The following is a 57,671-nucleotide window of genomic DNA, read 5'->3' as shown; positions in this document are numbered from 1 at the left end:
GAGCCGAACAGTGGCTGGCTCCAGTTGCCGCTGGCAAAACGCCGATCGTCGAAGCTGAATGGCTGACCGGTCAGCAATTGCTGGCCGAGTTCGCCCCATTGCTGCTGGTAGTCCGATTGAAGGCTGTCCAGGGTGCCGCGCGGCAGGTCAAACCACTCGTTGTATGCCTGGCCGGTAAACCACGGATTGGTGCTGACCCAGAGACGTAATTGTTGCACTGCAAAGGAGGCAATGAACGGAACCTGGCCTGACCAGAAGGTGTTGAAGGTATGCGAGTTATTGTCCATGGAGCTCCTTGCCCACATCAGTAAACCGGGCCGAAAAAACCGCGGCGCCGGACTTCGGCGCCGCGTCAGCAACTTAAGCAAACACTCCTGTGTTTCTAGCGCTCGATGACCAGGCTGACGCCCTGGCCGCCACCGATGCACAGCGTGGCCAGGCCTTTTTTGCCGTCGCGACGAATCAACTCGTGCAACAGCGACACCAGAATCCGCGCGCCCGACGCGCCGATCGGATGACCCAGGGCAATCGCGCCGCCATTGACGTTGACCTTGCTGGTGTCCCAACCCAGTTCCTTGCCGACGGCCAGTGATTGCGCGGCGAACGCTTCATTGGCTTCGATCAGGTCGAGGTCGTCCAGGCTCCAGCCGGCTTTGGTCAAGGCCAAACGGGTGGCTGGCACCGGGCCGATGCCCATGATCGACGGGTCGACGCCAGCGCTGGCGTAAGCCTTGATGCGTGCCAGAACCGGCAAGCCGAGGGCCTGGGCCTTGGCGGCGCTGGCCAGCAACAGTACGGCGGCGCCGTCGTTGAGGGTCGACGAGTTACCGGCGGTCACGCTGCCGTTTTTCTGGAATGCGGGTTTGAGGTTGCCCAATGCCTGCAGCGTGCTGTCCGGACGCGGCTGTTCATCGGTGTCGAAGACCAGCGGCTCACCCTTGCGCTGAGGGATCAGGATCGGGGTGATTTCACGCTTGAAGTAGCCCGCTTCGATGGCAGCAGCGGCTTTCTGTTGCGAGGCCGCAGCGAAAGCGTCCTGGTCTTCGCGACTGAGGCTGTACTTCTCTGCCAGGTTCTCGGCGGTGATGCCCATGTGGTAGTCGTTGAAGGCGTCCCACAAACCGTCCTGAATCACGCTGTCTTGCAGTTGCGCATGGCCCAGACGCAGACCGGTGCGGGCCTTGGGCAACACATACGGCGCCAGGCTCATGTTTTCCTGGCCGCCGGCAATGATAAGTTCGGCGTCGCCGCAACGGATGGCCTGGACCGCCAGCTGGACAGCCTTGAGGCCCGAGCCGCAGACCTTGTTCAGGGTCAGGGCAGGGGTGGTATGGGGCAGGCCGGCCTTGATTGCCGCCTGGCGTGCCGGGTTTTGTCCCGAGCCCGCGGTGAGTACCTGGCCGAGGATCACTTCATCGATCTGCGAGCCGTCCAGACCGGTCTCTTCCAGCAAACGGCGAATGACCGCCGCACCCAGCTCGGTGGCTGGAATCGCGGACAAGGCACCTTGAAAACTGCCAATGGCGGTACGAGTAGCGGCAACGATTACGACTTCGTTCATGCGTGACCTCATTAAGATTTTGTCGAGTGCAAGCAGGGCATCCATGCCCTGACAGGTCTACTGCATGTTCATGCCGCCGTTGACCGAGAAGTCGGCTCCGGTGCTATAGGCCGATTCATCGGAAGCCAGCCAGGCCACGATGGAGGCGATTTCTTCAGGTTGTCCGAGACGCCCGACTGGTGTGGCCGCGATCATGGTGTCGAGAATGTCCGGGCGGATGGCCGCGGTCATACTGGTCTGGATGTAGCCTGGGGAAACGGTGTTGACGGTCACGCCCTTGCCGGACACTTCCCGGGCCAGGGCCATGGTGAAGCCATGGATGCCGGCCTTGGCCGCGCTGTAGTTGGTCTGGCCGAACTGGCCGCGCTGACCGTTGATCGAGGAGATGTTGATGACTCGTCCCCAACCCTTGGCCAACATCCCTTCAATCACCTGTTTGGTGGTGTTGAACAAACCGCTCAGGTTGGTGCCGATGACCGCATTCCAGTCTTCGGGCGTCAGTTTGCGAAAGGACGCATCACGTGTGATGCCGGCGTTGTTGACCAAGACATCGATCGGGCCGAATTGCTCGCGTGCCATCTCGAACGCTTTGCGCGTTGATTCCCAATCGGTGATGTCGCCATAGATGCATTCGAATTGATAACCCGCCTCCAGTTGGCTCGCCATCCATTCTTTCTTGCGGGAGGAATCTGAGCTGCAGCCCACGATGACCTTGAATCCTTCCTTGTACAGGCGTTGGCTTATCGCAGTGCCAATCCCACCCATACCACCCGTTACCAACGCAATACGACCAAGTGACTTCATACACTTTCTTCCTTTTGTATTTTGCGCTGCAAGATGGGGAGGATTGTTCGGCATAGACGAGGTGTGCGGAAGTGTTGAGAGGTGACGGTCTGGTGTCCAACGGTGCCATGCAGATTTTTTCGGACCACTGGCAAAAAATGACGAGTGCCTATACTGGGATCAATATTCCAGACTTATTGGTCAGTTAGTATTCGATTCAACGCAGAGTAGTCATGGCTCCGGACAGGATGTTCGGCTCCACAGGTCATTGAGGACGTCATGTATAGAATCAGTTCAGGTTATGCCAGCGTGCTGGTGAATACGCTCTCGGCACAAGGGCTGGATGTTGCCAGTCTGTGTCGGGAGGCAGGGATGGACATGGAGACCGTTAACAACCCGGGAGCGTACTGCGAACGAGGGGCTATTTATCGGCTATGGGAGCTGGGAGCCCAGGCCGCTGGCGATCCAGACATCGGTTTGAAGGCCTATGGAAACTTCCATCCCGGAAACCTTCAGATCGTCGGCTACACCATGATGTCCAGTTTGAATCTGAAAAAAGCACTTGAACGCCTGGTGCGTTTCAGCCCTTTGATCAGCACCGGATTCAGCCTCTTCTTTGTGCCGGAGCAACAGCATTTTCGATTGGCGGCGCTTGATCATCAGCAAAAGGGATCGGTCAAACCCCGGCAGTACTCGGATGCAGGCATGGCTTCATTGCTGGGTTTTTGCCGTTGGCTGGCGGGAGGCAACTTACCGCAACCGTTGAGTGTGGAGTTCGCCTATCCCGAACCTGAAGACACGTCCGAGCATCAAAGGCTGTTTGGCTGCGACCTGCGTTTTGGGACTGCCTATGACAGCATCCTGTTTGACGGGCAGGAGCTTCTGCGTCCGCTGAGTATGGCTAACGAAGAACTGGCGGTACTGCATGACAGTTTTGCCGAAGCTCAATTGGTTTCGCTGTTTGGCTACACCATCGTCGGCAGAATTCGGGCACTGATTACCAAGCGCTTGAGTCAGGGCCAGGGGCCGTGCGATATGGAGTCGATTGCGGCCGCATTGAACATCAGCAAGCGAACGCTGCAACGCACCCTGGAAAAAGACGGGACACAATTCAAGGACGTGCAGAATTCCGTGCGCCGGCAATTGGCCGATTTCTACCTGCGCAATTCTCGCTTCAACATGAAGCATGTGGCGTATCTCCTTGGTTTTCATGACCACAGCAGTTTCAACAAAGCCTGTAGCCGCTGGTTTGGCATGACACCCGGAAAGTATCGGGCCGATTGAAATCGAGGACGCCGCGCCGGTGTGACGCGGTGTTCCCCAGCGTTAAACGTTATTTCACCGGAGGTTTTTTCACGCCTTTCTTGCCCTTGGCAGGTTTGCGCACTGGGCTCGCAACCTTGGCGACGGGGTCTGGGGTTACTGCGGGGGTTTTCTGTTTGATTGGCTCGGGAATTTCCACCGGGGTGATTTGCTTGATCTGCTCAGGGGTTATCGCCGGGACTTTCTCTTCGATGGCATCGGCTGCACCGGGTGGTTGGGTCAGGCTAAAACCTGGTAGCGGCACGTCAAGCAGCGTGTGCAGCTCACGCCAGAAGAGGTTGTCTGCGCCGCTGGCCAGCAGTTCCGGCAGCAAATTGGCGACGGCCGCCAGCACTTGTTGGCGTTCTTCGACCTCGGCAAGCATCAAGGGCAGGCTGTGCAGGCTTTCTTGCGGGTGGGTGGCGACCAGCAGTATTTGCAGGCGCAGGGTTTCGCGCAAATCAAGCGGCTCGGCACTGTAGTCCTGGAGCAGTACCTGCATTTGCAGGATCAATTTTTCGACGCTTTCCTTGCCCGGCTCGTCGCTGTCGCGGCCCAGCAGGAACAGGATCCGTATCAAGGCTTCCATCAGGCCGCCAAGGGGCAGGGCATCCTGCAAGCGCTCGATCAGGAGCTTGTCGTGCTGCTCGGCATGTTCCTGAAGATTTCGCCCGGGTGCATTGCCGGTGAGGCTGTTGAGTACGCCATACACGCCGTAGAAACACATTTCCTGAGCCGCATCGCGCAGATCCCGATAGCCGTTCAAGGCGTCCTGCACCTGGTTGGAAAACAGTTCCTGCCAGACCAGCAACGGGTTGGCCTGGCTGGCGGGGTGACGATCCTTGCTCACTTGAGCGGCACTGCCAGCCAGCCACCAGAGCGCCGGGTTCAAACTGCTCCAGGCCACTTGTTGCTGATGGAAAGGATGCGCCCGGCGCAGCATTTCGGCGCTCGGTTCGTTGATCAGCTGGCGCAACCACGGGCGTATGAATTCGTCATACACACTGTTGTTGATGGCGGACGCGCGCTGGACCAGCGCAAATTCGCGATCGTCATCACGGGGCGGCTGCACCTGGCCATGGATGTCGGCGATACGCCGGCGTTCGAAACGCACGGCATACGGCGTCGCCGAATGCTCCGGCAGGTCTTCGATCAGCATTTCATACAGCCCGGCTGACAGCGCGTTGATCGCATCGACCGCACCGAGCAATTCACGGTGCTCACGCCGCGCCACTTCACCGGACACGAAGATGCCCAGATGCCCGATGCTCGCGTGTCGCAGGTAAACGATGGTGCGTCCGGCATTTTGCAACGCGAGATCGCTGGGATAGACGTCGGTGATCCAGTCCAGTGCCTGCTGCGGGGAGGTGATGTTGTCGCCATACGAGCAGAACACCACCACCGGCACTTCGATCAGCTTGAGGTCAAGCCCGCTGCTCTTGCGACCGAGGCCACCGGACAGCCGATTGCCGATGAACAGGTCGTCGACAATCATCTCGATCTCTTCGCCATTGAGCAGGGTCGGGCTGCCCCACCAGCGTTCGAAATCCAGAAAGCGTGCGGCCTCGCTGTCGACTTTGCTGAACAGGTGATAGTACTTGCCCCACCAGGTGTTGGCCGGGTCCAGGTTTTCGAAATTGCTCACCAGCCAGGTGCCGTCGAAACGATCATTACCGAGGTCGCTACCGAAGCGCGCCATCCAGCCACCGCCCAGCAAACCGCCGGTGTAGCGCATCGGATTGCGGCCATTGACGCCGGCCCAGTACGACAACGGCGCACCATTGACGATGATCAGCCCCGGCAGCTCCGGACGGGTGGCCGCGAGCCCCATTAACGCCCAGCCCGCCTGGCAGTTGCCGATCACCACGGGTTTGGTGCTGTCGGGGTGTCGGGCGCTGACGACCTCGATGAACTTCGCTTGGGCTTCTGTGATATCGGCAAGGGTTTGCCCAGGGCGTGGCGAGTGACTGAAGGAGACGAAGTAGGTGGGGTGGCCAGCTCTCAGGCTTTCGCCGATGACCGAATCCTGTTTGAAACCGCCGATGCCCGAGCCGTGACCGCCGCGGGGGTCGATGATGATCACCGGCTGTTTTTTGCTATCGATCTGTTGTCCGGGACCGCCAAGGACTTGCAACAGCGAGTAATTGACCGGGCGGGGCAGGTCTTCACCGGCGACCAGCGTTTCATGATTGAACTTGAGCAGCAGCGGATACCCGGCGCGTTCGTGGGCCAGGGTGTTGTCGCCGCGCTGACGCAAGGTGTCCCAGAACAACACGCTGCGTTGGCCAAGGTCCGTGAAGTATTCCTGCCAGTCCGCGGGCGTTGGCTGTCGGAGTTGCCCAAGGCTTAAAGGCGCGAAGGTTTTTGCCTGGCGCTTCTGCACGGCGTCGAGGACGTTACGGGTATTGAGGCGTTGCAGATGATTGAGGTGCTCGAACAAGCCGGCGGGTTCGGAGAGCTTTTCATCTTGCGGCGCAATATTAACTTCCTGACCCATCGTGATCTCCTGACGCTGTGCATGGGAACCTGCGCATCTGAACCCTTTAGTTAAAGAAGGCTAGGCTGGCCGTTCGACAGACTGGAGTTTATAGCGAATAGGGAGGGCATGAGCAAAGTATATTTTGCACTGCACAAAAATAGACGTTGCCAAATGGTTTTGTGCACTGCAATATCAAGGCTAACGCGATGTCTGGCCGGATCGCTATCGCGTCCTCAGGTCCATCAGGGCCTTCCAGTACCAGGAGATTCAAGCATGTCTTTTTTCAATTCGGAAAAACTGCAAACCGCTCAGAAAGCCAATCTCGATCTTTTGCAGCAAATCAGCGGCAAAGTCTTCGCCAGCGTTGAACAGCTCAGCCAGTTGCAGTTCAAGGCCCTGCGCGACTCCACCGAAGAGCACTTCGAAGGTGTTCGCAAGCTGCTGGCCGTCCGTGATCCACAAGGTTTCGCCGAGCTGCAGGCTTCTTTCACCCAGCCGAGCGCGCAGACCGAACGTCTCGCCGAGTTCAATCGTCAGGTTCAAGCGCTGATCGTCGGTACTCAGTCTGATATCGCCAAACTGACGTCGAGTCAGGTCGAGGCTGGCACCCAACAGGTGCAAGAGTTCGTTGAAGCCATCAGCAAGAATGCACCGGCCGGTTCCGAGCCTGTTGTGGCAGCGTTCAAATCGAGCCTTGCGAATGCCGGTACTGTGTTCGAAAGCGCACAGAAAGCCGTAAAACAGGCTGCCGATGTGGCTCAGAGCAGTTTTGACGCAGCGACTGCCGCGGCCACCAAAGCGGCCCCGGAAGCAAGCGCCAAGGCTACCAGCGGTAACAAGTAAGTCACTTCAAGTCAGCGGCACCAATGGCGATGGGTTCATTCCCCGTCGCCATTTTTTTGTGCCGCGAAAAACCTTGGCGGCGCGGCTCTGGTTCACGCTGATACCAGTCGTCTAATCCAGTCCAGTAGCACATTGGGTAACAGTTCTGGTCTGTGCAGCAAGGCGTATTGCCGCGAGCCGAATACCGCTGGCAGGTAATTCGCCGCCTGGCGGTCGATGGTCAAACAGAAGGGATAGATGCCTTGGAGCTTGGCTTCAGTCACGGCCTGACGCATGTCTTCCACACCATAGCGGCCTTCGTACTGATCAACATCGTTCGGCTTGCCGTCGGAGAGCAGTAACAAGAGACGGTGCGTGGCGGCTTCGCGCATCAGCAATGTGCTGGCGTGGCGCAGGGCGGCACCGGCCCGGGTATAGCGTTCCGGTTCGAGGGCGGCAATGCGCCGACCGACTTCATCGCTGTAGCGCTCATCGAATGCTTTCAGGGTGCGGATCATGACCCGCTGTGGCCCTTCGCCGGAAAACGCCAGCACGCTATAAGGCTCGCCCAGGCTCTCCAGCGCCAGACAGACCAGCAGCAACGCCTCGCGCTCGACATCAATGACCCTGCGGTGGCAGGACAGCCAGCTGTCAGTGGAGCCGCTGACGTCGATCAGCAACATGATCGCCATGTCGCGCCGGCCACGGCGCTGGGTCTGATACAGCGCCTGCGGCATGCTCAGGCCGGCGCGGGCCTCGGCGCAACCGTCGATATACGCCTCCAGATCGATATCGTCGCCCTCCCATTGTTTGCGCAGCCTGACGCGTTGGGCCCGCAGACTTTCGAATTGCCGGCGAATGGCATCGAGCACCAGACGGTGAGCGTCGAGGGTTCGCTCGACCCACTGCTGCGGGCCTTCCAGGGCGCAACACAGTTGCAGGGTCGCACCCGGATCACGGTAGGCCTGGCGGCGGTAATCCCATTCGGGGTAGCTCACTGCGTTGTTGGCGAGATCCTGTACACCGCGCTGAGCGCGGGTCTGTGGCGGGTCGTCGGACAGCAGCACTTCTTTCGGGCGACCTGCCGTGATCACCAGTCGGGCTTCGTTGAGCTCGGACAATGACTCGGCGAAATCTGCTGCCGGTGTGTCGGTATCCCGGTCGGCAGGGCGCTGCATCCCCATGGGATCTTCGGCCTTTTCCAGCGGTTCGGCGGGCTGCACCATCCACAGGCCTTGTTCCTGATCATCGTCCTCGTCGGCACAGGCTTCGCGCACAGCGGGCTGACGTACGAGGCGGGCGCTGCGGGGCAGGGTATCGGCGGTGTCGATTTCGCCGGGCAGGGACGACACGTTCTGGTCCACCGACGGTTCGCGCAGATCGCCGGTCCAGGCATCAAGCAGCAACAGATGAGCGCCCAGCCTGTGCGGTTCGTCGATGGACAGGAAACGTTGCGCAAGGATTTTTGACTGGTGCACCGAGTCGGCCGTTTTGGCGGGTATCTCCAACCCTTCCAGAGGTGTGCCGCATTCGCTGCTCAGCAGTAAACGAAGGAAGTTTTCCAGGGGGTGTCGATGATGGGGAAAGGCGTGAAGCGGCGGGCGAGTGGCCAGGGCATGTCGGCGCAAACCATGGATCGAGGGCGCCAACCCCGGCAACAGTCGCACCAAATCCGTATCGGCAGCCCAGGCTTCCAGAAGCAGATAGACACTGCGCTGCATCGGGTTGTCGAGGGTTGACAGGGTGCTGGCACTGCCTCGTTGGGCGCGCATCGCCTGTTGCAAGACCAGGGTTCTATAACGTTGCAGCATGAGCGAGCCATCATCGCTGCCCAAGTCCTCCGGTAGCCATATAGTCACGCCATCGGTCGCCGGGACGGCACTTTGCCGACACGGCTTTTCGTGACGCAGCAAAAGCGTTTTCAGGAACGTGGGGGGCGAGGGTGGTTGCGCAACGCGCAGCGAATAGTGGGTGTTGAACAGCGCTTTGATCATTAAATCGAGGTGTTGTGCGACATCCCCGAGGGTGACGACTTTTGCGTTGTCCGAGGGTGCCCGGTGACGACGCCACAACGTCTGCGCATACACCGTAGCGTGGCGTGCGACGTCGGTGATGAGGTCCTCGGCTTCGGCCATTTAGATAAACGTCAGGTCGACGAGGTCGCGCATAGCGGCGACCAACACCGCGTCATCGGACAGTGGCGAGATCAACGCGACCCGACAAGCGATGGGCGCCGCAATGCCGCGGGAAATCAGCCGTGCCGTGGCAATCAGCAGACGGGTACTGGGGACTTCCGCCAAGCCCCGGTCCTGCAAGGCGCGTAGCCGTTGGGCGAGGGTGACCAGGGCGTGCGCGGTGGCGTAGTCGGTGCCACCCTCATGGATGACGATGGCGATTTCGCGCTCGGCCGGCGGGAAGTCAAAATCCAGCGCCACAAAGCGCTGGCGGGTACTCGGTTTCAAATCCTTGAGAATGCGTTGGTAGCCGGGGTTATAGGACACCACCAGTTGAAAGTGTGGCGAGGCTTCGAGTACTTCGCCGATTTTGTCCAGCGGCAGAATCCGTCGGTGGTCGGTCAGCGGGTGCAGGACGACAATCGTGTCTTGCCGCGCTTCGACCACCTCGTCCAGGTAACAGATAGCGCCTTCGCGCACGGCTCGGGTCAGCGGGCCTTCCGTCCAATGGGTGCCCTGGTGACCGATCAGGAAACGCCCGACCAGGTCGCTGCTACTCAGATCGTCATGGCAGGAAATGGTGATCAGCGGGCGTTTTAGACGCCAGGCCATGTGTTCGACAAAACGGGTCTTGCCACAACCGGTGGGTCCTTTGAGCATGACGGCCAGTTGCTGCGCATGGCATTGCTCGAAAATCGCCACCTCGTCGCCGCTGGGCTGGTAATAGGGTTCAGCTTGCAGCGCTGCGGGTTCGGCGTGCATCAGCGAACGTTCCATCACAACGCCGCGCCTGAGGCATGAGGTGTGGCCAGGACCGGATCGGCTTCATCGACATTGAAGTCCGGCGCATGGCGGAAAAATTCGAAGATGAACAGCCCGGCACCCAGGCTGAACATCGACGCCGTCGCCACCAGCATCAGGAAGTGCACCTGAATCTTCAGCTGCACGTCCAGGTAGCCCAGGCCGAGAATGCGCTCCAGGTACACCTGACCAATGCCCGCCGTGGCAAATGACAGGGTCATGCCGAACATTCCCCCCAACTGCAGCCAGAACGCCCAGTAACCGATACTGCTTTCCTCCACCGGACGACGGGTCATGCCGGGCAGCGCATAGGTGATCATCGCCAGGACAATCATGGCGTAGGCGCCATAGAAGGCCGCGTGGCCATGCATGGCGGTAATCAGGGTGCCGTGGGTCCACTTGTTGACGTCGGGGAAGGTGTGAGCCAACCCCAGCAGACCGGCGCCGAACATGGTGAACACCGCACTGCCCAAGGTCCAGTGCAAGGCCAGTTTGTTGGGGTGAGACAGACCGGAGCGGCGCATCGCGTTGTAGGCATAGATCGCCATGCCGATCAGCGCCATCGGCTCAAGTGCACTGAAAAAACCGCCCAGTGGCAGCCAGTAATGAGGAACGCCGATCCAGTAATAATGGTGTGCGGTGCCCAGAATGCCCGCAATGAATACCAGGCCGACGATGACGTACAGCCACTTCTCCATCACCTCGCGGTCAGCACCGGACAGCCGGATCAGCAGATAGGCAAGGAAGCCGCCCTGGATCATCTCCCAAACACCTTCGACCCACAGGTGGATCGTCCACCAGCGGTAATAGATCGACACCACGTAATTTTCATAATGCAGCAGCGCCGGCAGAAAGAGTACGGCGGCGCTGGCCAGACCCAGCAGCAGGACGCCCTCGGTGGCGGTGAAGCGCCCGGCCTTCTTGATCGTCATGCCGATGTTGTAGAGGAACATCAGCATGCAAATCACGATCACGATCTTGTGGGGCAGCGGCTGTTCAAGCAGCTTGTTCCCGGTGCCATAACCGAACAGGTAGCCAAGAACGGCGGTGACGCCCATGGCCGTCCACAAGCCGAGCTGGATGTAGGCCAGTTTGGTGCTGTGCAGCTCGCCACGGGATTCGTCCGGCACCATCCAGTAGGTCGCGCCCATGAACCCGGTGAGCACCCAGACGATCAACAGGTTGGTGTGAATGGACTTGGTGACATCGAATGGCAAGAGGTTCAGCAGCGGATCCGGCCCGAGGTATTTGGCCGCCGAGAGCAGGCCGAAGACCAGTTGCAGGCCGAACAGCACCATGGCAACGGCGAAATACCAGTAGGCGACGGATTGAGATCTGTAGCGCATGGTCATCCCCTGCGGTTACTGGAACGACGCCAGATAGGCGACCAGTTGATCGATCTGTTCGGGCGTTAGCGATTTGGCGAAGGTGTCCGGCATGAAGGACATGCCGTTGGCGGAAAACATGTCGCCCGGATGCAGGTAAACACTCGGCGTGACAATGGATTCGCGGATGAAACCTTCGGCGTCCTTGGCCTTGCCCTTGTAGTCAGGCGAGGCGATGACCTGTTTGGCCCGACTGGCCAACCCGGCCAGTGATGGCCCGGCGAGGTTGACGCCCGGCGCAATCGAGTGGCAAGCGCTGCACACCGGCGTTGCGGTCGTTCGAAATAGTGCCTCGCCCAGGGCGATCGGGTCTTCCTTGCCGGACACCGGGCGGGCGGCGGGAGGTGGTTGGTCGCCGCCGGTGGCATTCTGCTGTGCCACGGTGAGGTCCATGCCGGGGATCGACGCACCGGTCACCAGAATCGGGCGCGGTGGCCAGCCTTGATTGTCGACCTTGCTCACCCAGTCGAGGAAGGTGATCAAATCGGCGATTTCCTCATCGCCGAGTTTCAGGTTCGGCATCAGACGACGATGGCGTTTCTCGTCATAGAACTTTGAGGGGTCTTTGAGGAACGCAGTGAGGTAAGGGGCGCCGCGCTGCTGGGTGATTTTCGTCAGGTCCGGGGCGTAATAAGCACCCTCGCCGAACAGTGTGTGGCAATTGATGCAATTGTATTGATGCCAGACATCCTTCCCGCGAGTCACCTGCGGCGTGATTTGCTGGGCATTGGTCAATGTGGGGAACTGCCGGTGACTGTCAACAGTCATGCCCAGAAACACCACAGCGGCAATCGCTGTCGATATCAGTGCGAATGAGCGTGTCTGGCGTTTGTTCATTGCGAACTCCCTATACGCCGATACCGGTCCAATAGGTGATGCCGATCACTCCGGCATAGACGACCGCGCTGGCCATCAGCACGAGCACTGCATAGCTGACGAGCTTCAAGACTGTTTGCACGACTGCCTCCCAATGTGAAAGTGCAGGTGGAAAGTGCAGGGTCATTCGCGTTACGCATCAAGTATTGATGCGCGCGAAAGAGCGTTAGCCCGTTGTACTGACGATTGCTTGAGGTCTGCATTCGAACAGCTGCGAACAGGTGCTAAAGATTGACGACTTCACCAGGCCTTGCGTTCAAGTACCGTGGTTCAGTGGGAGAGGCAGGATGACTGTGAGCCTAGTAGACGTCGCGCGGCTGTCAATGAATCGGGAGTCCTTCATTCACCGTCTTTTTTCTTTCCGCCATCAGCATCTGGCTTGCCGCCGAACATGCCAAACAGGTTCTGGGTGTTCAGATAAAGCGCCTTCGACTGGTCGACATATTGGCGCATCAGGTCCTGCATCACCGGCGCCTGCTGGTGCATGAAGGTGCTCCAGGCTTCGGACGACTGCGCGCCGGTCTGGGACTGGATGTCGATGACTGTCTGGATGCTTTTATCCAGGTAGCTGCCGAGAACCCCCTGATAAGGGCCGTAGAACTGGATAATCCCCATCAGCATCTCGCTGGTGAAGATCGGCTCACCGCCGCTTTCAGCTTCCAGAATCACTTGCAGCAGGATGCTGCGCGTCAGGTCCTCGCCGCTCTTCGCATCGACCACCTGAAAGTCAATTTTGTCGACCACCAACTGGCGTATGTCCGCCAGCGTCAAATGACTGCTGGTGTGGGTGTCATACAGTCGGCGATTGGGGTACTTCTTGATCAGGCGGGGGGTGGTATCAGTCATGCGGGGCGTCTCGCGGCGGGCCTGGTTTGCAGGCATCTTAACCTACAATCACCATTGGTGTTTTTGAGGCCGCCTTCGCGAGCAAGCCCGCTCCCACTCTTGACCGAGTCTCCCATGAGAATGCGGTTAAATGTGGGAGCGGGCTTGCTCGCGAAGAGGCCCGCCATCACCACACAAATCCAGCAGCAAAAAGGAGACTGCGCCGTCAAGCGAGTCCCCCCTTGTGCTGCCAGAACTGACTTACCAGATCGGCAGGGTGTAACTGACGATCAGGCGGTTTTCATCCAGATCGCTGCCGAAGTTGGTCGAGCGAACCGTCGCGTTACGCCATTTCACCCCAACATTCTTCAGCGGCCCGCTCTGCACGACATAGCCGATGTCGGTATCACGTTCCCATTCCTTGCCTTCCGGTCGGTTGCCGCCCAGGTCGATATTGTCGCCGGTGAGGTAGCGAGTCATGAAGGTCAGCCCCGGAACGCCGATGGCCGCAAAATTGTAGTCGTAGCGTGCCTGCCAGGACTTTTCGTCCTTGCTGGCGAAGTCGCCGATTTGCACGAAGTTCACCAGGAAGGCGTCGGTGCCGTTGACGTACGCGTAGCCAGTGTCGCCGCTCATGCCTTGGTAACCCAGGCCCAACGCATGCCCGCCGAGGCTGTAGGTAAACATCGCGCCGATGGCATTGTTATCGACATTGCTGCCACCATCGTCCGTGGAGCGGGCGAAGCGCAGATCCGTCTTCAGCGACTGTCCGGTTGTGACCGGCAACACGTAGGTCAGGTTCACCAGGTGCTGGCTGTAGAAATTGTCGAGGTGACCGTAGCTGTAGCCGGTGGCGAGGTTGCTGGTCCATTTGTAGTTCAGGCTGGCGAAATCGAAGCTGTCGCTATCGAGATGACGTGTGGTGATGCCCTTGGCGCCGGTTCGGGTGATGCCCATGTCCTCGTAGTCCGAGGAGTCGCGCTGATTGACCTGCGTCAGTCGCCCGGCATCCACGGTCAGGCCTTCGATTTCCAGCGAGGTCAACTGACCGCCCTTGAAGGTTTGTGGCAACAGCCGTGAATCGTTGGCCAAGACCGTCGGCAGTTTCGGTAGCAGGGTGCCGAGTTTCAGTGTGCTTTTCGAGGCACGCACTTTGGCGGTCAGGCCCAGTTCGCCGTACTCGTCCTGAGCACCTTTGCTCGTGTCGCGGTGACGTTTGAGCAGGCCGGAGCCTGCGCGATCAGGGCTGGAATCGAGCTTGACGCCCAGCAGTCCGATGGCATCGAAACCGACACCGATCAAACCGTCGGTGAATCCCGACTCATAGCGCAGCAGGAAACCCTGGGCCCATTCCTCTTGTTTGGATTGGGGAGCGTTGTCCTGGCGATAGTCACGGTTGAAATAGAAGTTGCGCAGCTCAAGGCTGGCCTTGCTGTCTTTGACAAAGTCCGCAGCGGCGGGGGCCGAGAGGCTGATGACGCCGCCGGCCAGCAACAGTCGGGCAGCGAGATTGCGGGTGTTGCGGTCCATGGTGAAGCCCCTTTGTTTTTATTATGGAAAGACAGGTCCCGCGGCCCTCGCCAGGTGGGCGAGGGCTTATCGATAAAAAACGCGAACGCCAAAAAGATAGGAGCGTGGCGCCGCGTGCGGTTCAATCGTTAGAACTGTTCGGCGCTCAGGCCAAACAACGAGGCACTGCCCGCACGGATGGATTGCTCCAGGCTCAAAATGCGCGGCAGCAAGCGGTGGATATAGAAGTCGGCGGTGGCGATTTTCGCGCTATAAAACCCTTCGTCTTCGTGCAGCTTTTGCTTGGCAACCTGCGCCATGCGTGCCCAAAGCCAGGCATAGGCGACGTAACCAAACAGGTGCAAATACTCCACCGAAGCGGCGCCGACTTCGTTGCGGTTGGTCGCGGCCTGATCCTGCAACCAGTCGCTCAGGTCTTCCAGACGCTGCACGGCATCGAACAGTTGAGCGGAGTAGGGCGCGTCAGGCTGATGGGCGAAATGACGGATCTCAGCGGTGAACTGGCGCAGCGCGCAGCCCTTATCGGCGAGCACTTTGCGCCCGAGCAGGTCCAGGGCCTGAATACCGTTGGTACCTTCGTAGATCTGCGCGATGCGCACGTCACGGACCAATTGTTCCTGGCCCCATTCGCGGATGTAGCCATGGCCGCCGAACACTTGCTGGCCGTTGATACAGCTTTCCAGGCCGGTGTCGGTGAAGAAAGCCTTGGCCACCGGCGTCAGCAGCGCGACCAGGGTTTGCGCGCTGTCCCGCTCCTTGGCGTCATCGGAAAACTTCGCCAGATCGAGTTGTTGGCCGACATAACTGGCGAACGCACGGCCGCCCTCGGTCATGGCTTTTATGCTCAGCAGCATGCGGCGCACGTCGGGGTGAACGATGATCGGGTCGGCCACTTTGTCCGGGGCAATGGCACCGGTCGGCGCGCGGCTCTGCACACGTTCACGTGCATAGGCGACAGCGCTCTGATAGGACGCTTCGGCGCAGCCAATGCCCTGAATGCCGATGGACAGGCGTTCGTAATTCATCATGGTGAACATCGCCGCTAGGCCTTTGTTGGCTTCGCCGACCAGCCAGCCGCTGGCGCCGTCGAAGTTCATCACGCAGGTGGCCGAGGCCTTGATGCCCATCTTGTGTTCGATCGAACCGCAACTCACGGCGTTGGCATCGCCGAGGGAACCGTCGGCATTGACCCGTATTTTGGGCACGACGAACAGTGAGATGCCTTTTGGTCCCGCCGGTGCGTCCGGCAGTTTGGCCAGCACCAGATGGACAATGTTTTCGGTCAGGTCCTGATCGCCACCGGTGATGAAGATCTTGCTGCCGGTGATGTTGAAACTGCCATCGGCCTGTGGTTCGGCGCGGGTGCGGATAATCCCCAGATCGGTGCCGGCGTGGGCTTCGGTCAGGCACATGGAACCGGCCCAGCGGCCTTCGTACATTGGCGGCAGGTAGAGGTTTTTCAGGGTGTCGCTGGCGTGGGCATCCAGCGCAAGGCAGGCACCGGAACTCAACGCCGAATACAGGGCGAAGCTTGAGTTGGCGCCGTAGAGCATTTCTTCAAACTGCACGGCGAGCATTTTCGGCATGCCCATGCCGCCGAAATCGGCGTTACCGGAAAGGCCCACCCAGCCGCCTTCGATGTAGGTGGCATAAGCCTGTTTGAAACCGATCGGCGTGCTGACCTGGCCATCGACCCACTGGGCGCCTTCCTCGTCGCCGCTGCGATTCAATGGCGCAATCAGGTGAGAGGTGATTTTGGCCGCCTCCTCAAGAATGGCGTCAGCGGTGGCGGCGTCGACACTGTCGGCCAGGGCTGGCAGGCGTGCCCACAGGGCCGGGGCATCGAACACTTCATGCAAGACAAAGCGCATGTCGCGCAGAGGGGCGTTGAATTCGGGCATAACGTGAACCTCAAAAGGTTGTGCGATGGGCACGGCGCCGCTTGAGCAGGCCGTGCCCTTTCAATCAATGAGCGGAAGCGCTGGCGGCACCGAGGCCGGTCTGGGCGCGAACGAACTGGTCGGCGTAAGCGTCACGCTCCTTGTCGGCCCGCACGCTGCGGTCGAGTTTCGACACCGCGACGATCACGACGAACGCCAGCGGCATGGAGAACAGTGCCGGGTGGTCGTACGGGAAGATCGCGTGAGCATGGCCGAGCACGGTGACCCAGACGGCTGGCGAGAGGATCACCAACACCAGTGCGCAGATCAGGCCGGCGAAACCACCGATGATCGCGCCTTTGGTGGTCAAGCCTTTCCAGTACATGGCCATGATCAGCACCGGGAAGTTGGTCGATGCGGCGATGCCGAAGGTCAGGCCCACCAGGAACGCGACGTTCATCTTCTCGAACAGAATACCCAGCAGAATCGCGATGATGCCCAGGCCGACAGTGGCCATACGGGTCACGCGCATTTCCTGCTTCTGGGTGGCTTTGCCTTTCTTGAATACTGTGGCGTAGAGGTCGTGGGATATCGCCGAGGCACCGGCCAGGGCCAGCCCGGAGACCACCGCAAGAATGGTGGCGAAGGCCACGGCCGAGAGGAAACCGAAGAACAGGTTGCCACCGACTGCTTTGGCCAGGTGCATGGCAACCATGTTACCGCCGCCAATCAAGGCGCCGCCGACTTCGCCATTAACGTAGTACTGCGGGTCGGTGCCGATGATCACCATCGCGGCAAAGCCCAGGGTGCAGACAACAAGGAAGAAGAAGCCGATGAAACCGGTGGCGTAGAACACCGACTTGCGCGCTTCCTTGGCGTTAGGCACGGTGAAGAAGCGCATCAGAATGTGCGGCAGGCCGGCAATCCCGAACACCAGGCCCAACGACATCGAAGCGGTGTTGATCGGGTCGGCGAGCATTGAGCCGGGGCCCATGATGTTCCAGCCGCTGGCATGGGCTTCGACGGCTTTGGTGGCCAGGGTTTCGTAGCTGAAACCGAATTGCGACATGGCCATGAACGCCAGGGTCGTACCGCCGGCAAGCAACAACACAGCCTTGATGATTTGCACCCAGGTGGTGGCGATCATGCCGCCGAAGATCACGTACACCAGCATCAGCGCGCCGACGATCACCACCGCAACCGGGTAGTCGAGGCCGAACAGCAACTTGATCAACTGACCGGCACCGACCATCTGCACGATCAGGTAGCAGCACACCACCGTCAACGAACCAAACGCGGCGAAGATCCGCACTTTGTTCTGGTCCAGTCGATAGGACACGATGTCGGCAAAGGTGTAGCGCCCCAGGTTGCGCAGACGCTCGGCCATCAGGAAGGTGATGATCGGCCAGCCGACGAAGAAGCCGATGGTATAGATGAAGCCGTCGTAGCCCTTGGCAAACACCAGGCTGGACAGCCCCAGCAGCGTGGCGGCGGACATGTAGTCGCCGGCAATCGCCAAGCCGTTCTGGAACCCGGTGATGCCACCGCCCGCGGTATAGAAGTCAGACGTGGATTTGGTTTGCCGCGCCGCCCACCAGGTGATGGCCAGCGTGCCTAGCACGAAGAGGAAGAACATGCCGATCGCGTGCAGGTTGAGCGGTTGTTTTTCCACCGCACCCAGCGCGGGTGCAGCCAGCACAAAGGAGGCCGGCAAGAGCCCGGCAGCGGCGAGGAGAAGTTTACGGAGCAGGTTCATTACTTGCTCTCCTCGAGAATGGCGGCGCCCAGTGCATCGAAACGTGTGTTGGCGCTGTAGACGTACCAACCGGTCAGTAGCCAGGAAAAAATGATGATCGCCGCGCCAACCGGCATGCCCAGGGTCAACATCCGATGCTCGGCGAGCGGCGCATGCAGCCACTGCGGGGCAAACGCCACTACCAGCATGAACGCGTAGTAAGTGCCCAACACCGCAGCGCTGAGTGACCAGGCCAGACGCGAACGGCTGCTCACCAATTGAAGGAATTTCGGGTTGGACCGAATGCGTTCACAGCGTTGGGTATCGGTTGAATGGATGTCGATCATGGGTGGCTCCACCTTGTTGTTGTTATCGGTGCTTTTGGTATTCAAGGGCAGGGCAGCGCCGAATCCGGCCTGCACGAGCCCGAAGCGGCCGGTAAAAACACCGGCCGCTTGACGGGTACAACGTCGATTCGGTTAGAGCGCTTTGGCCCTGTCGCGCAGAACGTACTTCTGGATCTTGCCGGTGGAAGTCTTCGGCAGCAGGGTGAAAATCACGGTGCGCGGGACTTTGAAGCCGGCCAGGTGTTCGCGGCAGAAACTGATGATGTCAGCCTCGCGAACGTCCTGGTGATCAGCCTTCAACGTGATAAAGGCGCAGGGCGTTTCGCCCCACTTCTCATCGGGACGGGCGACGACGGCCGCTTCCATGACGGCTGGATGGCGATAGAGCACACCTTCCAGTTCGATGGTGGAAATGTTCTCGCCGCCGGAAATGATGATGTCCTTGAGTCGGTCCTTGATCTCGACGTAACCGTTGGGATGACAAACCGCCAGGTCACCGGTGTGGAACCAGCCGCCTTCGAACGCTTCGGCCGTGGCGGTCGGGTTCTTCAGGTAGCCCTTCATCACGGTGTTGCCGCGCATGAAGATTTCACCGATGGTCTGACCGTCTCGTGGGGTCGGCTCCAGCGTCTTCGAGTCGCCGACCATCACGCCTTCGAGCGTCGGGTAGCGCACGCCTTGACGGGATTTGATTTGCGCTCGTTCGTCCAGCGGCAACTCATCCCATTCGGCGTGCCAGGCGCAGAGCGTCACCGGGCCATAGGTTTCGGTCAGGCCATACACGTGGGTGACCTTGATGCCCATTTCTTCCACGGCACCGATCACTTTGGCCGGCGGTGCGGCACCGGCGACCATCGCGTTGACCGGGTGATCAATCGCCGCTTTAGCCGACTCTGGCATGTTGACCAAGGCGTTGAGCACGATCGGCGCAGCGCACAGATGGGTGACCTGATGCTCGCGGATCAGCGTGAGGATTTTCTGTGGATCGACGCGGCGCAGAAACACATGCACCCCAGCCATGGCGGTGATGATCCACGGGTAGCACCAACCGTTGCAATGGAACATCGGCAGGGTCCAGAGGTAGACCGGGTGGTTGCCCATGGCCCAGGTCATCTGGTTGCCCAACGAGTTCAGGTATGCACCGCGATGGTGGTAAACCACGCCTTTGGGGTTGCCGGTGGTGCCTGAGGTGTAATTCAGCGAGATGGCTTGCCATTCGTTCGCCGGCCACTGCCAGGCAAAAGCCGGGTCGCCTTCGGCCAACAGCGCTTCATAGTCCAGATCGCTGACCGCCTGGCCTTCGCCGTATTCCGGATCATTGACGTCGATCACCAGTGGCGGGTGATCGAGCATGCCGATCGCCGCGTGAATCACATCATGGAACTCGCGGTCGGTAATCAGCACCTTGGCTTCGCCATGCTGCAGCATGAAGGCGATGGCTTCGGCGTCCAGACGCACGTTGAGCGGGTTGAGCACCGCGCCAATCATTGGCACGCCGAAATGCACTTCAAGCATCTCGGGAATGTTCGGCAGCATCACCGCTACCGTGTCGTTCTTGCCGATGCCGCGACCGGCCAGCGCCGAAGCCAGACGGCGGCAGCGGGTGTAGGTCTGCGCCCAGGTGCGGCGAATAGAACCATGAATGACGGCGGGGTAGTCCGGATAAACGCTGGCGGTGCGCTCGATGAAGCTGAGCGGAGACAAGGCAATATGATTGACAGCCGCAGGGCCTAGCCCTTGTTCATAGATCGACATGTACGGGTACTCGGTGGCTGATTGTTAGCTCTATAGGTGACCCTTGCAGCGTCGCCGCTGAGGGCACCTTTTATGTCCGGTTTGCTTTATATAACATTCAGCTACCGATATGGAAGTACAACCTACGTCATATAGGATATGTACTATATTTGATTCTGGCCGATCTAAATCAATACAGTCACACCGCCAAGGCCGGTATATCCTTGGCTCCCCCAACGAAGCGGACCTGTGATGACCCTGACTCCCGTTCGATTGCACAGCTGGTTGCGCCTGCAGCGCGAGGGTGTGTCTCTGGCCGCCCGGGCCGATGCGTTGTGTCGTGCGTTGCAGGAATGTCCCGAGGTGCGCCGGGCGGTTTATCTGAGTTGGCAACCTAATGCGCGGATTTACAGCCACGAGGGCGCCGCCCAACATTTTCCACCGGGCCTGGGTGACCCGTCGCTGGCCAGCGACCAGTTGCTGTTTGATCGGCTAGTCGAGGCGGGGCGCCTGGATCTGGCGCAAGTGCGGCAACTCGATTGCTGGTTGTCCGGTCGATTGCGTCGGGCCGCCATCAGTCATGGCCAGGTGTTTGATCTGGCTTTGCAACCGGGGCAGCCGGGGTTGTTGCTGGTGGAAGTGTGCGAGGGCGTGAGTCTTGATTGGCTGGGTTGGGTGCAGGACTTGCTGACGACCTTGCTGAACAGCGTCAACGGTATGCTGCGCGGCTCGCCGCTCTTGGGTCACGATCCACAGCCGAGTCTGTTGCTCGATGCCCAAGGCCGGCCGCTGGAATTCAATGCCGCGCTATTGGCACTGCTCGCCGAAAAACCGCTGACTGATGTGCTGGGTTTTCTACCGGTCAATCACCGGGTGCTGGTTCGTGCCTGCCTCGACCAGCAACGCGCCATCGATGGGGTCGAAGCCCAGTTCGAAGCGCAGATCCTGATCTGGACGTTTATCCCCGATCCCCAGGACAACCGCGTGCTCGCCCGTTGCCGCGATGCCACAGCGCAAGTGTTGGCCGAGCGCGAAGCCGCCACGGCACGGCGGCTGTACCGGCTGATCATCGAGAACACCACAGACCTGATTTCCCGACACACTCCGGACGGGCGCTTTCTGGATGCCTCGCCCGCGTCCTGGACATTGCTCGGTTATTGGCCGGAAGAGTTGCGCGGGCAAATGGCCCAGGGTTTGTTCCATGGTCAGGACCTGGCCAGTCTGGTGCAGCGCGCACGGGATGCCCTGGAGCAGGACGGTTATCACACGATGACCTATCGCATTCGTCATCGCGACGGGCATTACTTGTGGTTCGAAACCGCGAGCCGGGCGATTCGTGAGACCTACACCGGGACAGTGGTCGAAGTGGTCAGCGTGTCCCGGGACATTACCGCCCGTGTGCAAGCCGAGGAGAACAAGCGGCGCCTGGCGGAGGTCGTCGAAGCCAACATCGATCCGGTGTTGTTCATCGACCCCGAGGGGCAAGTCACTTACCTCAATCCAGCGGCGCGGCGCATTCTCGGGATCGACGAGCAACAACCGATGCCGGCTCTGGCGGAGTTGTTTGCCAGCGGCGACCTGGCACGTCTGCAGCGTGATGGCTGGAGCAGCGCCGAACGCGACGGTGTCTGGAGCACCGATGCGCGATTGCAGCCACCGGGGGGCGGCACTTCAGTGCCGGTATCGCTGGTGTTGCTGGCGCACCGTTCGGCCGGCGGCGAGCGTTATTACTCCTTGGTGGCGCGGGACATGACCGAACGTGAACTGCGAGAGGTGCAACAGCGCCGCCATCAGGACGAACTGGCGCACACCGCGCGGTTGGTCACCCTGGGTGAGTTGGCCTCGGGCATCGCTCACGAAATCAACCAGCCGTTGGCAGCGGTGGTCAATTACGCCAATGCCAGCCAGCGCTATTTACAGACGCTGGATTCCAATCCCCAAGCCGCTGCCCGAGTGGCGCAAGGGCTGGAGCGCATTACCCATCACGCCACGCACGCCTCGGAAGTGATCAGACGTTTGCGCGCGTTTCTGCGCAAGGGACAACGCCGGATGCAGGCCCTGAATTTCACCGACGTCGCCCGCGAGGCCGTGCGTTTGTGTGCCTGGGAAGCGAGCAATTGCCAAGTGACAATCGAGGATCGCCTGCCGGATAATCTGCCGCCGATTTATGCCGACCGGGTGCTGCTGGAACAGGTGCTGCTCAATCTGTTGCGCAATGCCATCGACGCCAACCGCGAACAACATCCGGGGCAACCTTCGCTGATCGTGATGGCTGCGGGGCAGGGCGGTGGTGCAACCGTGGAAATCAGTGTGCAAGACCAGGGACCGGGCGTCAGCGAGCCCGAACTGGAGCAGATATTTACCCCGTTCTATACCAGTAAGGCCGATGGCCTGGGACTTGGCTTGTCCATGAGCCGCAGCATCATCGAAGGTTTCGGTGGCGAATTGCAGGCCCTACGCCAACCGATCGGACTGCTGATGTGCTGCCGTTTGCCGCTGGCCGGCCCAACAAAACAACAACAGGAATAACGTAATGGCAGGTGTGACGGAGCACGTGGTGTATGTGGTCGACGACGATCAAGGCATGCTCGACTCAACGGTCTGGTTATTGGAATCGGTAGGGCTCAAGGCCTTGCCGTTTACCAGTGGCGTGGAGTTTCTCAATGCTTGTGATGCCACGCTCGATGCCTGTGTGCTGCTCGATGTTCGCATGCCCGGCATGGGCGGTTTGAACGTGCAGGAAGAAATGCGCACACGTGAGCTGAACCTGCCGATCATCTTCGTCAGCGGGCACGCGGACGTGCCGATCGTGGTTCGCGCCTTCAAGGCGGGCGCCCATGACTTCATCGAGAAGCCCTATAACGAGCAATTGCTGCTGGACAGCGTGCAACAGGCGCTCAGCAACTGCGCGGCAAACCGTTCAGGCAATCAGGGCCATGAAGCCTTGCAGGCACGTTTGCTGACACTGACCCCACGGGAGCGCGATGTCTTGCTGCCGCTGGTCCAGGGTTACACCACCCGTGAAATCGCTGAACAACTGGGCGTGAGCGCAAAAACCGTCGACCTGTATCGTTCGCGGGTGATGAAACGCATGCAGGCCAATACCTTGCCGGACCTGGTGGGCATGGCCATCGCCGCTGAACTGGTCGATCCGCTGAAGCTGCGGTGATTGCTCGCGTTTTCTAATGAACGTCTATGCTGGGCTAACCGATCTCTTACCTTTGCAGCGATCTGCAAGGAGGCAGCAATGGTGCCCACATCCAGTTCTGAAAAGGCGTTCACGCGCAGTCTGCTCGATGTTTTGATCCGTGCCGGGCTGATTGCCGTAATGGTGATGTTCTGCTTTGAGATCTTCAGCCCGTTCCGCGACCTCATGCTGTGGTCGCTGATCCTGGCGATCACCCTTTATCCATTGCAAGAGCGGCTCAAGGGGTCGCTGGGTCAGAAAGACGGCCACATTGCGACGCTGATTGTGCTGATCGCCATCGTTGTGCTCATGGTGCCGATCTATCTGTTGGTCACCTCGATTGCCGATTCGGTCGCGCATGCCATGACCACCGTCAAGGACGGCAATTTCCATATTCCGCCACCCGCTGACTCAGTCGCTGACTGGCCCTTAGTGGGCAAGCCGGTCTCTGCTTTATGGCTGCAGGCCTCAACCGATCTTCCCGACCTGGCAGCGAAGTACCTGCCGCAGATAAAACATTTCAGCGTGAGTTTCCTGGGCAAACTGGCCGGCGTCGGCATGGGCTTCCTCACCTTTATCTTTGCATTGATCATCGCCGGCATTTTCATGGCCTACGGCGAGGCCGGCAGCCGCAGCGCGGTACAGATCGCGACCCGCATCAGCGATCCGGGCAAGGGGCCGAAAATCGCCGAGCTGTGTACCGCAACGATCCGTGCGGTTGCGCTGGGGGTGGTCGGCATCGCCTTCATCCAGATGCTGCTGGTGGGCATCGGATTCGTGCTCATGGGCGTCCCCGGTGCCGGGCTGCTTGCCTTGGCGGTGCTGCTGCTCGGCATCATGCAATTGCCGGCGACACTGATTACGCTGCCCGTGATTGCCTTTGTGTTCACCACCGAGGGGGCCAGCACGTGGACCATCATCTTCGCCATCTATGTGTTCGTTGCCGGCCTGGTGGATAACGTACTCAAGCCCTTGCTGCTGGGGCGCGGTGTCGATGTGCCGATGCCGGTGGTGCTGATCGGTGCCTTGGGTGGCATGGTCACCAGCGGCATCCTCGGTCTGTTCATTGGCCCGGTGGTGCTTGCGGTCGGCTATCAGTTGTTCTGGCAATGGGTGGAAGATCAACCGCAGAACAGACCGGACGTCCCGCCGACGCTATGACTGCCCGGGCTTGCGCTAGCATGAAAGGTGTTCAGGCCACAACGTGGAAGGGTTGAATCATGTCCGTCCATTCCTGGGAAAAACTCTACCTCGATGACCTGAGCATGGGTCAGCAGTTCGAAAGCGACAGCCTGCGTGTCCATCGAGCGTCGATGCTGGCCTTTGCTCAGGAATTCGACCCGCAACCGTTTCACCTCGATCCTGAAGCCGCCGAGCTGAGCCTGTTCCGAGGTCTGGCAGCCAGTGGCTGGAACACCGCCGCCCTGACCATGAAGCTGCTGGTGGAAAGCGTGCCATTGGCAGGCGGGATCATCGGCCTGAGCATTGAGTTGAGCTGGCCGACGCCGACCTACCCGGACGATCTGTTGCGTCTGCAATGCACCGTGCAGGCCATCGATCCATCCAGCACCAAACCAGACCGGGGTGTGGTGACCCTGTTCATGGAAACACTCAATCAAAACGACAAGGTCGTGCAGCGAGCCACCGGCAAACTGCTGGTCTTCAGAAGACCGGCGCCTGATTGAGAAACCAGTCATGGGTGTGTGGAGCGTGCGTGATCGGCAAGGCGTCTTGCCGTTACATTGAGCGCGTTCTTTGTCGATTGCAGGGGCCGGAGGCGGCGTGGTGAAAACATTCCTGCTCAGACCTAGCGCCTCAACGCTGAACATGTTGCGTCAAGCGTGCCTGCAACGCCGAGATGCGGTGCCGCCAACGTTAACCGAAAAAGCGCTCATCCCTGGCATTCCGGATGCTCGCTACTGGCTGGACCAGGATCTGACGCCGTTCATTCGGGATGTGAGTCAGGCCAACGTTCGAGAAGCCGCGGCGCTCGCCAGCGCAGGGATGCCCAATGACACCCTGCCGCTGGCAAGCATGTTGGCCGTTTCGGGGGGCGGCGATGCAGGCACATTCGCGGGGGGCATCATTGCGGGATGGACCCTGCATGGGTCTCGTCCCGTGTTCAAAGTCGTCACCGGCATTAGCGCTGGCGCCCTGGTCGCCCCGTTCGCCTACCTGGGGCCCCAGTACGACGGTGTCATTCTGGGTATCTGCAATGCAGTCGGTCCAAAAGACATTTTCCATGCGCGTAATGTGCTGACCCGTCTTGCCAGCGACGGTATCGCGCACAGCAAGCCTCTGTCGCGGCTGATTGCACAGCACATCACTGCTGAGGTTCTTGCGGCGATCGCGTCGGAATACGCCAAAGGACGACTGCTGATGATCGGCACCACCGACCTTGATTCAGGACGCCCGGTCACCTGGAACATGGGCGCTATTGCCTCCAGCCAGGCACCGGGCGCGCTCGACCTGTTTCGCAACATCATGGTCGCGTCGATGAGTATTCCCGGCGCCGTCTCACCCGTCATGATCGACGTGGAGGTTGACGGCCAACAGTTTCAGGAAATGCACGTGGACGGAGGCGTCCTGACTCAGGTGTTCCTTTACCCACCCGGCACTGTGATGGCGCTGAACCGCGTGACCGGGGCGCGCTTGCGTGATGAACGGCATTTCTATGTCATTCGCAACGGCAAACTGGAGTTGCAGTGGTCCGGGACGAAGCGCCGCACCTTGAGCATCGGCGGTCGCGCCATCAGCGCATTGATCCAGACTCAGGGGATCAGCGATCTGGATCGCATTTACCGAATTGCACAGCAGGATGGGGCGGACTTCAATCTGGCGTACATCGGCTCCGATTTTGATACTTCTCGCGCTCATAAATTCGATGGCGAGTACATGAAGCGCTTGTTCGATTACGCCTTTCAACTCAGCGCGGAAGGCTATCCGTGGCATAAATCGCCGAGTACGTGAGAGCCAGTCAGTTAAGCCGTAACGCAAAAGTGTCGCGGCTGAAATATTGGTATAGCGACGCTTGATAATCAGCTGACCGGCTCGGCCGTACAACTCATCGCCCCTGAACCTGGCTTCTGGAAAATGACCCCGTTGCCTTCTTGCCAGAAGCGGTAGTTCCCTTGGGAATCCTTGCCGGTGTATTGGGTTCCCGAATCACTCGGTACCTGGTTCAGGGTGATCGAGGTGTTCGCCCATTTCAGGTACACGACACTTGGCTGCGTGTTGAAGAAAGTGGCGGAAATCAGCGCGTTAAACCCTGTGCAACGAAAAGCCAGGGGGCCTTCGGTGAGCCTGTCTGGATCCTTGGTTCTCACAATGGCCGAGCCTTGGCGTAGCTGGTGCGCGCGCTCGGCATAACTTCGGATCGTGCACGCCTTGGGCTCACGGTCCGAGGCACACTGATTACGGGAGTCGATCCAGAACTGCTGGTCGATCAAGACTTTGTCTGGCCGCGGTACTGAACGTTCATCTGTGAGCGCCAGGCGATAAAGACGCGTCAGTTCGATATCCATCTGTGCCAGTTGCGAATCGCGACAGATAAGCTTTTCGACGGATGCCCTTGCCGTGGCGCAGTCGAAGCTGGTCTTGAACGACGCAGCATTCGCGCAGGTGCTCGTCGCCGCGCAAACGCTGGCAGCGAGCAGACAGGTGAAAAGGGTCGTGACCGTTTTCATCTTGGCTTCACCCAGATCATGACGTGATCCCCGGATTGCCATGGAACCTATCGATCTGTTGGACATTCATTCGTTCGCATTGGGTGTATCGCAGTGTAAGTCAGTGTTCAAAACTTGCCACACCGCCGGGCGCAGAAACGCATGCCTTGTAGCCGCTGACGAAGCCTGCGTTCGGCTCTGTAGCAGCTGTCGAGCTTGCGAGGCTGCGTCCGGCTGCGCAGCAGTCGTGAAATCAGGCAATGCGGTGTATCAGGAAAACCGCGTGCTCAGGGTTTGCGACTGCTGCGCAATCGGACGCAGCCTCGCAAGCTCGACAGCTGCTACAGATCAAGTATGGAATTACCGAGGATCCGCAGGTGATGTTAAAAAATGTTAGATTGAAAAAATACTTCACATAATCTGATCATTGGTAGATGATCTCCATCAGCCGGTATGACAACCTGATAACTCGACAAAAACAGGATTGCCTTGATGTTCGATGAGATCCCGACTCATGTGCTGAATGACAGCGCCCCTCAGCGGGTTTATCCGCTCGGCGCTGATCCTGTCTACCGCAGCCCTCTCTACAACGCGGCCAATGTCTGCGCCTTGCAGGCGCGCAAGCAGTCGCTGCTTTCCACTGGAGTACCCCATGAATAACAAGAATGTCGGTGTTGTCGGTCTGGGCGCGATGGGCCTGGGCATTGCTCGCTCGTTGTTGCGCAGCGGTTTCAATGTGCATGCCTGTGATGTGCGGGCTGCGGTGACTGAACAGTTTGCCGGGGAGGGCGGTGTGGCTTGCTCTTCTCCATCGCACATGGCCGCTGAGTGCGACGTGATAGTGACCGTGGTGGTCAACGCCGAGCAGACCGAAACCGTATTGTTTGGTGAGGGTGGTGCCGTGGCCGCACTGCGGCCGGGCAGTCTGGTGATCGGCTGCGCCACCGTAGCCCCGACTTACGCGGTGGATCTGGGCCAGCGCCTGGCCGCGTTGGGCCTGCTGTATCTGGATGCACCGATTTCCGGTGGCGCCGCCAAGGCGGCCGCTGGCGAGATGACCATGATGACCTCGGGTCCAGCCGACGCCTATAGCAAGGCTGAGTCGATCCTGGCGGGCATGGCCGGCAAGGTTTATCGCCTGGGTGATGTCCATGGCCTGGGGTCGAAGGTCAAAATCATCAATCAGCTGCTCGCCGGGGTGCATATTGCCGCCTCTGCCGAAGCCATGGCGCTGGGCCTGCGTGAAGGGGTCGATGCCGATGCGTTGTATGAGGTGATCACCCATAGCGCCGGTAATTCCTGGATGTTCGAAAACCGCGTACCGCACATTCTCAAGGCTGACTACACACCGTTGTCCGCGGTGGATATTTTCGTCAAGGACCTGGGCCTGGTACTGGATACCGCCCGGGCCAGCAAATTCCCGCTACCGCTGTCGGCCACCGCTCACCAGATGTTCATGCAGGCATCCAGTGCCGGCTTCGGCCGTGAGGACGATTCGGCGGTGATCAAGATTTTCCCGGGCATCGAATTGCCGACAGCCAAGCCCGAGCCCGTTTGAGGAACACCCCATGACTACCTCCACCGCACGCCCGCTGCTGGGCTGCATCGCCGACGATTTTACCGGTGCCACGGACCTTGCCAACATGCTGGTGCGCGGCGGAATGCGTACCGTGCAAAGCATCGGTATTCCGAGCGCAGACATTGCCGCCGGGCTTGACGCCGATGCGATCGTCATTGCGCTGAAGTCGCGCACCATTCCTGTCGCCGACGCGGTCGAACAGTCCCTCGCCGCGCTGGCCTGGCTGCGCGAACAAGGCTGCGAGCAGATCTTCTTCAAATACTGCTCGACGTTCGACTCCACCGCGGCCGGTAATATCGGCCAGGTCAGCGAGGCGCTACTGGCCGCGCTGGACAGTGACTTCACCCTGGCCTGTCCGGCGTTCCCGGAAAATGGCCGGACGATCTTTCGCGGCCACTTGTTTGTGCAGGATCAACTGCTCAGCGAGTCGGGCATGCAGCATCACCCGCTGACGCCGATGACCGATGCCAACCTGGTTAGGGTCCTGCAATCGCAGACCGGTCTGAATGTCGGCCTGTTGCGCTACGACACCATTGCCCGCGGCACTGAGCAGGTGCGTGCGCGAATCGCAGAGCTGAGGGCTCAAGGTGTCGGCATGGCAATCGCTGATGCCTTGTCGGACAGCGATCTGTACACCCTCGGTACCGCCTGTGCCGATCTGCCGTTGTTGACGGGTGGTTCGGGGTTGGCCCTGGGTTTGCCGGAAAATTTCCGTCGCGCCGGCAAGCTGCGCGACCTCGATGCCTCGAAGCTCCCGGCGGTATTCGGCGGGGAAGTGGTGTTGGCCGGCAGTGCTTCGATCGCCACCAATGGACAAGTGGCGGCCTGGCTCGAAGCCGGGCGGCCGGCCTTGCGCATTGATCCGTTGGCCTTGGCTGCGGGTGAACCGGTGGTGGCGCAAGCCTTGACCTTCGCCCGTGATAACGATCAAACCGTTTTGATCTACGCCACCAGCTCACCGGATGAGGTCAAGTCGGTGCAACAGCAACTGGGTGTCGAGCAGGCTGGCAGTCTGGTGGAAAACGCTTTTGGCGAAATTGCCCAAGGTCTGCGCCAGAGCGGCGTGCGTCGCTTCGTGATCGCCGGAGGAGAAACCTCGGGTGCTGTGGTTCAGGCGCTGGGCGTACAGCTGCTGCAGATCGGCGCGCAGATCGATCCGGGTGTGCCGGCGACCGTCAGCAGTACTGACGAACCTTTGGCGTTGGCACTCAAATCGGGCAACTTCGGTGGCCGCGACTTCTTCAGCAAAGCCTTGAACCAACTCGCGGAAGGTGCGCAATGAGTAACGAAAGCGCCCTGCGTGAGGAAATCTGCGAGGTTGGCCGTAGCCTTTACCAGCGCGGTTACACCGTCGGCAGCGCCGGCAATATCAGCGCACGCCTGGACGACGGCTGGTTGATCACACCGACCGATGTCTGCCTCGGGCGCCTCGATCCGGCGACCATCGCCAAGGTCAATCTGGCCGGCGAATGGGTGTCCGGTGACAAGCCTTCAAAGACCCTGGCGCTGCACCGCCAGGTCTACGACCGCAACCCGAGTGTCGGCGGCGTGGTGCATACCCATTCCACTCATCTGGTGGCGTTGACGCTGGCCGGTGTCTGGCAGGCGGACGACATCCTGCCGCCGCTGACGCCATATCAGGTGATGAAAGTCGGGCATATCCCGTTGATTGGCTACCAGCGACCCGGTTCGCCGAAGGTTGCCGAGCAAGTCGCGCAACTGGCCAATAGTGTTCGCGGCGTGATGCTCGAACGGCTTGGCCCGGTGGTCTGGGAAAGTTCGGTCTCCAGGGCCAGTTACGCCCTGGAGGAGCTCGAGGAAACCGCGCGGCTCTGGCTGATGAGCGATCCCAAACCGGAACCTCTCGACCAGTCGGCTCTGGACGAGTTGCGAGAGACCTTCGGCGCGACCTGGTAAAGCGCTGGCTTAACACGACAAATCGATACAGCAGGCCCTGTACATGAGGCGCGCAGCGACTCTCGATGGACCCGGCTTGCCTAAAAAACAATAACAACAGGAAATCCAAGCATGACTCACTTCAGATTCAGTGGCAGAACCGTTTCGTTTACCCGGCGTGGAGGGGTTCTGAAATGAGCCCTTTAGTCCTGATGATTACCGCAGCGGTGGGCATCGCGCTGTTGTTGTTCCTGGTGCTCAAGTACAAGTTCCAACCCTTCGTGGCCTTGATGCTGGTGAGCATTCTGGTGGCGCTGGTGGCCGGGGTGAAACCGGCCGATCTGGTGGCGACCATCGAAGGCGGCATGGGCAAGACCCTGGGCCATATCGCGATCATCATTGCCTTGGGCGCGATGATCGGGCGGATCATCGAGCTCTCCGGCGGTGCCGAGGCGCTGGCCAAGACCCTGATCACTCGATTCGGCAACCGGCGTACACCGCTGGCGCTGACGATTGCCGGGTTCATGGTCGGGGTGCCGGTGTTCTTCGAGGTCGGCGTGATCATCCTGATGCCGCTGGCCTATGGCATTGCGCGCAGTGCGCGTAAGCCACTGTTGGTGTTCGCGCTGCCGATGTGCGCGGCCTTGTTGACCGTACACGCCTTTCTGCCGCCACACCCGGGCGCAGTGGCCGCTGCCAGTCAGTTGGGCGCGGACCTGGGTCGCGTGCTGATGTTCGGCCTGCCGCTGACTGCGTTCCTTTGTTATGTCGGCTACCGCGTGGCCGGGCGCATGACCCGTCGGGTGTTCCCGATGACCGACGATATTCGTGCCGAGGTCTATGGCCCGCATGTCACCAACGAAGATTTGGCCGCCTGGTCCAACGGTAATGACAAGAGTGCTGAGCGCGCGGCTGTGGCCGTGTCGCACATGGGTCTGGAAGAGTCCACCAGCAGCATCGTTTCCAAGTTGCCGCCGGCACCCCCTCCAGGGTTTGGTTTGATCGTCAGCCTGATTGTGTTGCCGATTATTCTGATCCTGCTGGGAACGCTGTCCACCTCGTTGCTGCCTGCCGAATCGACCCTGCGCGGCATCATGACCGTGCTCGGCGCGCCGCTGGTGGCGCTGCTGATCGACACCTTGCTGTGTGCCTGGTTGCTGGGTTCGCGTCGGGGCTGGAGCCGTACTCAGGTGTCCGACGTGATCGGTTCGGCCTTGCCCGGTGTGGCCATGGTGATCCTGATTGCCGGTGCCGGCGGGGTGTTTGGCAAGGTGCTGGTGGATACCGGAATCGGCGCCGTAGTCTCCGATATGCTGCGCACCACCGGTCTGCCGGTGCTGGCGCTGGGCTTTCTGCTGACCATGCTGTTGCGCGCGGTGCAGGGCTCGACCACGGTGGCGCTGGTGACCACCGCCGGCATCATCAGCCCGCTGATTGCGACCCTCGATCTCACTGCGAACCACATGGCGCTGCTGTGCCTGGCCATGGGCGGTGGCGGGTTGGCCATGTCCCATATCAACGATGCCGGTTACTGGATCTTCACCAAGCTGTCCGGACTGAGCGTGGCCGACGGCTTGCGCACCTGGACGGTGTTGACCACCTTGCTCGGCACTTTGGGTTTCTGTATTACCCTGCTGATCTGGCCATTTGTCTAACGAACTGTCGACCTGTAGGAGCTACCATGCCTCGTTTTGCTGCCAACCTCAGCATGCTCTACCCGGAACATGCGTTTCTGGATCGCTTCGCCGCCGCGGCCGCCGATGGTTTCGAAGCGGTGGAGTATCTGTTTCCCTACGACTACAGCGCTGAAGAACTCAAGCAACGCTTGAGCGACAACGGCCTGGTGCAGGCACTGTTCAACGCGCCGCCCGGTGATTGGGCGGCGGGCGAGCGGGGCACGGTGTCGTTGCCGGGCCGTGAGAGTGAATTTCGTAGCGGTTTTGATCGCGCGCTGGAATACGCCTCGGTGCTGGGTAATTCACGCATCCATGTGATGGCCGGCCTGCTGCCGTCGGAAAGCGATCGCCCACGGCATCACGGCGTGTACCTGGAGAATCTGGCTTACGCTACCGCGCAGGCTGCCAAGGCTGGCATCACGGTGCTGCTGGAGCCAATCAATACACGAGACATGCCGGGCTTTTTCCTCAATCGGCAGGACCAGGCCCAGGCTATCTGCAAGGAAGTAGGCGCCAGTAACCTGAAGGTTCAGTTCGACTGCTATCACTGCCAAATCGTCGAGGGCGACCTGGCCACCAAACTGCGTCGGGACTTCGACGGCATTGGCCACATCCAGATCGCCGGCGTGCCGGATCGACATGAGCCGGACCTGGGAGAAGTCAATTACCCGTATCTGTTCGAGCTGATCGACCAGTTGGGTTATGACGGCTGGGTAGGGTGCGAATACCGGCCGCGTGGTAACACATCGGCCGGCTTGCAGTGGCTGCGTGACTGGAAGGCGCGCTAACGCCCTACGCGTTGCTATCAGAAGGCAACAACAGTTCGACTCCCTGTTTGCGAATGCCATCGGCCGCGGCCGGGGCCAATGCATCGTCGCTGAGGATAATGTCGAACTGCTCTAACCCGGCAATCTTGTACATGCTGAATGTGCCGTATTTCGAGCTGCTGGCCACCAGCACCACTTGCGAGGCCGATTGCATCGCAGCTTGTTTCACCTCCACCTTCAGCGCCGAAGGCGTGGTGAGGCCGCGACGCAAATCCCAAGAGCTGGTCGATATGAACGCGATGTCCGTGACGACCTGGCGCAAGGTGGCCACCGCCAGGCCGCCCACGCACGATTGATTGGAGTGATCCAGCTGCCCGCCGGTATGAATCACCGTGACATGGGGGGCTTCGATCAGCGCCTGGACAATGCCGAAGTCGTTAGTCACCACAGTCATGCCGGACAGCGCCTTGATGTAGGGGACGATTTCCAGCGTGCTGGTTCCCGCATCCAGGTAGATCGTCATATCGGCATGCAGTAGCCGGGCGGCGAGCTTGGCCATGGACTGCTTCTGTGGCAACTCGACCACCGCCTTGAACTGATGGCTGGGCTCACTATGGAGCTGGCTGGCGATCCGCACCCCACCCGTTACCGAATAGGCCCGACCTTCCTGCTCCAACAGCGCGATATCGCGACGTATGGTCATGTGCGAACAGTCGAACATTTCCATCAACTGATGCACGCTCAGCACCTGATGCTTGCGCAACTGTCGCAGCATCAATTCACGACGCTGTTCAGGAATCATCGGTGCGCCGCTTTCGGCGGCGATGTCCTTTTGATTAGGCATTCGGGCTCCAGATTAAGGAAAGCTGACGGTCAAACATAGTAGCGAATCTGTGGCGGGATCAGTAGCGCGGCGATGGGACGGGGCCGGGCGACAATGACTGTCACTCTGACTTGATGGGTGCCTGGGACTAAAATTGAGTCACGTTTCGCGTGGAGAGGGCTTCCTGCTCTTTCGATAAGTAGCGAGTGAAGGCACAATGCGCATCCTTTTTTGGCTGGCCTTGCCGGAGGCGCCTCGAAATGATCAAAACGCCGTACTACCTCATCGATAAACAAAAGCTGCTGGCGAACATGCAGAAGATCGCCTATGTGCGCGAACAGTCCGGGGCCAAGGCGCTCCTGGCACTCAAGTGCTTCGCCACCTGGTCGGTGTTCGACCTGATGCAGCAATACATGGACGGCACCACGTCGTCGTCGCTCTACGAGCTCAAGCTCGGTCGACAGAAGTTCGCTGGCGAGACCCATGCCTACAGCGTGGCCTGGGCCGACGACGAGATCGAGGAGATGCTCGACAACTGCGACAAGATCATCTTCAACTCCATCGGTCAGTTGCAACGCTACACTGAAGCTTCAGCAGGCAAGGTGCGTGGCCTGCGGGTCAATCCACAGGTGAGCAGCTCGGATTATCTGCTGGCCGACCCTGCGCGGCCGTTCAGCCGTCTGGGCGAGTGGGACCCGGTGAAGATCGAGCAGGTCATCGAGCAGATCTCTGGCTTCATGTTCCACAACAACTGCGAGAACGGTGATTTCGGCCTGTTCGACCAGATGCTGTGCACCATCGAAGAACGCTTCGGCGACTTGCTGCACAAGGTCGAGTGGGTCAGCCTCGGTGGCGGTATCCATTTCACGGGTGAAGGCTACGCGATCGACGAGTTCTGCGCGCGTCTCAAGGCCTTTTCGCAAAAATACGGCGTGCAGGTTTACCTGGAACCGGGCGAAGCGGCCATCACGCAGAGCGCGTCGCTGGAAGTCACCGTTCTCGACACCCTCTACAACGGCAAGCACCTGGCGGTTGTGGACAGCTCCATCGAAGCGCATATGCTCGACCTGCTGATCTATCGCCTGAATGCCAAGCTGGCGCCTAGCGATGGCGAGCACACGTACATGGTGTGCGGCAAATCCTGCCTGGCCGGAGACATTTTCGGTGAGTATCAATTTGATCGTCCGCTGGCGATCGGGGATCGGCTGTCGTTCATCGACGCAGCGGGTTACACCATGGTCAAGAAGAACTGGTTCAACGGCCTGAAAATGCCGTCCATCGTAGTGAAACAACTCGACGGTACTGTCGAGGTGGTTCGTGAATTTGGTTACAACGACTACATGTCCAGCCTTTCGTAAGCTGGCTGAGAAGGAGAGAGAGAAAAATTGAAGAAGAACGTGCTTATCATTGGTGCAGGAGGTGTCGCCAAGGTGGTGGCCCACAAGTGCGCGCAGCACAACGATGAACTCGGTCGTATTGCTATCGCGTCGCGCAACATCTCCAAGTGCCAGGCCATCATCGACAGCGTCAAGGCCAAGGGCAGCCTCAAAGTGCCCGCCGATATCCAGGCCTTCGCGCTGAACGCTATGGATGTCGAAGCGACCAAGGCGCTGATCCGCGAAACCGGATCGCAGATCGTCATCAACGTCGGTTCCGCCTTCCTCAACATGTCGGTGCTGCGCGCCTGCATCGATACCGGCGTGGCCTATCTGGACACCGCCATTCACGAAGAACCGGGCAAAATCTGCGAGACGCCGCCCTGGTATGGCAACTACGAGTGGAACCACCTCGAAGAGTGCAAAGAGAAGAACATTACCGCCATTCTCGGCGTGGGCTTCGACCCGGGTGTGGTCAACGCCTATGCAGCACTGGCGCAACAACAGTATTTCGACCGCATTGATTCGATCGACATTCTCGACGTCAATGCCGGTTCCCATGGCAAGTATTTCGCCACCAATTTCGACCCGGAAATCAACTTCCGCGAATTCACCGGACAAGTGTGGAGCTGGCAGAACAGCCAGTGGACCAGCAACACGATGTTCGAAGTCAAACGCACCGACTACCTGCCGGTCGTAGGCGCGCAGAACCTGTACCTGACCGGCCACGATGAAGTGCACTCGCTGTCGAAGAACCTCGACGTGCCCAACGTGCGTTTCTGGATGAGCTTCGGCGAGCACTACATCAATGTGTTCACCGTGCTCAGGAACCTCGGCCTGCTCTCCGAGCAACCGGTCAAGACCGCCGAAGGCCTGGAAGTCGTGCCGCTGAAAGTGGTCAAGGCCGTGCTGCCTGACCCGAGCTCGCTGGCGCCTGGCTACACCGGCAAGACCTGCATCGGCGACCTGGTCAAGGGCACCAAGGATGGCCAGCCGCGCGAGGTGTTCATCTACAACGTGGCTGATCATGAAGACGCTTACGCGGAAACTGACAGCCAGGGCATTTCCTATACCGCAGGCGTGCCGCCCGTGGCAGCAGCCCTGCTGGTCGCCCGCGGCGAGTGGGACGTGCAGCGCATGGCCAACGTCGAGGAGCTTCCGGCTGAGCCGTTCCTCAAGGCCCTGGATGTGATGGGCCTGCCGACCCGCATCAAGGACGAGAATGGAGATCGTCCGTGGAGCTGAAACGCTTGAGGCTCGCCACATACAGGTGAACCTCGTTTCCCGCTCCATACGCAAAAACGCCGCTCATTGAGCGGCGTTTTGGTTTGTGCGTTGTGGGGAATGCAACATTCCCGCCCGTCACCCACATGGAAACCCGGCCCGTCGAACCGGCACTAACCCGTGGTTGCGTGGTCAGTAACTGGCGCCTGAAGCGACGAGGATCGTCTCTGATAGCGGCGCATCCGGCTACGTTTAGTGTTTTCTCCAATGCCTTGGGGCAAAAAAACTCGCGATGGATTGCGTCCTGGACCGACTTTTCCTTTTGCGGGCGACACTCTATGGGTTTGCTTCTCGATCCGCGTCATGACATTGATGCCGCTTTATTAAGCTATCGCCGAGTGTTCTGGTCGCTGGCGCTGTTCAGTGGGGTGATCAACCTGCTGGTGCTGGTGCCGTCGCTCTACATGATGCAGGTGTACGACCGGGTCCTCACCAGCCGCAACGAAACCACCTTGTTCATGCTCACCTTGATCGCCCTGGGATTGTTCATGTTCAGCGCCCTGATCGAGTGGGCACGTGGCGAGGTGATGATTCGCATGAGCGCGGGGCTGGACGATGCCTTGGGCGAGCGGATTTTCGACGCTGCCTTCACCCGCAGCCTGCGCGAGCACAACGCTAACCCGGCGCAGGTGCTCACCGATCTGGCGACGCTGCGGCAGTTGATCACCGGCCAGGGCCTGATCGCCTTGCTCGATGCGCCGTGGTTGCCAATCTTCCTGCTGGTGGCGTTCATCTTTCATCCCTGGTTCGGCGTGCTGACGCTGGTTCTGGCGCTGGTGCTGATCAGCCTGGCGCTGTGGGGCGAGTTGGCGACTCGCACACGTTTGGGCGAAGCCAATCGCCTGGGCGTGCAGTCGTCGATCTATGTAAACAGCACGTTACAAAATGCCGAAGTCATCCAGGCCCTGGGCATGCTCGGGCCGTTGCGCCAGCGTTGGAGTCTGCTGCAGCAACGCATCATTGCCGCCCAGGCCCATGCCAGCGACCGCGGCGCGCGCATCACTTCGATGACCCGTTTCGTGCGCATTTCCGGACAGTCTCTAGCCCTGGGCCTGGGGGCGTTGCTGGTGCTTGAAGGCCAATTGTCGGCGGGCATGATGATTGCGATGTCGCTGCTGCTGGGGCGTGCCCTGGCACCCGTGGAAATCGCCATTGGCTCGTGGAAGCAATTCAACTCCGGCCGCCAGAGCTACCAGCGCCTGAGTCAACTGCTTGCCCAGCATCCGCGCGAGCGCCTGCGCATGCCTTTGCCACCGCCCACCGGGGCAGTGCGCCTGGAGCAATTGTATGTCGGCCCGCCCGGCGCCTCGCAACCGATCCTGCGGGGCATCAATTTCAGCCTGGCCAAAGGTGATGTACTCGCCGTCGTCGGCCCCAGCGCCAGTGGTAAATCAACACTGGCCAGGGCGATGGTCGGCGTATGGCCGGCCATGGGCGGTTCGGTGCGCCTGGACGACGCCGAGATCAGTCAATGGTCCCACGACGCTCTGGGCCCGCACCTTGGATACCTGCCGCAGGACATCGAGCTGTTCGACGGCAGTGTGGCCGACAACATTGCCCGCTTCGGCGAGCAGGACGCCGACAAGATCATCGCCGCCGGGCGTCACGCCGGCATTCACGAGATAATCCTGAGGTTCCCCAAGGGTTACGACACGCCGCTGGGCCCCGGCGGGCTTGGCTTGTCCGGTGGACAAAAGCAACGCCTCGGCCTGGCTCGAGCACTCTATGGGCACCCGTCACTGATCGTGCTCGATGAACCCAACTCCAACCTCGATGAAGCCGGAGAACTGGCACTGGTGCAGGCCATCAGTGCGCTCAAGGCTGCTGGCAGCACCGTAGTGCTGATTACCCACCGGCCTAATGTGCTGGCGGTGGTCGATCACATTCTGGTACTCAAGGACGGCACTCAACAAGCATTCGGCCCACGGGATCGGGTGCTCAAGGCATTGATGCCGGTGCCTAGGACGGCCGCGGTCAGGGGGGCTGGCGAAGATGCTTGATCTGACCCCTGAGGCACAAATCGAGCAAGGTCTGAGCGTGCGCAACACCACGGCGCTGCCCAGCGCCAGTACCGACGCCGGCGGTGCGGCGCGCTATGGTGTGGGTTTTCTGGTCCTGACGCTGGGCGGCTTCCTGCTCTGGGCCTGCCTGGCGCCGCTCGACCAAGGTGTCGTGGGCAGCGGCACCGTGGTGGTGGCGGGCGAACGCAAGGCTGTGCAGTCGTTGGTCGGTGGGGTGGTGGAAAAGCTGCTGGTCAGCGATGGCGACCGCGTCACCCAGGGGCAGTTGCTGGTGCAGCTCAATACGGTGCAGGCGCAGTCACAACTGGACGTGACCCTGGGCAAGTTGCTCAACGATCGCAGCGTCGAGGCCCGGTTGATTGCCGAGCGCCTGGGTTCTGCCGAGATTCAATGGCCCGCTGAACTGCTGGAACATGCGCACGAGCCGCGGGTCAAGGCGGCCATGGCCTTGCAGAGCCAGTTGTTTCTGACTCGCCGCGCAGAGCTGGGCAGCCGCTTGCAAATCATCGAACACGAAGTCGCGGCATTGCAGCAGCAATTGCTCGGCTACGAAGGCGTCAAGCGCAACTACGACACGCAGATGCGCTTCCAGCAGCAAGAGCTGGAAGGCCTGCGTGGTTTGGCCCGTGAAGGTTACATTCCGCGCAATAAACTCTTCGAGGCCGAGCGCAACGCGGCCCAGTTGGCCGGGCAGATTTCCTCCGGAGTGGGCGATGTCGGCAGGACCCGCCAGGCGATCAATGAAAGCCGGCTAAAGGCCTTGCAGGCGCAGCAGGAATTTCGCCGCGATGCCGAAACCCAGCTCAGCGAGGTCTCTGCCGAGGCGGCAGGTTTTGCCGATCAGATTCGTGCCTTGCAGTTTGAAGTCGACAACGGTGCGATCCGTGCGCCGGTGTCCGGGCAGGTCATGGACGTGAACATTCATACGGTCGGGGGCGTTGCGCAGGCCGGCCAAACCCTGATGCAGGTGGTGCCGCTGGATGCGCCGATGGCGATCACCGCGCGTTTCGAGCCGCTGATGGCCAATAAGTTGCGCCCGGGTCTGCCGGTGCATGTGCATTTCACCGCGCTGCAACGGGTGGATACGCCGACGATCACCGGCACGGTGACTACGGTGTCGGCGGACCAGTTGATCAATGAACAGACGCACCAGCCGTACTTTTCCGCCAAGGTCGAAATTCCCGCCGACACCGTCGCCTCTCTGCAGGCCGCCGGCCTGCTGGTGCGCCCCGGCATGCTCGCCGATGTCACGGTGGTGACGGGGGAGCGCACCTTGATGAATTACTTGATGAAACCTTTGCGCGAACGCTTGCTTGCTGCCTTCAAAGAGGAATGAGCATGTTGTGGCGAGGGGATTTATCCCCCGTTGGGCTGCGAAGCAGCCCTGACATCTGCAGTCGCGGTATGTCAGGCTGACTTCAATTAGCTTCTTTGGCGCCGCTACGCAGCGCAACGGGCCACATTGGGTCTGCGGTGGTCTTCAATTTTTCGGGCACTGCAATTCCCTTGTGGGAGCGAGCCTGCTCGCTCCCACAAGAGGTCAGGCTGTAAAGTCGCTGGCGTGCAGCTCCTGGACGCCCACCAATTCGAACTCGAACTCGGGGGTGGCGTCGGCGTTGACACTGCCGTAGAGAACACCATCGGCAAAGCGCAGTTGGCCGGTGGCGTTGGTGGGGTCGAAGGCGTTGCTGCCGATGAACGTGAAGGCGTCGACAGTGGCGGTCAGCGGGTTGGCGTCCAGGCCGGTAAGATCCAGATGATCACCCTCGGTGGTCTTGAAGCCGCTGATCACATCGCGCAAAGCCCCGACGCCCATGTCCGACAGCACACCAAACGCGTAGGTATCCGCGCCGGTGCCACCGGTGAGGTTGTCGGTGCCTGCACCGCCGATCAGCCGGTCATCGCCCGAACCTCCCACCAGCGAATCGTTGCCCGCACCACCGTTCAGAACGTTCGCGGCGCTGTTGCCCGACAGACTGTCGGCGTAGGCGCTTCCCGTCACGTTTTCTAAGAATTTCAGGGTATCGAGCCCAGACCCCACGGTGTTTTGTTGCGCTGACGTCGAGAGGTTTACGGTAACGCCGGACAGGGCGCGCTCAAAGGACACCGTGTCAATGCCATCGCGCCCGTCCAGCACATTGTTGCCGGCTCCGGCGAACAGCGTGTTGTCCAACGCGTTGCCCGTGCCATTGGCGGCGCCAGTACTATCAATGTAAAGACGCTCGACGTTGGTGCCGAGGGTATAGGCCGCCAGTCTGCTGTGCACGCTGTCGATCCCTCCAAGCGCCGCGTTGCTGTTGGTTTCGATCACTGCGTCGTCGGCGTTGTCGACATAGTAGGTGTCGTTGCCATCGCCGCCGCTCATGCTGTCGTCCCCTGCGGCACCATCGAGTACGTTATTGGCGGCATTGCCGGTGATGAAGTTGTGCCGCTCATTGCCGGTGCCGTTGATGGCCGACACGCCGGTGAGCACCAGGTTCTCGAGATTGGCGCCCAGGGTCCAGCTGACCGAGGCCAGCACCGTATCGATCTGCGAGGTCGAGGTGTTGGTTTCCACGACGCGGTCGGACGTGTTATCGACCACGTAGATGTCGTTGCCATCACCACCGGTCATGGTGTCGGCACCCAGGCCACCATCCAGTTTGTCGTTGCCCGAACTGCCCACCAGGGTATCCGCCTGGCTAGTACCGGAAATCATGTTCTGAGCGTTGTCGAAAATGTCCTGCACGCTGTTGTTGTCGTTGGGGTTGCCCTGGAAGCCAAGGTCATTGGCAATGTAGTCGGCCAGGCGCTGGCCGACGATCTCCGCCGACTCCTCGTGCAGGTGCCAGACGTCGTCGGGATACGCCAGCGGATCGACTTCGTGGCGCAAGGGCAGGTCGGTGTAGTCCACCGCCAGCTTGACGTCGGCGCGCTCGGCGGCGATGGCTTCCTGGGCGGCGCGGACATAGCCAACCCCCTCGACGATGGAGGCAATCTTGTCTTCCGAATAACCACGGGTACGCGCCGCGTCTTGCTCGTAGTGACCGGTTTCCATCATGTATACGCTGAAGTTGCCGAGCTGGGCATGCAGGTAATCAAACACCTTCAAGGTCGCGGCCTTGTAGGCCGCTGCTGCCGCTGGTTTGTCCGTGGCGCGGGCGATCTCCTGGGCGGCTTCCTCGCCCTGGCCCCAAATGATGCCCATGGTGACGTTATTGATGGATTGCAGTTCGGTAAGCTGGTCCCGCAGCAGCGTCACGGCGCGCAACAGCGCAGCCCCGGGTTGGTTGGTGTCGGTCAGCCACCAGCACAACTTGAGTTCCTCGGCGCTGAGAGTCGACAGGCCGGTGACCGTGCTGCCGCCCACCGCGATATCGATGCCGTTGCCATCGGCGTCGGTGAACTGGCTGCGCACATCATAGGTGGTGTAGCGGTCCAGATCGTTGACCAGCGTCGAGGTGCCGGACTGATTGTCGTCCTCCGTCATGCGCAGCAGGCGCGCATTGGATTGGCCGAGGGTGGGCACGTAGAGGATGTTCTGCTGGGCGCGCTCGCCGAAGACGAAGTCGCTGGCGGTCAGGGTGTTGAGGTAGTTGCCGTTGAGGGCGATTTCGAAGCGATTGCCATCGGCGTCGGCCTCGGCGGATTTGATGTAGGTCTTGTCGCCGGCCGCGTTGAGGGTGATGTACAGCGTTCCATTGCTGCCATCGCCGAGGCCGATAAAGCCCAGGCCCGAAACATCGATTTTGTCGACGCCCGCGGTGAAGTCATAAATCGTGTCGGTGGCCGTGACACCGCCGGTGTCATAGTCGCGGTAGCTGTCGAGTACGTTGGTGTAGCGGAAGGTGTCGGCACCGTCGCCGCCATACAGCGAGTCGCGTCCGGCACCGCCGTCGACGGTGTCCGCGCCGGTGCCGGCCTTGATTGTGTCGTTGCCACCGAGGCCGAGGATCAGGTCTGCGCCCGCCGTGCCGTTGAGGGTTTCGGCATTGTTGGTGCCGGTGATGGTGTTGGTGGGCGCATCGGCCACTACCAGGGCGTAGCTGTCGCTGACCGACGCACCTGAAGGATCGGTGGCCTTGACCAGTACGTTGTAATTGCCGGACGCGGTGCTGGTCGGCGTGCCGGTGAAGGTCAGGCTGGTGGCGTTGAAACTCAGCCAAGCGGGTAGGGCGCTGCCATCGGCCAGGGTCGCGGTGTAGCTGAGGCTATCGTTATCCGGATCGGTAAAACTGGTGGCCGGCACCGTGTAGCTGAACGGGGTGTTCTCGGTCGCGTTCTGATCCAGCAACGCCGTCGCCACCACCGGCGCATGGTTGACCGTTGGCGAAGTGGCAAAAACGAAATTGGCGCTGGTCAACTTACCAAGGTAGTTGCCGTCCAGTGCCACTTCGAAGCGGTTGCCATTGGCGTCGGCGGTCAGGGACTTGATGTACGTCTTGGTGCCGGCACTGTTGAGCACCAGGTACACGGTGTTGTTCTTGCCATCACCCAGGCCGGTGAAGCCCATGGCCGAGAGGTCGATCTTGTCGGCGGTGATATCGAAATCGGTGATCAGGTCGCCAAGGTTGGCGCCGCCGGTGTTGTAGTTGCGATAACTGTCCAGACGGTTGGAGAACACGAAGGTGTCCGCCCCGGCGCCACCGGTGAGGGTGTCCATACCGGCGCCACCGTCGAGCCTGTCGTCGCCCGCGCCGCCATTGAGGCTGTCGTTACCCGCGAGGCCGAGCAGGGTGTCGGCCGAATCGCTACCCAGCAGCGAGTCGCTGCCGCTGGTACCAGTGACCACCCGATTGAAGATGAAATTGCTGGCGGTCAGGGTGCTGGCGAGGTTGCCAGAGAGAATCAACTCAAAGCGATTGCCGCTGGCGTCGGCATCGTAATCCTTGATGTAGGTGCGGTCGTTGCTGGCGCTGTAGCTGACCTGCAAGGTGCCGCCACGGCCATTGCCCAGGCCCGTGAAGCCGAGGCCGGCGAGGTCGATCTTGTCCTGGGTGACGTCGAAGTCGGTGATGGTGTCATCGAAGCTTGCGGTTGCGTTGCGGTAACTGTCGGACTGAATGACAAAACGGAACGTATCGGCGCCGGTACCGCCGGTGAGTTTGTCGATGCCTGCACCCCCCACCAGAATGTCGCCACCGGCCCCGCCATTGATGGTGTCATTGCCGGCACCGCCGAAGAAAATTTCGCTGGCGGCGCTGCCCAGCAGGGTGTCGTTGCCAGCCGTGCCTTGCACGGTGGTCATCGGCACCGTGGCGCTGACGTAGCTGCCGTCACCATAGACCAGCGTGGCACCGTTGCTGGTGTGACTGATGGTGTTGCCGATGATGGCGTTGCGATCGGTGCCGTCTTCATTGCGCTCTGCAACGCCGTAGGTCGACAGGTTGCTGCCGCTGATGATGTTGCCCTGGATCGTGTTGTCGCTGCCGTTGAAGTACTTGCCGGACACGCCCGCGGTGTCGTCGTAGGACTGGATGATGATTTCCGGTACGGGGTTGCCCAGGGAATTGTTGTTGAGCGTGTTGTCGATGATCTCGACGTGGTTGCTGCCGTAGATGCGGATCCCGGCGCTGGCGTTGTCGTGAATCTCGACGCCACTGACGGTCACCTCGCTGGACAGTTTGATCAGCACCCCTTCGGCGCCGTTGCCGTACACCTCGCCACCGGTGATGGTGATGTTGCTGGGGGAGGGGATGTCCTCGCTGCCGCGCTGCACCACGATGCCATTGCCGCCGTTGTCGTAGGCGACGTTATTGGTCATGGTGAAATCGTGGGTGCTGGTGACGACGTTGAAACCGTGTCGGTCATTGTCGTAGGCGACGTTGTTTTCGAAGGTGCTGTCGCTGAGGAAGTCAGCAACGAAGCCGTCCAGGCCATTGCCGTGGGACACGCTGTTCTTGATGACCATGTTGACGGTCTGCTCGTGGGGGTCGAAACCGTACCCGGAGCAATCTTTTATCTCGACGCTGTCGAGGGTGACGTTGGAGTCGTAGCCTGCTTCGCCGGGAATGTAGCCGTTGAACCAACCGTCGATCTTGCCCGTGGTGTTGTTACGGTTGCCGTCGATGGTGAGGTTGCTGACGCCAAAGTCGTGGGTTTCCTCGCCATAGGCTGAGCGGATGATACCCGTGATCTTGGTGTCGGAGCCGTCAGCCACCTTGACGGTGGTTTCGCCCATACCGTCGCCGTACAGGTAGACGTTGCTCTTGAGCATCAGGCAACCGTCGGAGGGTTCCTCACCTCCCGAAACGATATAAGTTCCGGTCGGCATATACACCTGCCCACCACCTGCGGCGGCCGCTGCATTAATCGCACTTTGTATCGCCGCCGTGTCGTCTGTAATGCCATCTCCTTTGGCGCCAAAATTTTGTACATTGAAAATCATGAGCTTATCTCCGTATCAGGCGAAAACCTCGGTAGATGCCAATATTCCATCGACAGCTACCGTGTTATGACCCAACGGAGCGCAAAAGTTGTGACCGCATATCGGGGAAGCGTCAAAAAACCGAACTAACTGATTAGCGGTTGTGAGGTGTTTCGTAAAAGTAACGCTCTGTTGACGCTCGCTCAGTTAGCGAGCGATGCCGCAGTGGAAGGCGTGAGCGGCGGAATATAGGTATTAGCGGCCGTGCTTTTTATTACCTTCGTTTTCGCAGCTACCTTTTGGCAGAAGGATTCGCCAAGTAGCAAGGAACGGCAGCGCTGACACGTTCAAGGTCGCTTCGCAGATCTGCGATAAGGGTCTCGATGGCAAAACCGTTGTTGAGCGGGGCAATCGGGATCCCGGTGACAGTGAGGATTTCTTGATTGGAGGTGTCGTGATAAAAACGAACGGTCAGCGCCGCAGGTGGATCGACCGTACAGTCGCAGCGAGTCGGGAGGAAGCTTTGCTCTACGAGGTGGCGTAGTTCCAGAGTAGATAACATGGCGACATACCTTGACGGGAGTCAGCCAAATGACTTTTGTCAGACGTGGGTGGGAAAGCTCCTGGAAAGTAGATGCTTGGTAGGCTCCCTAAACACATTTGGCCAAGAGCCTCTTATTCAGTGTATTCCTGAACCCCCCGAGGGATTAGACCGTTTTTCTCTGGTGGCTCTGAAAGGCAGCGCATTCGTCGCGGTCGTTCAGACGGGGCTTTTTCTGAGAAAGTTTTAGGCAGCAATGCGCGAGAGGTTAGAGTGTTCATCAATGTCTGTTCGTAAGGACCCTCCACTCGCTTCGCATCGTCGCGCCAAGCGGTTTCAGCGAACGAACAGGGCAAAAAAAACCGTATATCAATCGTTATGTGAAAAATGAATCGTCCGCTGTTTGTTTCTCTAGATGGGCCCAAGGGAGCCGGCAAAACCACACTGTTGGAGGCCGTTACGAAAGCACTGAGGGCAGACAACAAAAAGGTGATCCGACTGTGCGAGAAAAAAAGCGATCCCTATAGGGGGGAAACAATGACCCTCGTAAACAAACTCGTCAGAAATCCCACCCGGGATTTGGAGTTGGAGGTTTGTGAGCGCTTTGCTGATAGCCGTACCTGGATTTCCCGGCACGTGCTGGCTAAACAGCCACCAGGCAGCATCATCTTGATCGATCGCTGGTACCCGTCTGATGCCGCGTTTCGCCGGATAGTCCCGTTTGCAGAGATTCTGCAGTTGAACATTGATCGAAACGTGCGAGTGCCAGATCTGCATGTCGGGGTTGTCACCGCCCCTGAAATTTCATGGGCGAGGGCAGCGGCACGACGGCGTGGGCTGAGCAGCACTGTCATCCATAAGCTGGAAGAACATGTCGCTTGTACCAAGGCGTTCGAGCGAGCGATTGCAGATCACGGCTGGGTTTTATGCCGTAATGAAGGAACGATCGAAGACGCAACGATGCAGGTGATTTCTGAGATCTATAAAGTCCTTCGCTGCCCTGTAGGCGAAGTTCTCTGCGCCGGCTTGTAGTGGTGAATGCAGGCATGCTCTGGCGCATTCGATAACGCCAGAGCCGCTGGCGGAATAAACGGCTCGCATACTGCGACCCTTGATCCGAGTGAAACAGCAACCCCTGAGGCCTTCCACATTGCTGGTAGGCCATGTCCAGCGCCTTGATAACCAGCTCGGCGTCCGGCTTTTCCGACAATGCCCAGCCCACTATCCGACGCGCACAAAGATCCAGCACAACAGCCAGGTAGTGCCATTTGCCCTGGGCCCAGATGTAAGTAATGTCGCCGCACCAGACCTGATTGGGCGCGGGGACATCGAACTCCCTATTCAACGTATTCGGGATATCCAGTCGTTCAACCGTCGCTCGTTTATAGGCGTGAGAACCAGGTTGTTTGCTCACAAGCTCAAGTTCGCGCATTAAGCTACGTACTTTGAACCAGCCCAGTTGCTCACCGTCTTCACGCATCATCGACAAGATGCTGCGGCTGCCCGCAGCACTGCGACTTTGCATGGGCTCATCCCTGTCCGACTCAGAATTCATGCCGGCCGCGAGGTGAACGCCAGGCGAACCGCAAGCAACACCAATACGAATGCCAGGCCCCGCGACTGCCACTTCGCGGACTCGCCTTTGTGGGACGCGTAACCCCGGATGATTCCCCCCACCAGGCCTAGCGCGACGTGGAAAAAGGTCGCGATCAGTGTCAACACCAGCCCCAGCATCAGGATTTGCTGTGCGACCGGAGAACTGCCCCGAACAACGAACTGCGGCAAAAACACCATGAAGAACAGCAGCGCTTTCGGGTTGAGCAAAGAGTTCAGCATCGCACGAATGAACACCGACATCAGCGAGGCCTGGATGGTGGAGTGGAGTGGAAGTCCGGCACGAACCCGTATGGCCTTCCAGGCCATCCAGAGCAGATAGAACGCACCGGCCCAGCGGATCAGGTCGAACGACGGTGGCCACTGCGCTATTGCGGCCGTGAGACCGGCTGCGGTGAGCGCGGTCAACACGAGGTCAGCTGCGCCAATTCCCAATGCAGCAACGACGCCGCCACGCCAGCCGTAGCTCGCGCCGTGCGCAATCACGAAGGCCATGTTGGGGCCGGGAGACATCAGCAACAGCAACACCGCCCCCGCAAACAGCAGTAGCGTCGATGGCTCTACCATGTGTGCTCCAGATCGCCGCGATAGACGATGTGAAGCTTGTTGCCATCAGGGTCTCGAAGGTAGGCGCCGTAGTAGCCCTCGCCATACCAGGGCCGCTCACCCGGAGTGCCTTCATCAGTACCCCCCAGCAGAATCCCCCCGGTGTAGGCCGTGCGTACGCTGTCGGGCGTTTCGGCATGAAACGCGAGCATGCTGCCATTGCCCGGCGTGGCCGCAAGGCCATCACGCGGCAAGTAGACATAGAACCTGGGCAGTGTGTGGGTTGGATGCACCCAGCAAGCCGAGGCGGGGCCTCCATCCGGGGTCACCACACGGCGGATCAGCCCGAGTGGCGCAAGCACGGCGTCATAAAAAGCCGATGCTCTTTCGAGGTCGGTGCATCCCACAGTAACGTGACTGAACATGTCTCAATCGATTCGACGCCACTGGAACGGTTGCGTCCTGCGCGCCGAGCTCGCCTCCTTGTTTTGTGAGGTAGTGGAGCCTACGCTCGCCACTTGATACACACAAAGAATTGTTCTAGGTACATTCAATGACGATGCCACGGTACAAAACCATTGCTGACCAGGTAGCGGAAAACATTCGCAGCGGACGTTTGCGCCCTGGAACCCAACTCCCGACGGTACGCACATTGATGAGCGAACATGGCATTGCGCTTGCGACAGCAGCTCGCGTTTACCGCACGTTGGAATCGATGGGCCTGGTGGTGGGTGAAATGGGGCGTGGCACCTTCGTGCGCGACACATCTCTTCCACGCGACCTCGGTCTGCAAACGGCATCCGAAGCGGGAATAATTGACCTGACCTTCAATAATCCAGCGGTTCCCGGGCAAGCAGAGTTGCTGAGGCAGGCACTGCGCAGCCTCGCATCGTCGGGCGATCTGGACGCCTTGTTGCGCAACGCCCCCCATGGCGGGCGTGCGCATGAACGAGAAATCGCTGCGATACATCTTCGCAATCGAGGGATTCGAGTCCCCGGATCGCAGGTGTTGATCGTCAATGGCGCGCAGCAAGGGCTGGCGCTCGCGATGATGGCGATACTCAAGCCGGGCGACGTGCTCGCTGTCGACGCGCTCACCTACCCGGGCATCAAAGCGCTGGCCGTCGCCCATCGCATTGAGCTTCTGCCTATACCGTTGGCTGATGGCAAGACCAATCTCGACGCGCTCGCGGCAAGTTGCAAGCGGCGTCCGGTACGCGCGTTTTATGCGATGCCAACCCTACACAATCCGCTGGGATCGATCATGCCGGCTGCCGACCGTAAGCGTTTGGTTGCGCTGGCCGAGGAACACGATTTTGCGCTGATCGAGGACGGCGCCTATGCGTTTCTAGCCGAGCCGGCGCCGAAGCCGTTGTTCATGCTCGCACCGAATCGCACGATCTACGTTTCCGGCCTTTCCAAAAGCGTCGCCTCGGGCTTGCGAATCGGATTCATCGCAGCGCCTGTATCGCTCATCCCTGCGCTCGAGCAAGCGGTGCGAGCCTCCACATGGAGTTCGCCATCGATCACCGTCGAACTGGGGTGTCGCTGGATCGAAGAAGGCGTGGTGGATGACCTGGAAGAGTTGAAGCGCAAAGACGCCGCGAATAGACAACGACTTGCCCGCCGCATTTTCGGCGGCATCAACCTGGTCGCGCATCCAAACGCCTACTTCCTGTGGCTACCATTACCCGAAGACATGCGGGCCGAGAGCATTGCTGCTGCATTGCGGCGCGACAACATTTTGGTCACGACAGCAGAGCCGTTTTCTGCTGCATCCCATGCGCCTAATGCGCTGCGCGTGGCGCTGGGATCGGTGCCTGTTGAAACGCTTGAACTCGCCCTGAAAAAAGTGAGAGTTGCCTGCGGCTATTAGTTTGAGTTTTCATACCATCATGTTCTTTCGCCACGTAGGATTATTGCTACTGGCGTGCGCTAAGCTCTCGTTTACATCGCTGTGATTGGCTACCCCTTACTTGATATGCCTCTACAGCAGTCCTCCTCCGTATATGCGATAACAGCTGCCCTTTGCCTCACCAGGCATCGATAAGTTCGCAACAAATACCACAGGCCGTTGTAGATTTCGCTCAAAGACTGGCTACTGGTTCTTGTCGTGATGCGTGTGCCCAGCGCGACGTCCTTCAGTACCTGGTAGACATTGCGGGCGGTGAGAGGGGGAGGTTGTGTTCAAAGTCGTTGTTCGAGTCATGACATTTCCCAGCCCGGTTAAGGGGCTGATATCGGTGTGATTTGCTGCCGTTCTGTGCTGGCAGTCAATCGCTCTAGTATTCAGCTTCCGCTATCGCCGTCGTAAAACTGTAATGTTACGGTCATAGAATTGACATGACTTCTTACACCTTCTTTCAGTCGGCCTTCGGCCTTTTTCATGGATGAGCAAGCCCCATGCGTCGTGTTGTATTCAATCAGAAAGGGGGCGTTGGAAAATCCAGCATTGCCTGCAATCTTGCCGCAGCGAGTGCTGCCGAAGGCTACCGAACGCTTTTGGTTGATCTCGATCCTCAGGCAAATTCGACACACTATCTCACGGGCCTGATCAACGAGAGCATCCCTTCGGGCATCGCCGATTTTTTCAAACAAACACTATCCGGCGGCTTCGAAGGTCGAAGGAATCGCGTGGTCATAACCGAGACCTCTTACGACAACCTTCACTTGGTGACTGCCAGTCCTGAACTGTCAGACCTCCAGTCAAAACTCGAGTCCAAATACAAGATCAATAAGCTGCGCAAGCTCCTGGTTGAACTGTCCGAGGACTATGAGCGCATCTATATCGATACACCCCCGTTTCTCAACTTCTACACATTCAGCGCGCTGGTGGCTGCGGACAGTTTGCTAATCCCATTCAATTGCGACAGCTTTTCTCGCCAGGCGCTGTATCGCGTCATCGCGCAGGTAGAGGAGCTACGTCTTGATCACAATGAAACACTGAAAGTAGAGGGGGTAGTGGTCAACCAGTTCACGGGGCACACTAGGCTTCATCAAAATCTCGTTGATGAGTTATTGGCCGAAGGTTTACCTGTGCTACCGGTGTACCTAAGCAGCTCCGTCAAGATGCGCGAATCTCACGAAGCTTCAGTACCCATCATCCATTTGGCCCCTCGGCATAAGCTTTCTCGGGAGTTTTTTGGTTTGCTGGATGCTCTGGAGCGAGCCGCTTAGCTTCATCAATGACGGGTTGCTACTAGCGTAATTGCCCCCTCAGGTTCTCCCTCCGGCTAGCATCAAATGAGCCGGAGTCGGTAATTCAAGCCAGTTCGTGCAGCTGAAATATTGACGAAACATTCTGGCCATATGATTCGTGTCACTGAAATCCAAGGAGTTGGAGATGAATCGACCATCAAGAAGCATGCGCAAACTGCTCGACGCCGTTGCCACCAACAATGAGGCAGCGGCGCTTGATGTGATGCGTGCTGCTGAGCAGCTCCAAGACGAAGTGCTACGCCAACGGTTGCTCAACATGATTCACCGGCTCAACCAGGACGCTAATGACTTACGAATGGCGCGTGACGATATCCAGGGCGGAGCGATAAAGCTCGCATGATTGGGCTCGGAGACGTTTCTTAGTCGGTATGCCGCACTGGTCTCTTGGGCCAAGGGCGTGTTGACCTATTCCGAGCTATCCCGATGGTCAGCCGGGTAGTTGGGGCGATGTTCATCTGCTTCGGAGCAGCCATCCTGACCCTGCGTCGACAGGCTGCATAAGAGGAGGGCGGCTACCCGTAGATGATCCTGAATGATAGGCGTCAGATGCCACATGCAGTTTGCTTAGGCATGCAGCGGTTTCAGGTGCGAGTACGCACATGCTAGCGAGACCGTCGGCACGCGGGTCAACTTGGCCTCGGCGTCAACAGCTCCGGGTGAGTAGTAGGTAGATCACATTGCGATAGGGGTCGAAATACAAGCAGGAATGTGGTGATGAGTCCGCAGGTATGAACGCCCTCATCTGTTCGCGCGTCCTGAGCACGAGCTTCCAGTCCATGAAAGCTTCCATGTAGCCCCGCCCCCAGTTGTCCGGTGTAAAGTTTGCGATCAGGAGTTTCCCTCCTGGATTCAGTTTACCCATCAGCCAAGCTGTAAGCGCCATTGCCTGGGCGCGATTTAGGTAGTCATAGATGCCAATGCTGTAGATGAAGTCGAATCCATCGTAATCATCACTTTCAGGCAGCTTCTTGACATTGCACTGCCACTTGATGATTTTCGAGCAAGCTAGAGTGGCAGCCGCCAGCGTCTCTGCGTCATTATCAAATGCGACGAAGCGCTGGATCCGCTGTCGGGTCTCTGGTTTGAGAAGCTCCAGTTCTCGGCAGTGGCCACAAGCGACGCTCATGATGGAAAGCGCTTCCCGATGGGACGCCAGCCGCTCAATCAAGCCTGCAATGTGCTCACGACGCCAGCGTACGCTCAGCGCGTTTGGGCTTGAGGTGACAACCTCGAACATTAATTTTCCGATCGCGCTGGAGTCGGGAGGAGGATTCTGAAAGTAGGCGTAATCCAGCATTACAGCGTCCCCTGGGTAGCCTCTGGGTTTTTTGAAAGCTCGTAAGGTGTAGGGGTCTTCCTGGAGTAGTTGAAAAATCGGATGTTCACGACATTGATCGACTATGTCGTCCTGCCAGAGCGTGTCGGGCAAACTTTGGCGGTACTCCGTTAGCAGCTCGGTCATGCAAGTGATGGCGTGCATATGGTCGCCACGGAGAATTTCTTGCTGGAAAATATCAAGTCCGCTAATCAGGCCTCTCATCATCAACCTCAGCTGCGCCGCAAAGTAGGTGAGCCACTGGTATAGATTAGTAGAACCGGTGCAGTGCAGCGCCTCACGGAGAGTCATATTGCGAATCTGCGCATCGCATCGACTCTACTGAATATGGTGAGGACAAGGCTGGAAACGAGCGCTGTACTCGATCCTATCGGTAGACTGGAGAGGGGAGTGCTTGCGTGAGACTCATCAAAGATTTGATGGGCAAGGAAGCTAAAGCTATTTTTGTTATCGCTCTTTCGGGCTTGAGCCCGGCTCGACCCCAAGTCTTCACATGCCCTGGGCGAGTCACTCCACAGTTGGCCCGTCATGATTGATTCAAGAAGCGTATTACGGATGCCTTATTTCACCTCGGCGTTGCCACGCTGTCCGCTATCCCAGGCCTCAGTCAGCTTGTCTATTCGATCCGCAATCTGAGGTGTTTTTGATAGGACTAGGCAACGCGTGTTGCCGACAAATTCCTCTATCAAATACAGCGAGTCGCCAACATCAAGCTCCAGCTCCTGCATCGCTTCGTCTGGGATTCGAATTGCACCGTCCCCATCCCATTCTTCGATCATGATTTTCATAGGTCCGGGTGCGCCAGGAACGCCGTATCCTTCCGCATCGGATATTGGGTGGAGGCATAGAAACCTACCTGATTGAGGTATTGGCAGGGATGCTTGGAATTGAGCATGAATTGACTCAGCAGACCCACGTGCTGCTGGTCTCGAATATTGTAAAAGTTCCGCCCTGACACATCATTTAACATAATATACATTACACGTAACAATGTGTTTCGAGATTAGCCCGGTTTTGCACGCAGATTTTGAGGCGATCAATTCACCCCAGCCCTCATTCTCCCATCAGCTTCTCAAACAGCTCCGCGTGTTCAGGAAATTGCTCGGTAAGCTTTTGCTGACTGCCCAGCTCCATATCTGCAAAATCAAACCCAGGTGTAACCGCTTCGCTGATCAGGCCGTATCCTGCCAGTCCATTTGTAAGCTGCGAAGCTTTCCAGACGCCGCCAGGCACATGCAACTGCAGACATTGTCCGGCGATTATATCGGTGCCCATCACAACCGTTTTTAATGTGCCGTCTGGAAAAATCAGGTTGTACTGAATCGCATCTCCGACATGGTAGTAATGCACGATGTCCGATTGGTTCCGATGAAAATGACCTATCGGCGAATCCTTGGTCAGCAAGTAGTAAATGGATGTCATCAGGTAGCGCCGGCCCCCAGCGGTCTCAACCATCGCGTGGTGATCGGTTTGAAAGGTTCTGCGGTAGAAACCGCCTTCCATGTGGGGTTCCAGGTTCAGTGCTGCGATCACAGCCTCTGCGCTGGGAATGTGTCTATCAAAGGTGTTGGTAGTCATGTTGATTGAGCCCTCCAGCCTTTGAAATAGCGCGCAATTAATGCGCTTGCTCTATTATGGCTATACACATGATTAATAATAACTATGCTAAATAGCTCTTTAGTAGAGCTAGCCATTAGAGCTTGAACGCACGAGTACTCACTACCCTCGCCCACTATTGTTGTTCACGCTGCACTTGTGTTTGCGACACGAGCCGTGCGAATAAACAAGGCGCGCACTTTCTCCCAGAAATTCCCCCCCAATACGAAAAAGCTGCCAATTAGCATGACGTCACCCAGTGCTTGAACTTGCCAGAGGTTGGGTCTGAGCCCCGGCCAAATGCTGTCGACGTAGGGTTCAAGAAAGGAAGAAATCAGTGGCACAAAGAACATAACGATGCCAACTCTGTGACGCCATGGGCCCACTTCGACTTCTGTGCTAGGAGCAAGTGAGGACACATAACCGAACAGGCTGCGCTTTAACTGCTGGAATCCGGCTTTGCCCATCACCGCAATAACGATGATCAACAGGATTTTGTTGCTGATGAACAGCACGCCGGTCAGTGCAGCGATCTTTGAACCCGGCACATCGGCTGCCGCTGCGAGTGGCACCAACAGCCAGGAACCCAGCATCAAGCAGATAATGACAATGCCCAACTTAAAGCGCCAACCGGCTGAATGGGGTTCAACAACACCTGGGGTGTTATTCATAATCGTCGTACCTTTCTAACAGATCACAGTAGATTTGATGGCGCTTAAAAAGCGTAGCAGCCGTGTGCCCATTTGGACGGCTATGCTCCAGTGATCTTTGTTGGTCGGGAAATGCGTAATGCATCCAGGTACAACCCTGCTGAATTGGCCTGGCCGGTTCGTGCTGCTTGGCGTATTCGGCCTCAGTGGCTGCGTACGGCTTGGGCCGGACTTCCAGCCGCCCGGCGAAGAATGGGTCAAACACTGGAGCACCCCTGCCCTTGAGCAATCCAGCCAGCGCGGACTGAACCCGGATCTGCGTCAGTGGTGGCAAATCTTCGCCGATCCGGTCCTCAATCATTTGATTGCCGAGTCGGATGCACGCAACTCCAGCCTCAAAATCGCCGGCCTGCGCGTCATGGAAGCCCGCGCCCAACTCGGTATTGCTCAAAGCGGTCTTTACCCGCAACTACAGCAAGCCAGTGTCGACAGTCTTTACTTCAACCGCAGGCAATCCGGCGGGACCAACCCGCAAGACAGCCACTTCTGGCAACACAGCGTGGGGTTCGACGTGGGGTGGGAGTTGGACTTCTGGGGCCGCTTCAGTCGCGCCATCGAGTCATCCGATGCCAGCTACTTCGCCGCCCAGGCCAACTATGAAGACGTGCTCGTCCTGCTGCGCGCGCAAGTGGCCGATACCTATTTCTCGCTGCGTACCACCGAGGCCCGTTTACGCGTCGCCCGGGAAAACGCCAAACAGCAAAAGCGCAACTTCGAGATCACCGAGAAACTCTTTAATAGCGGCCAAACCGCCGAGCTCGACCTGCAACAAGCCAGGACCCAGTACCTGGGTACGTTGAGCACCATCCCCAACTTCGAAGATCAGCGCCAGCGCACGCGCAATGCGTTGGCGGTATTGATTGGTCAGCCGCCCGGCGCGCTGCCGCAACTGGTCGAGAATGTGGGATTGATCCCGCTGGTCGACCGTGCCGTGTTGCAAGATGTACCGGCCAACCTGCTCCTGCGTCGGCCCGACGTGCGCGCCGCCGAGCTTAGTGTCGCCGCCCAGTCAGCGCTGATCGGTGTGGCCGAGAGCGATTTCTATCCGTCGCTGACCTTGCTGGGCAGCATCATCTGGTCCACCGACACGCTCAGTGGCACGCCTCGGAATCTGGATTTGATCGGCGGCCCCAGTCTGCGTTGGAATCTGTTCGATCACGGCCAGATCAGCAACAACGTGCGCGTGCAGGATGCGCGGTTGCAGCAACTGATCGAGGCTTACCGCGACAAGGTTCGCCAGGCGGCACGCGAGGCGGACGATGCGGCTTATGGCCTGATCAAATCCCTGGAGCGCGAACGCATTCTGGGTGAGGCTGAAGTGGCAGCCAAACGCTCGCTGGTGTTGGCCAGCGCGCAGTATCGCGAAGGATATTCGGACTTCCAGCGGGTGCTGGATGCGCAGCGTGCCTTGCTCGAACAACAGGACAATTATCTGGTCGCCCGCAGCAATGCCGTGAGTAATGTCATTGCCTTGTACAAAGCCGTGGGCGGTGGCTGGTACAGCGCCCAGCCGAAAGTTGATCCAGCCACCCGCCAGCAAATGGAAAAACGTACCGACTGGGGCGATCTGCTGGAAGAGCCCGCCACTGAACAACCTGCCATTCCAATGTCTTACAAGGTAAAAGACCAATGAGTGAAGCCGCCAAGCCCACGCCCGAGACACCTGTCACCCAGGCGCCAGCGCCGGCTGCCGACCCGGCGAAAAAAGGCATCAAGTGGGTGCTACTGCTGATCCTCTTGAGTCTGACCTGGTACCTGTTGGCGGATCGTTTCACACCCTATACACAACAGGCCCGGGTGGGGGCCTTTGTGATTCCTGTTGCCTCGGAAGTGGCGGGCCGCGTGATCCGGGTGAACGTGCGCAACAACCAGGACGTCAAGGCCGGCGAAATCCTGTTCGAGGTGGACCCTCAGCCGTACCAGATTGCCGTCGACCGTGCGCGTGCTGACCTTGAATCGACCCGCCGACAGATCGGTGCGAGCACCGCCGGTATCGCCTCGGCGCAAGCCAACCTGCGCGCCGCCCAGGCCAATGAACTCAAGGCGCGCCAGGACAATCAGCGTCTTGAGGGTTTGTATCGCGAAGACCCCGGCACCATTTCCGTACGCCTGCTCGAAGTGTCTCGCGCCAACCGCGAACAAGCGGTCAGCCAGGTCGCCGCTGCCCGCGCCGAAGTGCAGCGCGCGCGTGAGCAGGAAGGTGGCAGCGAGGAAGACAACGCCTTGCTGCGCAGTGCCGCCACGGCGTTGTCCAAAGCCGAACTGGATCTGTCCAACACGCAGATTCGCGCTCGCTCGGCCGGACTGATTACGGATCTGCGCACTGACGCTGGGCAATTCGCCGCGGCCGGCAGCCCGGTCATGACCCTGATCGCCATTCATGATGTGTGGATCAGCGCGGACATGACCGAGAACAACCTCGGTCTGGTGAAGCTCGATACACCGGTTTCGATTGTTCTGGATGCTCTGCCGGGCGAGGTTTTCGAAGGCCGCGTGCGCAGCGTCGGTTACGGCGTCAGCGTGGGCCAGACGCCAGCGCCCGGCACGCTTCCCAGTGTGCAGAACAGCCGCGATTGGTTGCGTCCGGCCCAGCGCTTCCCGGTGATTATCGAGTTTTCCAAAGACTCAATGGACATACTGCGTGACGGTCGCGCCATCCGTGCCGGAGGGCAGGCCGAAGTCATGGCCTTCCCCACCGAGGGCAATCCGCTGAACCCACTCGGCCACGTGTTTGTGGGGTTCATGAGCTGGCTGAGCTATGCCTATTAAGGGTATGTCGACTCGGCGCACGCCACGGGATCAACGCGCACTGCGCCTGGCCACCGGCACGGCGTTAAGCCTCACCGCCAGTTTCGGCCTCGGCTTGCCGATTCCTTTTATGGCGCCGGTGCTTTGTCTGCTGTTGCTGGCCTCGGTCAATCGCCCGCTGCCGTTCAAGGCCGGACTGGTTCTCGCACTGGCCGCCATGTTGACCACCGGCATCGGCCTGCTATTGATCCCGGTCCTGCGTTATTACCCCGTCAGCGGCGTGCTATTGATCAGTGTCGGTCTGTTCCTGGCGTTCCGCTTTGGCCTGCGCGGCGGCAACGCCTTGATCATGACCTTCCTGGTGATTGGCCTGACCATGATTTCCTCGGCCGGTATCGCCGAATACGATCTGGCGGCGATGGTCATCGGCGCACTGGTCAAGGGTTTACTGCTTGCCGTTGTCGTCGTGGCGCTCAGTCATGGCTTATTCCCGGACCCACCCAATGC

General features: G+C 59.3%; 48 protein-coding genes and 2 pseudogenes (1 of these 50 running past the window's edge). 25 read left to right on the top strand and 25 right to left on the bottom strand.

What is annotated here, in order from left to right:
- The 3 genes from phaC to phbB all read right to left on the bottom strand — a co-directional run.
- Positions 1 to 287, bottom strand: partial view of a class I poly(R)-hydroxyalkanoic acid synthase gene (phaC, locus tag KGB23_RS10435; RefSeq protein WP_223431007.1) — the beginning only. Its footprint begins 1,417 nt before the window's first position; only the first 287 of its 1,704 coding nucleotides appear in the window; the start codon lies at positions 285 to 287; its stop codon lies off the left edge, out of view.
- A 95-nt stretch (positions 288 to 382) separates the two neighbouring features.
- Positions 383 to 1,561, bottom strand: coding sequence for an acetyl-CoA C-acetyltransferase (locus tag KGB23_RS10430; protein ID WP_223431006.1), 1,179 nt, complete (start codon positions 1,559 to 1,561; stop codon positions 383 to 385).
- 57 nt (positions 1,562 to 1,618) lie between these two features.
- The gene (gene phbB, locus KGB23_RS10425) at positions 1,619 to 2,365 is read right to left on the bottom strand and encodes an acetoacetyl-CoA reductase (RefSeq protein WP_046049835.1); all 747 of its coding nucleotides are present in this window, start codon (positions 2,363 to 2,365) and stop codon (positions 1,619 to 1,621) included.
- A gap of 351 nt (positions 2,366 to 2,716) precedes the next feature.
- On the opposite strand from phbB, the gene KGB23_RS10420 reads away from it, so the two are divergent.
- Complete coding sequence (locus KGB23_RS10420) at positions 2,717 to 3,628, top strand: AraC family transcriptional regulator (protein WP_263288577.1); 912 nt, start codon at positions 2,717 to 2,719, stop codon at positions 3,626 to 3,628.
- 49 nt (positions 3,629 to 3,677) lie between these two features.
- On the opposite strand, the gene KGB23_RS10415 is transcribed toward KGB23_RS10420, so the two are convergent.
- On the bottom strand, positions 3,678 to 6,143 hold the full coding sequence (locus KGB23_RS10415) for a DUF3141 domain-containing protein (RefSeq protein WP_223431004.1): 2,466 nt from the start codon (positions 6,141 to 6,143) through the stop codon (positions 3,678 to 3,680).
- A 255-nt stretch (positions 6,144 to 6,398) separates the two neighbouring features.
- Here KGB23_RS10415 and phaP point away from each other — a divergent pair, with 255 nt between their 5' ends.
- Entirely contained in the window at positions 6,399 to 6,968 is a 570-nt protein-coding gene (gene phaP / locus KGB23_RS10410) for a TIGR01841 family phasin (RefSeq protein WP_134421887.1), read from the top strand.
- 92 nt (positions 6,969 to 7,060) lie between these two features.
- On the opposite strand, the gene KGB23_RS10405 is transcribed toward phaP, so the two are convergent.
- The 10 genes from KGB23_RS10405 to KGB23_RS10360 form a co-directional block, all read right to left on the bottom strand.
- The gene (locus KGB23_RS10405) at positions 7,061 to 9,082 is read right to left on the bottom strand and encodes a nitric oxide reductase activation protein NorD (protein WP_223431003.1); all 2,022 of its coding nucleotides are present in this window, start codon (positions 9,080 to 9,082) and stop codon (positions 7,061 to 7,063) included.
- A complete protein-coding gene (locus KGB23_RS10400) occupies positions 9,083 to 9,898 on the bottom strand; it encodes a CbbQ/NirQ/NorQ/GpvN family protein (protein ID WP_223431002.1) in 816 nt (271 codons plus the stop codon). It lies immediately after the preceding gene.
- A complete protein-coding gene (locus KGB23_RS10395) occupies positions 9,898 to 11,268 on the bottom strand; it encodes a cbb3-type cytochrome c oxidase subunit I (RefSeq protein ID WP_223431001.1) in 1,371 nt (456 codons plus the stop codon). Before KGB23_RS10395 ends, KGB23_RS10400 begins: the two co-directional genes overlap by 1 nt.
- Before the next feature lie 15 nt (positions 11,269 to 11,283).
- Entirely contained in the window at positions 11,284 to 12,144 is an 861-nt protein-coding gene (locus tag KGB23_RS10390; protein WP_223431000.1) for a c-type cytochrome, read from the bottom strand.
- Between the two features lie 378 nt (positions 12,145 to 12,522).
- Positions 12,523 to 13,065: a polyhydroxyalkanoate synthesis repressor PhaR gene (gene phaR, locus KGB23_RS10385; RefSeq protein ID WP_317851612.1), complete on the bottom strand. Its 543-nt coding sequence runs from the start codon at positions 13,063 to 13,065 to the stop codon at positions 12,523 to 12,525.
- A gap of 204 nt (positions 13,066 to 13,269) precedes the next feature.
- Positions 13,270 to 14,538, bottom strand: a complete 1,269-nt coding sequence (locus tag KGB23_RS10380; RefSeq protein WP_223430998.1) for an OprD family porin — start codon at positions 14,536 to 14,538, stop codon at positions 13,270 to 13,272.
- 128 nt (positions 14,539 to 14,666) lie between these two features.
- The gene (locus tag KGB23_RS10375) at positions 14,667 to 16,439 is read right to left on the bottom strand and encodes an acyl-CoA dehydrogenase C-terminal domain-containing protein (RefSeq protein ID WP_223430997.1); all 1,773 of its coding nucleotides are present in this window, start codon (positions 16,437 to 16,439) and stop codon (positions 14,667 to 14,669) included.
- 64 nt (positions 16,440 to 16,503) lie between these two features.
- The gene (locus tag KGB23_RS10370) at positions 16,504 to 18,174 is read right to left on the bottom strand and encodes a cation acetate symporter (protein WP_223430996.1); all 1,671 of its coding nucleotides are present in this window, start codon (positions 18,172 to 18,174) and stop codon (positions 16,504 to 16,506) included.
- Positions 18,174 to 18,500: a DUF485 domain-containing protein gene (locus KGB23_RS10365; protein WP_008146418.1), complete on the bottom strand. Its 327-nt coding sequence runs from the start codon at positions 18,498 to 18,500 to the stop codon at positions 18,174 to 18,176. The genes KGB23_RS10370 and KGB23_RS10365 overlap by 1 nt, the downstream gene beginning before the upstream one ends.
- 132 nt (positions 18,501 to 18,632) lie before the next feature.
- Positions 18,633 to 20,255 carry an acyl-CoA synthetase gene (locus KGB23_RS10360; protein WP_008146420.1) on the bottom strand — a complete coding sequence of 541 codons (1,623 nt, stop codon included), beginning with the start codon at positions 20,253 to 20,255 and terminating at the stop codon, positions 18,633 to 18,635.
- Between the two features lie 231 nt (positions 20,256 to 20,486).
- Here KGB23_RS10360 and KGB23_RS10355 point away from each other — a divergent pair, with 231 nt between their 5' ends.
- From KGB23_RS10355 to KGB23_RS10335, 5 genes are all read left to right on the top strand, one after another.
- Positions 20,487 to 22,763, top strand: coding sequence for a PAS domain-containing sensor histidine kinase (locus KGB23_RS10355; RefSeq protein WP_223430995.1), 2,277 nt, complete (start codon positions 20,487 to 20,489; stop codon positions 22,761 to 22,763).
- Between the two features lie 4 nt (positions 22,764 to 22,767).
- Complete coding sequence (locus KGB23_RS10350; RefSeq protein WP_046049845.1) at positions 22,768 to 23,403, top strand: response regulator transcription factor; 636 nt, start codon at positions 22,768 to 22,770, stop codon at positions 23,401 to 23,403.
- A gap of 78 nt (positions 23,404 to 23,481) precedes the next feature.
- Entirely contained in the window at positions 23,482 to 24,582 is a 1,101-nt protein-coding gene (locus tag KGB23_RS10345; RefSeq protein WP_150658108.1) for an AI-2E family transporter, read from the top strand.
- A 59-nt stretch (positions 24,583 to 24,641) separates the two neighbouring features.
- The gene (locus KGB23_RS10340) at positions 24,642 to 25,106 is read left to right on the top strand and encodes a MaoC family dehydratase (RefSeq protein WP_223430994.1); all 465 of its coding nucleotides are present in this window, start codon (positions 24,642 to 24,644) and stop codon (positions 25,104 to 25,106) included.
- 100 nt (positions 25,107 to 25,206) lie between these two features.
- Positions 25,207 to 26,391, top strand: coding sequence for a patatin-like phospholipase family protein (locus tag KGB23_RS10335; RefSeq protein WP_223430993.1), 1,185 nt, complete (start codon positions 25,207 to 25,209; stop codon positions 26,389 to 26,391).
- A 68-nt stretch (positions 26,392 to 26,459) separates the two neighbouring features.
- Here the strand turns inward: KGB23_RS10335 and KGB23_RS10330 are convergent, their stop codons facing one another.
- Positions 26,460 to 27,107, bottom strand: coding sequence for an MliC family protein (locus tag KGB23_RS10330; protein ID WP_223430991.1), 648 nt, complete (start codon positions 27,105 to 27,107; stop codon positions 26,460 to 26,462).
- Positions 27,108 to 27,578: 471 nt separating this feature from the next.
- Here KGB23_RS10330 and KGB23_RS10325 point away from each other — a divergent pair, with 471 nt between their 5' ends.
- From KGB23_RS10325 to otnI, 6 genes are all read left to right on the top strand, one after another.
- Positions 27,579 to 27,746 carry a hypothetical protein gene (locus tag KGB23_RS10325; RefSeq protein WP_223430989.1) on the top strand — a complete coding sequence of 56 codons (168 nt, stop codon included), beginning with the start codon at positions 27,579 to 27,581 and terminating at the stop codon, positions 27,744 to 27,746.
- Positions 27,739 to 28,644, top strand: coding sequence for an L-threonate dehydrogenase (gene ltnD, locus KGB23_RS10320; protein WP_223430988.1), 906 nt, complete (start codon positions 27,739 to 27,741; stop codon positions 28,642 to 28,644). Before KGB23_RS10325 ends, ltnD begins: the two co-directional genes overlap by 8 nt.
- A gap of 10 nt (positions 28,645 to 28,654) precedes the next feature.
- Positions 28,655 to 29,947, top strand: a complete 1,293-nt coding sequence (gene otnK / locus KGB23_RS10315; RefSeq protein ID WP_223430987.1) for a 3-oxo-tetronate kinase — start codon at positions 28,655 to 28,657, stop codon at positions 29,945 to 29,947.
- The gene (locus KGB23_RS10310; protein WP_056742280.1) at positions 29,944 to 30,582 is read left to right on the top strand and encodes an aldolase; all 639 of its coding nucleotides are present in this window, start codon (positions 29,944 to 29,946) and stop codon (positions 30,580 to 30,582) included. Before otnK ends, KGB23_RS10310 begins: the two co-directional genes overlap by 4 nt.
- A gap of 173 nt (positions 30,583 to 30,755) precedes the next feature.
- A complete protein-coding gene (locus KGB23_RS10305; RefSeq protein ID WP_223430986.1) occupies positions 30,756 to 32,216 on the top strand; it encodes an SLC13 family permease in 1,461 nt (486 codons plus the stop codon).
- Between the two features lie 26 nt (positions 32,217 to 32,242).
- On the top strand, positions 32,243 to 33,025 hold the full coding sequence (gene otnI / locus KGB23_RS10300; protein WP_223430985.1) for a 2-oxo-tetronate isomerase: 783 nt from the start codon (positions 32,243 to 32,245) through the stop codon (positions 33,023 to 33,025).
- A 4-nt stretch (positions 33,026 to 33,029) separates the two neighbouring features.
- Here otnI and KGB23_RS10295 read toward each other — a convergent pair whose 3' ends face one another.
- Entirely contained in the window at positions 33,030 to 33,848 is an 819-nt protein-coding gene (locus KGB23_RS10295; RefSeq protein WP_223430984.1) for a DeoR/GlpR family DNA-binding transcription regulator, read from the bottom strand.
- A gap of 239 nt (positions 33,849 to 34,087) precedes the next feature.
- Between KGB23_RS10295 and nspC the strand changes: the two genes are divergently transcribed.
- From nspC to KGB23_RS10275, 4 genes are all read left to right on the top strand, one after another.
- Entirely contained in the window at positions 34,088 to 35,185 is a 1,098-nt protein-coding gene (gene nspC / locus KGB23_RS10290) for a carboxynorspermidine decarboxylase (RefSeq protein WP_223430983.1), read from the top strand.
- A 27-nt stretch (positions 35,186 to 35,212) separates the two neighbouring features.
- Complete coding sequence (locus tag KGB23_RS10285; protein WP_223430982.1) at positions 35,213 to 36,448, top strand: saccharopine dehydrogenase family protein; 1,236 nt, start codon at positions 35,213 to 35,215, stop codon at positions 36,446 to 36,448.
- Between the two features lie 317 nt (positions 36,449 to 36,765).
- Entirely contained in the window at positions 36,766 to 38,487 is a 1,722-nt protein-coding gene (locus tag KGB23_RS10280) for a type I secretion system permease/ATPase (protein WP_223430980.1), read from the top strand.
- Positions 38,480 to 39,844, top strand: a complete 1,365-nt coding sequence (locus KGB23_RS10275; protein WP_223430978.1) for an HlyD family type I secretion periplasmic adaptor subunit — start codon at positions 38,480 to 38,482, stop codon at positions 39,842 to 39,844. Before KGB23_RS10280 ends, KGB23_RS10275 begins: the two co-directional genes overlap by 8 nt.
- Before the next feature lie 204 nt (positions 39,845 to 40,048).
- Here the strand turns inward: KGB23_RS10275 and KGB23_RS10270 are convergent, their stop codons facing one another.
- Both KGB23_RS10270 and KGB23_RS10265 read right to left on the bottom strand, forming a co-directional pair.
- Positions 40,049 to 44,875, bottom strand: coding sequence for a M10 family metallopeptidase C-terminal domain-containing protein (locus KGB23_RS10270; protein WP_223430977.1), 4,827 nt, complete (start codon positions 44,873 to 44,875; stop codon positions 40,049 to 40,051).
- A gap of 271 nt (positions 44,876 to 45,146) precedes the next feature.
- Positions 45,147 to 45,416: a DUF1652 domain-containing protein gene (locus tag KGB23_RS10265; RefSeq protein ID WP_223430975.1), complete on the bottom strand. Its 270-nt coding sequence runs from the start codon at positions 45,414 to 45,416 to the stop codon at positions 45,147 to 45,149.
- Positions 45,417 to 45,782: 366 nt separating this feature from the next.
- Between KGB23_RS10265 and KGB23_RS10260 the strand changes: the two genes are divergently transcribed.
- Entirely contained in the window at positions 45,783 to 46,427 is a 645-nt protein-coding gene (locus KGB23_RS10260) for a dTMP kinase (RefSeq protein ID WP_223430974.1), read from the top strand.
- A 13-nt stretch (positions 46,428 to 46,440) separates the two neighbouring features.
- Here the strand turns inward: KGB23_RS10260 and KGB23_RS10255 are convergent.
- The 3 genes and pseudogenes from KGB23_RS10255 to KGB23_RS10245 form a co-directional block, all read right to left on the bottom strand.
- Positions 46,441 to 46,917 (bottom strand): annotated as a pseudogene (locus tag KGB23_RS10255) (IS3 family transposase); the annotation flags it as partial.
- A gap of 29 nt (positions 46,918 to 46,946) precedes the next feature.
- Positions 46,947 to 47,576, bottom strand: a complete 630-nt coding sequence (locus tag KGB23_RS10250) for a LysE family translocator (protein WP_223430973.1) — start codon at positions 47,574 to 47,576, stop codon at positions 46,947 to 46,949.
- Positions 47,570 to 47,980, bottom strand: a complete 411-nt coding sequence (locus tag KGB23_RS10245; RefSeq protein WP_223430971.1) for a VOC family protein — start codon at positions 47,978 to 47,980, stop codon at positions 47,570 to 47,572. Before KGB23_RS10245 ends, KGB23_RS10250 begins: the two co-directional genes overlap by 7 nt.
- Before the next feature lie 128 nt (positions 47,981 to 48,108).
- On the opposite strand from KGB23_RS10245, the gene KGB23_RS10240 reads away from it, so the two are divergent.
- The 4 genes and pseudogenes from KGB23_RS10240 to KGB23_RS10225 form a co-directional block, all read left to right on the top strand.
- The gene (locus tag KGB23_RS10240) at positions 48,109 to 49,431 is read left to right on the top strand and encodes a PLP-dependent aminotransferase family protein (RefSeq protein WP_223430970.1); all 1,323 of its coding nucleotides are present in this window, start codon (positions 48,109 to 48,111) and stop codon (positions 49,429 to 49,431) included.
- A 527-nt stretch (positions 49,432 to 49,958) separates the two neighbouring features.
- Positions 49,959 to 50,732, top strand: a complete 774-nt coding sequence (locus KGB23_RS10235) for a ParA family protein (protein WP_150658081.1) — start codon at positions 49,959 to 49,961, stop codon at positions 50,730 to 50,732.
- Between the two features lie 166 nt (positions 50,733 to 50,898).
- Positions 50,899 to 51,114 (top strand): hypothetical protein, encoded by a 216-nt coding sequence (locus tag KGB23_RS10230; RefSeq protein ID WP_103393408.1) that lies wholly within the window; start codon positions 50,899 to 50,901, stop codon positions 51,112 to 51,114.
- A 6-nt stretch (positions 51,115 to 51,120) separates the two neighbouring features.
- A pseudogene (locus KGB23_RS10225) lies at positions 51,121 to 51,275 on the top strand (LysE family translocator); the annotation flags it as partial.
- 142 nt (positions 51,276 to 51,417) lie between these two features.
- Here KGB23_RS10225 and KGB23_RS10220 read toward each other — a convergent pair.
- From KGB23_RS10220 to KGB23_RS10205, 4 genes are all read right to left on the bottom strand, one after another.
- Complete coding sequence (locus KGB23_RS10220; protein WP_223430968.1) at positions 51,418 to 52,401, bottom strand: hypothetical protein; 984 nt, start codon at positions 52,399 to 52,401, stop codon at positions 51,418 to 51,420.
- A gap of 269 nt (positions 52,402 to 52,670) precedes the next feature.
- Entirely contained in the window at positions 52,671 to 52,898 is a 228-nt protein-coding gene (locus tag KGB23_RS10215; protein WP_223430966.1) for an AbrB/MazE/SpoVT family DNA-binding domain-containing protein, read from the bottom strand.
- Positions 52,899 to 53,163: 265 nt separating this feature from the next.
- Positions 53,164 to 53,688, bottom strand: coding sequence for a cupin domain-containing protein (locus tag KGB23_RS10210; protein ID WP_223430964.1), 525 nt, complete (start codon positions 53,686 to 53,688; stop codon positions 53,164 to 53,166).
- Positions 53,689 to 53,852: 164 nt separating this feature from the next.
- The gene (locus KGB23_RS10205; protein WP_223430963.1) at positions 53,853 to 54,377 is read right to left on the bottom strand and encodes a transporter suffix domain-containing protein; all 525 of its coding nucleotides are present in this window, start codon (positions 54,375 to 54,377) and stop codon (positions 53,853 to 53,855) included.
- A 118-nt stretch (positions 54,378 to 54,495) separates the two neighbouring features.
- On the opposite strand from KGB23_RS10205, the gene KGB23_RS10200 reads away from it, so the two are divergent.
- The 3 genes from KGB23_RS10200 to KGB23_RS10190 form a co-directional block, all read left to right on the top strand.
- A complete protein-coding gene (locus KGB23_RS10200; protein ID WP_223430961.1) occupies positions 54,496 to 56,049 on the top strand; it encodes an efflux transporter outer membrane subunit in 1,554 nt (517 codons plus the stop codon).
- Positions 56,046 to 57,185 (top strand): HlyD family secretion protein, encoded by a 1,140-nt coding sequence (locus tag KGB23_RS10195; RefSeq protein ID WP_223430960.1) that lies wholly within the window; start codon positions 56,046 to 56,048, stop codon positions 57,183 to 57,185. The genes KGB23_RS10200 and KGB23_RS10195 overlap by 4 nt, the downstream gene beginning before the upstream one ends.
- A 4-nt stretch (positions 57,186 to 57,189) precedes the next feature.
- The coding region (locus KGB23_RS10190; RefSeq protein ID WP_411741494.1) for a DUF2955 domain-containing protein at positions 57,190 to 57,671 on the top strand (482 nt) is incomplete at its 3' end.

Source organism: Pseudomonas sp. GL-B-26 (assembly GCF_019947405.1).
Lineage (GTDB): Bacteria > Pseudomonadota > Gammaproteobacteria > Pseudomonadales > Pseudomonadaceae > Aquipseudomonas.
This window is presented reverse-complemented; position numbering and strand designations above follow the sequence as displayed.

Excerpts from the sequence above, each read along its gene's own strand:
- KGB23_RS10405 (WP_223431003.1), bottom strand. The coding sequence starts at position 9,082 with ATGGCCGAAGCCGAGGACCTCATCACCGACGTCGCACGCCACGCTACG.
- KGB23_RS10230 (WP_103393408.1), top strand. The coding sequence starts at position 50,899 with ATGAATCGACCATCAAGAAGCATGCGCAAACTGCTCGACGCCGTTGCC.
- KGB23_RS10325 (WP_223430989.1), top strand. The coding sequence starts at position 27,579 with ATGTTCGATGAGATCCCGACTCATGTGCTGAATGACAGCGCCCCTCAG.
- KGB23_RS10345 (WP_150658108.1), top strand. The coding sequence starts at position 23,482 with ATGGTGCCCACATCCAGTTCTGAAAAGGCGTTCACGCGCAGTCTGCTC.
- KGB23_RS10330 (WP_223430991.1), bottom strand. The coding sequence starts at position 27,107 with ATGAAAACGGTCACGACCCTTTTCACCTGTCTGCTCGCTGCCAGCGTT.
- KGB23_RS10270 (WP_223430977.1), bottom strand. The coding sequence starts at position 44,875 with ATGATTTTCAATGTACAAAATTTTGGCGCCAAAGGAGATGGCATTACA.
- KGB23_RS10350 (WP_046049845.1), top strand. The coding sequence starts at position 22,768 with ATGGCAGGTGTGACGGAGCACGTGGTGTATGTGGTCGACGACGATCAA.
- KGB23_RS10260 (WP_223430974.1), top strand. The coding sequence starts at position 45,783 with ATGAATCGTCCGCTGTTTGTTTCTCTAGATGGGCCCAAGGGAGCCGGC.
- phbB (WP_046049835.1), bottom strand. The coding sequence starts at position 2,365 with ATGAAGTCACTTGGTCGTATTGCGTTGGTAACGGGTGGTATGGGTGGG.
- KGB23_RS10280 (WP_223430980.1), top strand. The coding sequence starts at position 36,766 with ATGGGTTTGCTTCTCGATCCGCGTCATGACATTGATGCCGCTTTATTA.
- KGB23_RS10310 (WP_056742280.1), top strand. The coding sequence starts at position 29,944 with ATGAGTAACGAAAGCGCCCTGCGTGAGGAAATCTGCGAGGTTGGCCGT.
- KGB23_RS10380 (WP_223430998.1), bottom strand. The coding sequence starts at position 14,538 with ATGGACCGCAACACCCGCAATCTCGCTGCCCGACTGTTGCTGGCCGGC.
- KGB23_RS10400 (WP_223431002.1), bottom strand. The coding sequence starts at position 9,898 with ATGGAACGTTCGCTGATGCACGCCGAACCCGCAGCGCTGCAAGCTGAA.
- KGB23_RS10215 (WP_223430966.1), bottom strand. The coding sequence starts at position 52,898 with ATGAAAATCATGATCGAAGAATGGGATGGGGACGGTGCAATTCGAATC.
- KGB23_RS10250 (WP_223430973.1), bottom strand. The coding sequence starts at position 47,576 with ATGGTAGAGCCATCGACGCTACTGCTGTTTGCGGGGGCGGTGTTGCTG.
- KGB23_RS10420 (WP_263288577.1), top strand. The coding sequence starts at position 2,717 with ATGGACATGGAGACCGTTAACAACCCGGGAGCGTACTGCGAACGAGGG.
- KGB23_RS10265 (WP_223430975.1), bottom strand. The coding sequence starts at position 45,416 with ATGTTATCTACTCTGGAACTACGCCACCTCGTAGAGCAAAGCTTCCTC.
- phaP (WP_134421887.1), top strand. The coding sequence starts at position 6,399 with ATGTCTTTTTTCAATTCGGAAAAACTGCAAACCGCTCAGAAAGCCAAT.
- KGB23_RS10355 (WP_223430995.1), top strand. The coding sequence starts at position 20,487 with ATGACCCTGACTCCCGTTCGATTGCACAGCTGGTTGCGCCTGCAGCGC.
- KGB23_RS10340 (WP_223430994.1), top strand. The coding sequence starts at position 24,642 with ATGTCCGTCCATTCCTGGGAAAAACTCTACCTCGATGACCTGAGCATG.
- KGB23_RS10415 (WP_223431004.1), bottom strand. The coding sequence starts at position 6,143 with ATGGGTCAGGAAGTTAATATTGCGCCGCAAGATGAAAAGCTCTCCGAA.
- nspC (WP_223430983.1), top strand. The coding sequence starts at position 34,088 with ATGATCAAAACGCCGTACTACCTCATCGATAAACAAAAGCTGCTGGCG.
- KGB23_RS10205 (WP_223430963.1), bottom strand. The coding sequence starts at position 54,377 with ATGAATAACACCCCAGGTGTTGTTGAACCCCATTCAGCCGGTTGGCGC.
- KGB23_RS10210 (WP_223430964.1), bottom strand. The coding sequence starts at position 53,688 with ATGACTACCAACACCTTTGATAGACACATTCCCAGCGCAGAGGCTGTG.
- KGB23_RS10245 (WP_223430971.1), bottom strand. The coding sequence starts at position 47,980 with ATGTTCAGTCACGTTACTGTGGGATGCACCGACCTCGAAAGAGCATCG.
- otnI (WP_223430985.1), top strand. The coding sequence starts at position 32,243 with ATGCCTCGTTTTGCTGCCAACCTCAGCATGCTCTACCCGGAACATGCG.
- KGB23_RS10195 (WP_223430960.1), top strand. The coding sequence starts at position 56,046 with ATGAGTGAAGCCGCCAAGCCCACGCCCGAGACACCTGTCACCCAGGCG.
- KGB23_RS10395 (WP_223431001.1), bottom strand. The coding sequence starts at position 11,268 with ATGCGCTACAGATCTCAATCCGTCGCCTACTGGTATTTCGCCGTTGCC.
- KGB23_RS10275 (WP_223430978.1), top strand. The coding sequence starts at position 38,480 with ATGCTTGATCTGACCCCTGAGGCACAAATCGAGCAAGGTCTGAGCGTG.
- KGB23_RS10235 (WP_150658081.1), top strand. The coding sequence starts at position 49,959 with ATGCGTCGTGTTGTATTCAATCAGAAAGGGGGCGTTGGAAAATCCAGC.
- KGB23_RS10360 (WP_008146420.1), bottom strand. The coding sequence starts at position 20,255 with ATGTCGATCTATGAACAAGGGCTAGGCCCTGCGGCTGTCAATCATATT.
- KGB23_RS10365 (WP_008146418.1), bottom strand. The coding sequence starts at position 18,500 with ATGATCGACATCCATTCAACCGATACCCAACGCTGTGAACGCATTCGG.
- ltnD (WP_223430988.1), top strand. The coding sequence starts at position 27,739 with ATGAATAACAAGAATGTCGGTGTTGTCGGTCTGGGCGCGATGGGCCTG.
- KGB23_RS10295 (WP_223430984.1), bottom strand. The coding sequence starts at position 33,848 with ATGCCTAATCAAAAGGACATCGCCGCCGAAAGCGGCGCACCGATGATT.
- KGB23_RS10305 (WP_223430986.1), top strand. The coding sequence starts at position 30,756 with ATGAGCCCTTTAGTCCTGATGATTACCGCAGCGGTGGGCATCGCGCTG.
- KGB23_RS10390 (WP_223431000.1), bottom strand. The coding sequence starts at position 12,144 with ATGAACAAACGCCAGACACGCTCATTCGCACTGATATCGACAGCGATT.
- KGB23_RS10200 (WP_223430961.1), top strand. The coding sequence starts at position 54,496 with ATGCATCCAGGTACAACCCTGCTGAATTGGCCTGGCCGGTTCGTGCTG.
- KGB23_RS10430 (WP_223431006.1), bottom strand. The coding sequence starts at position 1,561 with ATGAACGAAGTCGTAATCGTTGCCGCTACTCGTACCGCCATTGGCAGT.
- KGB23_RS10370 (WP_223430996.1), bottom strand. The coding sequence starts at position 18,174 with ATGAACCTGCTCCGTAAACTTCTCCTCGCCGCTGCCGGGCTCTTGCCG.
- KGB23_RS10220 (WP_223430968.1), bottom strand. The coding sequence starts at position 52,401 with ATGACTCTCCGTGAGGCGCTGCACTGCACCGGTTCTACTAATCTATAC.
- KGB23_RS10240 (WP_223430970.1), top strand. The coding sequence starts at position 48,109 with ATGACGATGCCACGGTACAAAACCATTGCTGACCAGGTAGCGGAAAAC.
- phaR (WP_317851612.1), bottom strand. The coding sequence starts at position 13,065 with ATGCCTGCAAACCAGGCCCGCCGCGAGACGCCCCGCATGACTGATACC.
- otnK (WP_223430987.1), top strand. The coding sequence starts at position 28,655 with ATGACTACCTCCACCGCACGCCCGCTGCTGGGCTGCATCGCCGACGAT.
- KGB23_RS10375 (WP_223430997.1), bottom strand. The coding sequence starts at position 16,439 with ATGCCCGAATTCAACGCCCCTCTGCGCGACATGCGCTTTGTCTTGCAT.